Here is a 40,923-nt window from a genome sequence, read left to right as displayed (position 1 = left end):
CTACGCCGCCGGCAACGGCGTCGTCGAGAAGGAGGGCTGGGAGTCCGGCTACGGCAAGTTCATCCTCGTCAAGCACAACAACGGCTACGAGACCGCTTACGGCCACATGAGCGCCTATGCCCGCGGCATGGAAGTTGGCAAGCGCGTGCGCCAGGGACAGGTGATCGGCTTCGTCGGCTCGACGGGCCTGTCAACGGGCGCACATGTGCACTACGAAATCCGCGTCAACGGCCGCTTCGTCGATCCGATGCGCATCAAGCTGCCGCGTGGCCGCGAACTCGCCGGCTCGATGATGACGGCGTTCGAGCAGGAGCGCGAACGCCTCGACGCGATCATGGCCCGCAAGCCCGCGCGCATGGCCGCGAGCGCGCGGTAAAGACGCTCCGCGCACCTGTCGATATCAGCGCAACAACAAATCAGAATGTGAAAGTTATGCGCGCTCTTCTTCACCCTCCCCTGGAGGGGGAGGGTCGCGAGCTTTGGCGAGCGGGATGGGGTGAACTGAGAGGTAGAGAAAGTCACCCCACCCCGACCGCTTTCGTTTTACTCAAGCGGTCGACCCTCCCCCTCCAGGGGAGGGTGAAAAACTCTACGCTGCCTTGGCGAGCCTGCCGTTGAAGCTCAGCCCCAACGGCCCGCCCGAGACGTTGACTGTCTCGCCGTCCTTCACGGTGCCGGAGAGGATCATCTCGGCGAGCGGATCCTGCACCGATTTCTGGATCACGCGCTTGAGCGGGCGCGCACCGTAAGCCGGATCCCAGCCCTTGTTCGCCAGCCATTCGCGGGCCGACGGCTCAAGCGTGATGACGATCTTGCGGTCGGCGAGCAGCTTTTGCAGCCGCTTCATCTGGATATCGACGATCGAGGTCATCTCCGACTTCTGCAGGCGATGGAACAGGATGATCTCGTCGACGCGGTTGAGGAACTCCGGCCGGAACGCCGAGCGCACCACGCCCATCACCTGATCGCGCACCTTGTCGGTGTCGTCGCCTTCCGGCTGGTTCACCAGATAGTCGGCGCCGAGATTCGACGTCATGACGATCAAAGTGTTGCGGAAGTCGACGGTGTGGCCCTGACCATCGGTCAGGCGGCCATCGTCGAGCACCTGCAGGAGGACGTTGAACACATCCGGATGCGCCTTCTCGATCTCGTCGAACAGCACGACCTGGTAGGGCCGGCGCCGCACCGCTTCAGTGAGCGCACCGCCTTCGTCATAGCCGACATAGCCCGGAGGCGCGCCGATCAGGCGCGACACCGCGTGCTTCTCCATGTACTCGGACATGTCGATGCGCAGCAGCGCGTTCTCGTCGTCGAACAGATATTCGGCGAGCGCCTTGGTGAGTTCGGTCTTGCCGACGCCGGTGGGGCCGAGGAACATGAACGAGCCGATCGGCCGGTTCGGGTCCTGCAACCCAGCGCGAGCGCGGCGCACCGCGGTCGACACGGCGGCAACGGCCTCTCTCTGGCCGATGACCCGCTTGCCGATCGCCTCTTCCATGCGCAGCAGCTTGTCCTTCTCGCCTTCCAGCATCTTGTCGACCGGCACGCCGGTCCAGCGCGACACGACGCCGGCGACATGATCGGCGGTCACGGTCTCCTCGACCATGGCGCCCTTGCCTTCGCTGGCCTCAACGTCCTTGAGCTTCTTCTCCAACTCGGGAATGCGGCCATAGGCGAGTTCGCCCGCCTTCTGGTATTCGCCCTTGCGCTGGGCGATGGCGAGTTCGTTGCGGGCGTCGTCGAGTTGCTTCTTGAACTCCGTCGCCGAGCCGAGCTTTTCCTTCTCCGCCTTCCAGCGGCTGGTGAGATCGGCCGACTGCTTCTCCAGCGCGACCAGTTCGGCTTCGATGTTCTTCAAGCGGTCCTTCGAGCCCGGGTCGGTTTCCTTCTTCAGTGCTTCCTGCTCGATCTTGCGCCGCACGATTTCGCGGTCGATCGAGTCGAGCTCCTCGGGCTTGGAATCGACCTGCATCTTCAGGCGGGCACCGGCCTCGTCGACAAGGTCAATGGCCTTGTCGGGCAGGAAACGATCGGTGATGTAGCGGTTCGAAAGCGTCGCGGCCGCGACAATCGCCGAATCGGCGATGCGCACGCCGTGGTGCTGCTCGTATTTGTCCTTGAGGCCGCGCAGGATCGAGATCGTGTCCTCGACCGTCGGCTCGGAGACGAACACCGGCTGGAAGCGCCGCGCCAAGGCGGCGTCCTTCTCGACGTGCTTCTTGTACTCGTCGAGCGTGGTCGCGCCGATGCAGTGCAGTTCGCCGCGCGCCAGCGCAGGCTTCAAAAGGTTGGAGGCATCCATGGCGCCGTCGGCCTTGCCGGCACCGATCAGCGTATGCATCTCGTCGATGAACAGGATAATGCCGCCCTCGGCCGAGGTGACCTCGTTGAGCACGGCCTTGAGGCGCTCCTCGAACTCGCCGCGATATTTCGCGCCGGCAATCAGCGCGCCCATGTCGAGCGACAAGAGCTTCTTGTCGTTAAGGCTCTCCGGCACATCGCCGTTGACGATGCGCTGGGCGAGACCCTCGACGATGGCCGTCTTGCCGACGCCGGGTTCGCCGATCAGCACCGGATTGTTCTTAGTCCGGCGCGAGAGAACCTGGATGGTGCGGCGGATTTCCTCGTCGCGACCGATGACCGGATCGATCTTACCCTCGCGCGCCGCCTGGGTGAGGTCGCGGGCATATTTCTTCAGCGCATCATAGGCGTTCTCCGCCGACGCTGAGTCGGCGGTGCGGCCCTTGCGCAGGGCTTCGATGGCGGCATTGAGGTTCTGCGGCGTCACGCCAGCACGCGACAAAGCCTTGCCGGCCTCGCTGTCCTTCTCGACGGCCAGCGCGAGCAGCAGGCGCTCGACAGTGACGAAACTGTCGCCGGCCTTCTCGCCGGCTTTTTCGGCGGCGTCGAAGACCCGCGCCAGAGCCGGATCGAGATACACCTGCCCTGCCCCGGCACCGGAGACCTTCGGGCGCTTGGCCAGCGCCGCCTCGGTCTCGCGCAAGGCTTGGCGGGAATTGCCGCCGGAGCGATCGATGAGCCCCGCCGCCAGCCCCTCGGGGTCGTCGAGCAGGACTTTCAGGAGATGTTCGGGGGCGAACTGCTGGTGGCCCTCGCGCAGGGCCAGAGATTGCGCCGACTGGACGAAACCGCGGGCGCGGTCGGTGTATTTCTCGAAATTCATCGTCTAACTCCCTCGGCCCATAAAGGCACCGTTGAATTCAGGCCCCTTTTGGAGGCGACCTGTTGATCCTTATGTGGGAACCACTTTGCCGGTTTGAAGGGCCGCCCTGCTTGATATAGGTCAGGATTAACCCCCTGAGCTTAGCGGTTTCCATGACAGACCAGGCCATTATCGACGCAATCTACCGCTACCCGGTTAAGGGCCTTTCGCCCCAGAAACTACCCCGGGTGACCCTCACGGCCGGGCTGACCCTGCCGGCCGACCGGCTCTACGCCATCGAGAATGGCCCGACCGGCTTTGACCCGGCGGCGCCCGCCTATTTCCCCAAGACCCGCTTCCTGATGCTGATGCGCAACGAGCGGCTGGCCGGCCTCAAGACCGACTACGACGAGGCCAGCCATACGCTCGTGATCGTCCACGAGGACCGCGAGGCCGTCCGTGCCGATCTCCGGACTAAAGAAGGCCGGCTGGCGGTCGAGGCCTTCTTCCGCAAGTTCATGCCGGCGGAGCTCAACGGTCCGCCCAAGGTTTTGTCCGGTGAGGCATCGCCGGGCGGACTGCACAGCTTCTCCGATGTGGCGAAGAAAGTCGTGTCGATCATCAACCTCGCCTCGGTCGCGGCGGTCGAGAGTGCGATCGGGCAGCCGGTCGATCCACTGCGCTTTCGTGGCAATCTTTATGTCACCGGCTGGCCGGCGTGGCGCGAGTTCGACCTGCTCGATCAGGAAATCGAGGTCGGCGACAAAGTGCGGCTAAAGGTGGTCAAACGCATCGTCCGCTGCGCCGCGACCAATGTCGATCCGGTCACCGCGGCGCGCGATCTCAATATTCCGAAGTCGCTGATGCAGACCTTCAATCACATGGACTGCGGCATCTATGCCGAGGTCATCGAAGGCGGGGACATTGCGGACGGCGATACGCTGAAGGTCAACGCGCTGCTGTAGCTCGTCATTCCGGGACACGTCCGCAGGACGTGTCCCGGAATGACGACAAGGTCTAGCGCGCTATCGTCAGACCATTCGAGGCAACGAGCCCCGGCGCACGCTGCTCGACACGCAGTTCGCGCCGCTGAATCGGCGCGGCGTGAGGCTGCATTACCGGCATACGCGAAACCTGCGGCGGCTGTGCCTGCGGCCGCGCCGCCTCCTGCGGCATGACCGGCGGTTGCCTAGCCGCCGGCGCGCGCTCTTTCAGCCCGAGGAACTCGGCCAAGGCCGGATCGAGTTGCACATCCCGGCGGGCCTGCGATGGCGACACCGGGCGCGGCTCCGGCCCGGTCCCACGCGGGCGGCCCTTAGCGTTGTATTCGGATTCGATGACCGCAAGCAGTTCGGCGATCGGCGAGTCGAGCTCGTTGTCGGTGCCTTTCTGCGGCGCGCCGCGGTCGGCGAATTGCGTCGGGGCACGCTGGTCGGTCGGCATCACATAGGCGATGACGCGCGAGCGCGGATAGATCGCCTCACCGACCTTGCGGCCGTGGTTGCCGGAAATGACGATCGGATTGCCGCTCGGGTCGATGCCGGAGACGACACCAACATGGCCGCCATTCTTGCCGCGCGTGAGCACGGCGATGGCGCCGATGCGCGGCTCGTGGATGCGGCGGCCGTACTGCGCGAAGGAGCGCGCGGCGTCCGAATTGGTGCCGGAATAGCCGACTTTGGCGAGAACCATGTTCATGAAAGTCGCGCACCACAGCCGATCGCGCGCGGTCGGATTTGTCCCCATGTACTTGCGCGCTTCGAGGACCAGCGCCGGCCAGCCGGTGAGCGGCGCCTTCGGCGGCGCCGAGATCGCAGTGCTGCGCAGGCGATTGGCGTTGGCCTCGCGCTGCGCGCGATGGGCCAGCGCTTTATTCTTCGTCGAGGCAGTCTGCTGAGCAACCTTCGGTTTGGCCTGTGGCATCGGCTGGCTGAAAGCCGGTTCGCAGAAGGCGACCAATGCGATGCCGCCAGAAGCGACCATCATCCGCATTTTACGCATGGAAGTGTCCCCGATTCCAAAACGTTCCTCGCGCGCCGTGACGCGCGCCGCCGTGCATCGGGGATAGCACGGACAATTTTCAACAAATGATCGGATTGAATTAACGGTGAAGTGACATGGTGAAGTGAAATGGTGAACACGAGCGATTTAACCATGCGTGTTCACCACGTCGTCCTCCGCGAAGGCGGAGGACCCAGCACTTTTTGTTCCCTGAGAAAGCGCTGGATCGTCCGCCTTCGCGGACGATGACAACGCATCGCTCAACCCTTCCGGCTCAGCAAAAACACGCCCTGCTCGCCGAACATGTTCCAGAACCACCATGGCGCATTGAGGCGCAGCGGCGAACCCCAGGCATTGAGCGCCACCGCCTTGTCGATTGAAATGCCGACGGTCTGGCAGAGCTGGACGAAGTCCTTGATCGTGCAGTGGTGAATGTTCGGCGTGTCGTACCAGCTGTAAGGCAGGATGTCGGTCTGCGGCATGTGCCCCTGAAACAGCAACTGCATGCGCACCGTCCAGTGGCCAAAATTCGGGAACGAGACGATGGCGTGCCGGCCGATCCGGAGCATGTGCTCAAGAACGACGCGCGGCTGGCGCGTCGCCTGCAGCGTCTGCGACAGGATGACGTAATCGAAGGCGTCGTCGGGATAATCGGCAAGATCGGTGTCGGCGTCGCCCTGGATCACGGCGAGTCCCTTGGCCACGCACTCGTTGACACCCTCGCGCGACAATTCGATGCCGCGGCCGTCGACGTTGCGGGTGTCCGCGAGAATCTGCAGCAGCTCGCCGTCGCCGCAACCGACGTCGAGCACTTTGGCGCCGCGCTCGACCATATCGCTGACCAGCATGAGGTCGACGCGCGCGCCACTGCCGTTACGAACCTGCGGGTTGAGTTTTCTGTCGCTCATGGCCATTGCCGATCTTGCGAGATTACTTCTTCGCCGAAAGCCACGGCAATCCGCGCGCTTTTCCGGCGCCATCGAGGAAGCCACGCACGATGGCGAACATTTCGGGCTCGTCGAGCAGGAAGGCGTCGTGGCCCTTGTCGGTGACAATCTCGGCGAAGGAGACACGCGCCTTGGCGGCGTTGAGTGCATGGACGATGGCGCGCGACTCCGGCGTCGGGAACAGCCAATCGCTGGTGAAAGAGATCACGCAAAAGCGCGTCGGCGTATCCTTGAAGGCATTGGCAAGCACACCACCGGCGTCCGCGGCGAGATCAAAATAATCCATCGCCCGCGTGAGATAGAGATAGGAGTTAGCGTCGAAGCGCTCGACAAATGAGATGCCCTGGTGGCGCAGATAGCTTTCGACCTGGAAATCGGCATCGAACGAGAACGTCGCCTTCTCACGGTCCTGAAAGTTACGGCCGAACTTGCGGTGCAGCGCCGCGTCCGACAGGTAAGTGATGTGTGCGCCCATGCGCGCGACCGCGAGGCCGCGGCGCGGATTGGTGCCCTCAAGATGGTAGCGTCCGCTCTTCCACTCCGGGTCGGCCATGATGGCCTGACGGCCGACTTCGTGGAACGCGATGTTCTGCGCCGAATGCCGCGTCGCAGTGGCAATCGGCAACGCGGCGAACACGCGCTCGGGGTAGCTCGCTGCCCATTGCAGCACCTGCATGCCGCCCATCGAGCCGCCGATCACGGCGAACAAGGTTTCGATACCGAGACGGTCGAGCAGCATCGCTTGCGCGCGCACCATGTCGCGGATGGTGATGACGGGAAAATCGAGCCCCCAGGGCTTGCCGGTCGCCGGATTGGTCGAGGCCGGCCCGGTGGTGCCCATGCAGCCGCCGAGCACGTTCGTGCATATGATGAAGTAGCGTTCGGTGTCGATCGGTTTGCCGGGGCCGATCAGGGTCTCCCACCAGCCATTCTTGCCGGTCACCGGATGGACGTTGTTGACGTGCTGATCGCCGGTCAGCGCATGGCAGATCAGCACCGCATTGCTGCGTTCCGCGTTCAGCGTCCCGTACGTGGTGTAAGCAATCTGGAACGGCGATAGCTCGACGCCGGCATCGAGCTTGAGCGGTCTGTCGGCGCCGAAGCGGGCGACGTTGGAAGCACGCGGATTGTCAGCGTCGCGGACAATCTGGTCGCGCACCAGTTCGCTCTTGGTCGGTTTAACGTTCATCACGAACACGGCCTCCCGTGGGGAAGGCCTCCCGGACACATCAGGCCATAAAAAAACCGGCCTGAACGAAGGTTCGGCCGGGACCCTTGATGTTCCCCGGCCTGTTTAGCGAGTTGTTTAACGTGGCTGCAAGCCGGCCGGCTCAAATGACCACGGAATGGCCCGTACTTATTCCTCACCCTCGGCCGCGTCAAGCCGGGGCCGAGGCCGCAGAACCCGGTGGGCCGCCGCCTTCATCCCAACAAGGTTAGGTTTTCTTTGCCTTTAAGGCCCGTCTTTCCTATCAATGCCCACCATGAGCACGCCGCCCAAACCCATCGACCTCGCCGCGCTCCGCCAGGAGATCGACCGCATTGACGAGGCCATGCACCAGCTCCTCATGGAGCGCGGCGACATCATCGATCGTCTGATCGAGGTCAAGAAGAGCCAGGAGACCGGCTCGGCGTTTCGTCCCATGCGCGAAGCGCAGATGATGCGGCGTCTCGCCGAGCGCCACAAAGGCATCCTGCCGCTCGATACCGTCGAGAGTATCTGGCGTGTCATCATCGCCACGTTCACCTATGTTCAGCAGAATTTCTCCGCCCATGCCGACTTCTCGGCCGGCGACGCGCAGATGCGCGATTCAGCTCGCTTCCATTTCGGCTTCACGGTGCCGCTGGTGCCGCATATGGGCGCGGCTGGTGTCGTCGCCGCGGTGTCGGAATCGCGCGGCGATCTCGGCCTCGTGCCGGTGATCTCCTCGGTCAGCGCCGGCGCGTGGTGGAACGCGCTCGAATTCGATGCCGCGCCGAAGATCATCGCCCGCCTGCCCTTCGTCGAGCGTCACGACCACCCGGCGGCGCTGCCGGTGTTCGTGATCTCCCGCGTCGCCGACGATGCCCGCGCCACCGAGGTCGAGGTGTGGAGCGTCCGCGTCTCGGGCTGGAGCGCCAAAGCCGCGCAGACCCTGACCACCTTGGCCGAATTCCTGGCGGTGCCGGACCGCGCCTTCGACGGCGCGGCGCTGCTGGTCACCCTGCCGAGTAACCAGAGCATCCACGACATCGCCCAGCACCTCGGCAAAGCCGGCGCCACCGTCCGCTCGATGGCCCTCGTCGGCAGCCACGCAACCCGCTATACGGTTGCCGCCGACAAGGCCTGAGCCACCCCGGCTCGACCCCTCCGGCCCACTTTCAGCAATGGCTTGAACATGACTGCCACCAATTCCCCTTCGCGTCCCGTTCCGCGTCCCGGCGTGCTCGACATCGCACCCTACGTCCCCGGCAAGAGCAGCGCGCCCGGTGTCGACAAGATCTACAAGCTGTCGTCGAACGAGAGCCCGCTCGGCCCCTCGCCGAAGGCGGTTGCCGCCTATCAGGCCGCAGGCGCCAAGCTCGAGGACTATCCGGACGGCGCCGTCATCGAACTGCGCAATGCCATCGGCCGCGTCTACGGGCTCGACCCGGCGCGCATCGTCTGCGGCGCCGGCTCCGATGACCTGCTCAACATGCTGGCGCAGGCTTATCTGAGCGACGGCGACGAAGTCGTATACTCGCAACACGGCTTCTTGATGTATCCGATCTACTCGCTGAGCCGCGGCGCCAAGCCGATCGCGGTACCGGAGAAGAATTACGTCGCCGACATCGACGCCATGATCGCGGCGGTGACGCCGCGCACGAAGCTGGTCTTCCTTGCCAACCCGAACAACCCGACCGGCACCTATGTGCCGTTCGACGAGGTCAAGCGCCTGCACAAGGCGCTGCCGCCGAACGTCATCCTCGTGCTCGACGCCGCCTATGCCGAATATGTGCAGCGCAACGACTACGAGGCCGGCATCGAGCTGGTGGCGACGTCGGAGAATGTCGTGATGTGCCGCACCTTCTCCAAGATTCACGGCCTCGCCGCGATCCGTCTCGGCTGGCTCTATGGCCCGGAGAGTATCGTCGACGTGCTCAACCGCGTACGCAGCCCGTTCAACGTCAATTCGGCCGCGATCAAGGCCGGCATCGCCGCCATTGAAGACACCGCGCATCTTGAGAAGTCGATCGCGCACAACAACCAGTGGCTCGGCTGGGTCAGCGATGAAATCGATAAGCTCGGCCTCAAGGTGACGCCGAGCGTCGGCAATTTCGTGCTGATCCACTTTCCCGAGACCAAGGGCAAGACCGCGCCGGAGGCCGACGAGTTCCTGACCAAACGCGGGATCATCCTGCGCCGCGTCGCCGGCTACGGCCTGCCGAACTGCCTGCGCATGACGATCGGCACCGAGGAGGCCAACAAGCTCGTCGTCGCCGCGCTCAAGGAGTTCATGGGGAAAGCGGCGTGAGCAAGCAGGCGCCGCTCTACAACCGCCTCGCGCTTATCGGCGTCGGACTGATCGGCTCGTCGATCGCGCGTGCCGCGAAGGCGCAAGGCGCGGTCGGCTCGATCGTCGCGACGGCGCGCTCGGAGGCGACGCGCAAGCGCGTCGCCGAGCTCGGCCTCGCCGATCAGGTGGTCGAGACCGCCGCGGCCGCGGTCGAAGGCGCCGATCTGGTTATCGTCTGTACGCCGGTCGGCGTCTGCGGCACGGTGGCCAAAGAGATCGCGCCGCATCTGGCGCCGGACGCGACCGTGTCCGACGTTGGCTCGGTCAAAGGCTCGATCGTGCGCGACATGGGCCCGCATATTCCGAGCGGCGTGCACTTCGTGCCGGCGCATCCCGTCGCCGGCACCGAATATTCCGGGCCCGACGCCGGCTTCGCCGAGCTGTTCGTCAACCGCTGGTGCATTCTCACGCCGCCGCCCGGCCAGGATCAGGCCGCGATCGACAAGCTTGCCGCATTCTGGAAACTGCTGGGCGCCAATGTCGAGACCATGGCGCCGGATCACCACGACCTTGTGCTCGCGGTGACGAGCCACCTGCCGCATCTCATCGCCTACACGATCGTCGGCACCGCGGATGAGCTCGAGACCGTGACGCGCTCTGAAGTATTGAAATTCTCGGCCGGCGGCTTCCGCGACTTCACGCGCATCGCGGCGTCCGATCCGACGATGTGGCGCGATATCTTCATCACCAACAAGGACGCGGTGCTGGAGATGCTCGGCCGCTTCAATGAGGACATCGCGCTGCTGACCAAGGCAATCCGCAACGGCGATGGCGATACCTTGTTCGAGCACTTCACGCGCACGCGCGCCATCCGTAAAGGCATCGTGCAGATCGGCCAGGATTCACCAGCGCCAGATTTCGGCCGCAGCCATCAGAACCTGCCGCCCGAGCCGCTGCCGAAGCCTTACGCTTCGGACGATTAATCACCTTTCCGCGAGCGCCAGCCGCGCGCCGAGCAGCACGAAAGCCGCGGCGAAGGTGCGCCGCATCCAGGCCATGACGCGCGGCTTTGTGACGACGCGATCGCGGATCGCGGCGGCGAACAGGCCGTAAACGACGAAGACCGCGAAGGTCATCAGCATGAAGACGGCGCTGAGTTCGAGCATCAGCGCGACCGGGTTCGGTTCGCTCGCCGAAACGAACAGCGGAAGAAAGGCGAGGAAGAAGATCGACAGCTTCGGATTGAGGATGTTGATCAGGAAACCCTTGACGGCGATGCCGATCGGCGGACGCCGGTCGCCTTCCTTCGAGACGCTGAGCGCACCGTGTTCGCGCAGCGCGCTCCACGCCATATAGAGCAGATAGACGCAGCCGGCATATTTGAATATCTGGAAAGCGAGCGCGCTGGTGTGCAGCAGCGCCGCGAGGCCGAGGATCGCCGCCGCGATATGCGGCAGGATGCCGAGGGTGCAGCCGAACGCGGCGGCGATACTGGCGCGCGAGCCGCGCGTCAGGCCGACGGCCAGCGTATAGAGCACGCCGGTACCCGGCGAAACGACGACAATGAAGGACGTGATGAGGAATTCGAGTGTCATGCCGGTGTCTCCGCCAGCATGGTAGCGCGCGATGCGGTCGGGACGCCACCCGGTTTCTGGCGACATCAAAACAGCGGCGGCGTCTCGCCGAGCGGGATCGGCCCGAGATAGAGGCGGCCGTCGTCGACGCGCAGCGGCAGCGCCACCGCCGGACGGCCCTCGAGTGTGGTCTGCTGGCCGAGCAGGTTGATGCCGGCCGAAAGATTAGCCCCGACCTGCTGTTTCGCCGCCTGGCCGAGACCCGGCGAGAGGCGATCGAGCGCGCTGGCGAGCTTGTCCATCGACGGCGCCGACTGCACCAGTTTCTGCGCGTCGATAGATTTCAGGAATGGTTCGAGGCCAGCAACGGTGAGCCGCAACTCGCCCTGCAATCGGCCCGCCGCGCTGACGGTCAGCGTACCGGAGCCAACCGCCAGCGTCTCACCCTGGACCAAGCGGCTTTCGTTGATCTCGATCCTGCCGCCATTGGCCGCGATTTCGCGGAATCGCTCCGGCCACGGCTTCGGCGCGAAATCGCTGAGGCCGCGCAGCACCATATCGACAACGGCGTCGATCGGCTGCGCCGACAAAGCGCGCACGCCCGGTGCGAAGGCGCCGCGGGTACGCAACGCCACTTCGACCACCGGCCGCTGCGTGACCATACCCTCGATGAGACGGCCGTGAAGCTCGAGATGTTCAGCGCGCAATGCGGGCCGCGCGTTACCCTCTTCGATCACGTCGAAGGCGGGCCGTTCGAACACCAGCGACAACCGCTCCGGCCGCGTCGGCGTACCGCGCAAGCTCGACTGAAACAGCTTCCAGTTGACCGACAGCTCGGCCGGGCCGCCCGGCGCCGATACCGTGATCGGCCCCTGATACTCGCCGATCAGCAAAGTCGGATCATAGACCTGAGAGACCAAAGTCACGCCCTTGGTCTTCATCTCGAAGGGAATGCGACTGCTCTTGATCTGGGCTGTAGCGCCACTGCACCTGAACTCGAAACGGAAAGGGAAGCCGCCAAAGTTTTCCTCGCCACAAGCGAAGATGCGACCGGACTGTGCCTCGCGCGCGCGCCAGCCGTCGAGCATGTCCCGTGCCTTGCCAGCCGCCACATACCAGAAGGCCGACCACCCGCCGACCAGCAGCGCGACGATTACAATCATCACGACGTAGCGCCGCGACGAGGAACGGCGGGATGGCGAGTCGAGGGACATAGCGGGGTGAAAAACCTGTCAATTGCGGCAGTTTAGCGCCACGTCCGACGGCGCGCCGCAATGGCGCCGTTGTGCGCAGGATCGGCCCCGGACACAAGGGCGAACGCCCCGCCGGGGCGAAAGTTTCACCGTAAACCTCGTGTCTTACCCCATGCCCGGCGCCCCATTGCGCCCGGACCGGTAGACTGCTACGCGCCCCGCCCGGTTTGGACCATTCCGACTTCCTGGGCAGATGACGGCCTCTTCCGACGATAGCGGCGATCTCTGGGTGTTCGCCTATGGCTCGCTGATGTGGCGCCCCGGTTTCGAGGCGCTGGAGCGGCGCAAGGCCCGCCTCGTCGGCGCCCACCGCGCGCTCTGTGTCTATTCCTTCGTTCACCGCGGTACGCCGGAAAAGCCGGGCCTGGTGCTTGGGCTGGACCGCGGCGGCAATTGCCGCGGCATTGCCTACCGGGTCGCCGCCGACAAGCGCGAGCAGACCATCGCCTATTTGCGCGAGCGCGAGCAGGTCACGATGGTTTACCTGGAAGCCTGGCGGCAGGTCTGGCTCGACGACGACCCGCGCGAGAGCGTGCGCGCGCTGTGCTACATCGTCGATCGCGGCCACGAGCAATATGCCGGCAATCTGACCGCCGCCGAGCAACTGCATTACTGCCGGCAAGGCCACGGCCGCTCCGGCGCCAATCGCGATTACGTCATTGCCACGGTCGAGGAACTGGAGGCGATGGGCGTGCGGGACCACGCGTTGCACATGCTCGCGCAGCAGCTCAAGGGAAATTGAGAAGCTATTTGGCCTTCTGCAATTCGCGGCGGCCTTCTTCGATCAGCCGCGCCGTCGCCGTTTCAATCTCGTTCTGCAATCGGGCGAAGAATTCGCCTTGCTCCAGGCCCGGCGGGATGACATCGAGAAACTCGACAACGATCGTACCCGGATAGCGAAGCAGGCTGCGACGCGGCCAGAACAGGCCCGAGTTCAACGCGACGGGCTGGCACGGCACGCCGGCGCCAGCGTACAGATGCGCCACGCCGAACTTGTAGCGCGGCTCCGCGCCGGCGGGGCGTCGCGTACCCTCCGGGAAGATGATGAGCTGGCGGCTCTGCATCAGTTCGTAACGCGCCCGCGCGGTCATGGCCCGAAGCGCCGCCGCGCCGCCGCCGCGATCGACCGGCACCATGCGGCCCTTGATGGTGAACCAGCCAAACAGCGGAATCCACTGCAGCTCGCGCTTGAGGATGAAGACCGGATTGGGAAACAGCGTCACCAGCGAGAACGTCTCCCATGCCGACTGATGCTTGGAGGCGACGAGCAGCGGGCCCTGCACGATTTTTTCACGCCCGCGCACCTCAATCTTCACGCCGGCGATCACCCGCAGCAGCCAGAGGTTGATCCGGCCCCAGAGGCGGGCGATTTCGACGATGCCCCAATAAGGCATCAGGAATGTCGGCAATGCAACGACAAGCAAAATCGCCGTGTTCAAGTAGAACGCGATGTTAAAGAGAACGGAGCGGATGATCAGCACGGGCCAGAGGTCCTTAAGTATTGGGATCGGGGTCGAGGCCCATGCGCACGAGCGCGAACAGATATTTGAGATATTCGGCGACAAGGAAGCGCGTGGTGCTGATGCTTTCCCACCACGGCTCGGTACGCACCTTTTCCGATATGACCGGATAGGGGACCAGCTTCACGTCGGGCAACTGATGCGCGATCTCGGCCAGGGCGCGCGGCATGTGCCAATTCGAGGTCACGACGATCAGCGACATGAAATTGTGCTCGCGCGTCCAGCGTTTGGTCTCCAGCGCATTGCCGAAGGTGTTGAGAGCCGAGCGATCGAGGTCGATGCAGCAGTCGAAATATTTGGAGTAGAGCGGCGTCAGGCGCGCGATCTCGCTCGCCGAGGTGGCACGGTGAACGCCGGTGATGAGCAGGCGCTTGCCGCGTTCGGAGGCCAGAAGCTCGATCGCGTCCGGGATACGGGCGGCGGCGCCGGTCAGGGCGACGATGCCGTCCGCCTTGCGGCTCAGGGGCACTTCGCTGTCCGCGATCTGGGCGGCAAACCAGAAGAATCCGGCGGTCAGCACCAGTGCGCCGACGATCGCGACGGTGACGGTCAGAAAGCCAATCCAGCGGACAAAGCCAGCGAACATTGCGTCTCGAAGTCCATTCAAGTCGGGGACGGCATAGCACTATGGCGTGCCGCGATCTACGCGCAAAACCGGCGCGAATTCCCCTGAAATCTAGTCGATCGCCTCCAGGGTGCGGTTGACGGTGTGCCGCGATGTCAGCGCGGTAACGACAGCGCTGAGCACGATCTGGGCGAGCACGGCGAGATAGCCGAGAAATCCCAGTGAAAACGAGCCGAACAGTGCCGCGCTCTGATCGCCGCCCGCGGTGCCGGCGGTGAAGTGGCCGATCAACGCGGCGAGCGCGAACAGCAGCACTGCCGCGCCGCCGCCAATGAGGCCGCCTTGCAGGCCCATGACGAGGAAGTGGCGCTGGAAGTTGCCAGCGATGAAGTTGTTCTTGGCGCCGACCAGATGCAGCACCTCGATGACGTTGCGGTTCGTCGCCATCGCGCCGCGCGTCGCAAAGGTCACGGACAGCACGGTGGCCGCCAGCATCAGGACGAGGATGACGATGCCGCCGGCAACGACAGAGCCCGCCATCGCGCGCATGCGTTCGATCCAGCCGCGATGATCGTCGAGCGTCGCGCCCGGCGCCTGATCGATCAGCAGACGGTTGAGCCGCGCCATGTCGACGGTTTCGCCCGAGGCGAGCCGCACCACGATGAGCCGCGGCACCGGCAGGTCGCCGAGGGAGAGCCCGCTGCCAAGCCACGGCTCGAGCAGCTTCGAAGACTCCTCCTTCGAGAACACGCGCACGTCGCCGACGCCGGGGAAGGCGCGCGCGATCGCCGCGGCCTTCGTCACCGTCGCATCGGTATCGCGGCCGGGCGCCGGCACAACCTGGATGGTGACTTCACGCGCCACATCGGCCTGCCATTCACCCGCCGCCTGTCCGACCAGGATGACGGCGCCAGTGGTCAACGACGCCAGGAACGTCATGATGGCGACGACCGCGATTAGCGCGCGGCCGGCGATCGAATTGCGCGGCACTACCGGCGTCTCGAAACGCGGCCGCGCCGGCACCGCGAAGCGCGGAGGCGTGGTCGTTTCCGTATCGGTGTCGTCTGTGACGGCCATGACCAGTCTTGTTGCGTTCAGTCGTAAATATGCAGCCGGCCGTCGTGCAGCACGAGGCGGCGGGCGTCGTATTGATCCATCAGCGCGATGTCGTGCGTCGCGATGACGACCGACGTGCCCGATTTGTTGAGCTCGATGAACAGCCGCAGCAAACGCTGCGCCAGTGGCGGATCGACATTGCCGGTCGGCTCGTCGGCGAGCAGCAGTTGCGGCCGCGCGATCACCGCGCGGGCGATGGCGGCGCGCTGCTTCTCGCCGCCGGACAGGACCGGCGGCAGCGCCCACATGCGGTCGCCGAGGTCAACCCAGTTCAGGAGTTCGATCACCTCGTCGCGGTAGCTCTCCTCCGGGCGCCCCATCACGCGCAGCGGCAGCGCCACATTCTCGTAAGTCGTCATGTGATCGAGCAGCCGAAAGTCCTGGAACACGATGCCGATGCGCCGGCGCAAGGTCGCCACCGCATCCTTGGATAGTGTCGCGACATCGTGGCCGAACTGCGTGATCAGGCCACGCGTCGGCCGCAGCGACAGGAACAGCAGCTTCAGGAGCGAGGTCTTGCCGGCCCCCGAGGGCCCGGTCAGGAACTGGAAGGAATGCGGCTCGATGCGGAAGGTGAGGTCGCGCAGCACCTCGGGCCCGAGCCCATAGCGCAATCCTACATTTTCGAATCGGACCACGCCGGCCTCCGCTTCTTCTTGTCGCGAGCCTTTTGATTCCGGCCCGAAAACCATGCGCCCGGCCTTGAAGCCCCCAAAGGCCGGTCACGTCCCGATAATTCTCACGTTTTACAGGAGAATCAGCGCGCCGCCATAGGCTGTACCCGGGCGTCTCGCGGCTCCGAAGGCCATGCCCCGCGGCAGGGCATGGTTTCCGGTCCATTAACGGTCGGCTGCTAGGGTCGGAACCGCAAGAAACGCCGCAGAACCAATGTTGATTGTCTGTCCGACCTGCGCAACGTCCTACATGATCGACCCGGCCACGGTGGGCCCGTCCGGGCGCGCGGTTCGCTGCGCGCGTTGCAAGGCGACCTGGTTCGCCAGCCCGACCCGGCCAGCTGACCCGCCGAGTGTCTCCGCCTTCGTCGATAGCGTCATCGCCGAAGCCGAGGCCCAGGAAACCAAAACGCCCCCGCCGCCGACCTTCGAGGAAACCGTCAATACGCCTCCGGCTTCGCCCGCCGGGCTGCCGCGCGCTGAATCGCCTTTCGCGGAGCCGCCGCCGGCCGAACCCGCAGCCCCGGAGCCGGCTTTCGACTACAGCCCGGACGCGCCCTTCTCCGCGCGAGCCGAGGCCAGCGACACCATCGACGTCACCGATGCGCCGCCGCTCGCGCCCCGTCAGGACGAGACTTACGACGATGGCGGCAATGCGTTTTTCAGCGGCCCGGCACCGCACGACGCCGAAGACGGCGCCAGCTTCACCGCGCGCCGCGCCCGGCTGAAAGCCAAGCTCAAGAAGGACGGCCGCAAGTCGCGCTGGGTCATCATCGTTCTGGTGCTGTTTGCTTTCAACATCGCTCTGATTGCCGGCCGCAGCGAGGTCGTGCGCTATCTGCCGCAGACTGCATCGCTGTTCGCGGCGATCGGGCTGCCCGTCAACCTGCGCAATCTCGAATTCGAAGGCATCGCGATCTCGAAAGAGACGCAGGACGGCGTCTCGATCCTGATCATCGAAGGCCGCATCGTGAACTCGTCGCGCAAGGCCGTCGACGTGCCCCGGCTGCGCTTTGCCGCGCGCACCGCGACCGGGCAGGAAGTCTACACCTGGACGATGCAGCCGCCACGTACGCTGCTCGGCCCCGGCGACAGCGTGCCCTTCACCAGTCGGTTGGCCGCGCCGCCGGCCAACGCCGCCGATGTCCTGGTGCGCTTCTTCACGGCGCAAGATGCTGCCGGCGGCACGAAATAAATCCATCATTGTGAGAAGTCCGCGCCGAGACGCGCGCTATCGCCCCTGTTTTTAAAGGCCCGGGGCGGCCTGCCTCCCCTTCCGTTCCCCTCGGACACGCCGAGGGGATGGAGCGCCGCGAGGCGCCCATTGTCGTTTCGCACCTTGCGGTGCGCTGTGCCCTCATCGGAGGACACATGCGCCCCGCGGCGCTCCATCGCGGTGTCGTTACGGCGACGGGCCGCGCTTCTGGCGGCTGATCCGCCTTGTGGGCGGGTAGCGCTCACCATCAGCAAGCTCCTTGCAGGAGGTCATAGTGCCTCCGGGCGGAGCCCCGTCGCCGCCCGAGCGCCTGGGATGCGTATGTCCCAAGCCCGCGGGCACCGCACCCTGCTCCCACTGAAACGACGCCTCATGACAGCGCCCCCGGCTGGAACAGGACGAAATGAGCCTATAATATCCTAGGAATAATAATCAAGGATTATTTTCTGAAAACGTGACCGCTTGTAGCCCGGGTGAAGCGAAGCGAAACCCGGGAACGATAGTTAGGCTGGCCCCGGATTTCGCGGAGCCTGTCAACGGGCGGCGCTTCGCGCCGGCCCGTTGGCTCATCCGGGCTACGAAGCCTCGTCAGAAATCCTTGAGCAGGCGCTCGATGTAATCGAGCTCGAGCTGCGGGCGGAAGCTTTCGCCGAAGCGCTTGCGCAATTCCTCGAGAATGCGGCGCGCGCGCTGCGCTTCGATCTCGCCCGGCACCTTCACGGTGGTGTCGTCGTAGTCGCGGCCGCGCAGCGGGCGGCCAAGCGGATCAGTGTTCTGGTCGGCGCGCTGCCGGCCACGACCGGGCTGACCGTTCGGGCCCGGACCGGCCTGGCCCTGCCCTTCCTGCATCTGCTGCGCCAGACCTTGCGCGCCCTTCCGCATCGCTTCCAACGCACGGCCCTGGCTGTCGACGGCGCCATCGGCGTCGCCCTCGCCAAGATTGCCTTCGGCCTCGCCCATGGCTTCGCCGGCATCGCCGAGCTGTTGACCTGGGCCGTCCTGATCGCCCGGCTCCTGGCCCTCACCCTTCTGCCCCTGTTGCTGGCCCATCCCGCGCTGGCGCAGTTGCTCGAGCAGCTTGTTGAGACGATCCTTGAGGGCCTGCTGGTCCTGCCGCAGATCGCCCATTTGCTTGTCCTGCTGACCCTGCTGGCCGCGCTGCGGACGCCTTTGATTCTGGCCTTCCTTGAAGGTGCGGTCCCGCAACTGCTGTTGCTTGCGGATCATGTCGCTCAATTCGTCGAGCGCCGAGTTCATGTCCTGGTCGCCCTGATCCTGATCGGCACCGGGGCGGGCCATCTGCAGATTTTCCATCATCTGCTGCAATTGATCGAGCAGCGCGCGGGCGGCATCGCGATTGCCCTGCCGCGCCATCTGCTCCATGCGGTCCATCAGGCTCTTGAGATCCTGCTGGCTCAGCGTGCGCGTATTGCGGTCGAGCGGACGCGACAACTGCTGCGGATTCTTGCGCATCTCCTCGGCGAGTGCCTGCAGGAACTTGTCCATCGCGGCGCGCAGATTATCCATCAGCTTCTTGAGTTCTTCGTCGCTGGCGCCGCGTTCGAGCGCCTCGCGCAGCGCGTCCTGCGCCTGCCGCAAGGCCTGCTCGGCCTGGCTGACATTGCCGTCCTCGATTTGCAGCGCCATCTGCCAAAGCCGGGCGACGACATCGCGCAGTTGGTCATCCGATTTCGCGTTGCGCAGGTCGAAGAAGACAGAGCGCAGGCCGAGATAGATGCCGGCTTCCGGCGTGAAGCGCTCCGGCGCGATGGCCAGCGCATCGAGCGCTTCCAGCACAATCGGCTTTTCGTTGGCGTCGAGCGCAAGGATGCGGCGCTGTTCGACGAGCGCGCGCGCCAGAGGCTTGACGAAGATGCGTTGCGGCAGCGTGAGTTCGTGCGGCTCGCTCTCGCCGACATTGCCGGCTTCGTCGCGCGCGGTGAGGGTCACCGTCACAACGCTGCCGGCCCATGGGTTCTCGGTAAGGTCCTGCGTGGTCTGCGCGACGCCGGCGCGGGTGCGCGCCTGCGGCAGAGTCAGCGCGAATTGCGGCGCATCGAACAGCGGGCGGCGCTTGGTTTCCGATTTGGCTTCGGCCTTGTCGCCGGCCGCGGCCTTGTCGTCCTTGAGTGCAAAGATCGCCTTGCCTTCGACGATGCCGTAATCGTCTTCCATTTTGTAATCGAGCCGCAGCGCGCCGCGCGCCTGCCGCTCCGGATCCTTGATCAACTGCACATTCGGCGCGCGATCCGGAATGGCGGCAAAGCTCCACACCGGATTGGCCGAGGCGGCACCGCGCAAGGTCACCTTGCCGTCCGTCTTGATGGCGAAGCGGCGCTCTTCGGTACCGGCGGGCAGCGCGGTGTTCGGTTCGAGCGGCACGTCCTCGATGCCGCCGGCGCGTTCGATTTCGAACGACACGCTGCCGGTGGAGCGCACCACCAGAAGACTGCCGGTGGGCACCGAGATCGGCGCGCCGGCGAGATCGACCGGCGGGTTGGCGTCGCCCGGCCGCACGCCCGGCAGCATCACCGGCGGGCGACCGGTGTAATTCGGCGGCGTGACCCAGGCATCGATACGGAAATTCGCCGGCGCGACGATGCCCTTCCAGTCGAAGGCCGCGCCGACGCGCCTCCAGCGCTCGCTGCCGGCGGAGACGAAGGTCGCGGCGACCAGCAGCATCACGAGCGCGCGCAGCGCCATCGGGTCGTGCAGCGACAGCTTCGGCCGCGGCCAGCCGGCCTTCAGCGACTTGGCCGACATCAGCGCGCGTTCGATATGCGCCTGCCACAGCGCCTGCGCGACGGGATCGTTGCGGTTGGCGGAAATCTGGTCGGCGATGGAGGTTGCCGGACGATGCGCCGCGCCGCTGCCCGCGTCGAGCCTGCGCAGACCGTCGCGATCGCTCGGTACGCGCAGGCGCAGCATCGGAAGCGCGGCGACGATGAACACCAAAGCGAAGATGACAAGGCCGATAATGCGGCCGAGCGGCGGCAGCGCCAGCCACAGGCCGGCCCAGGAAAGGGCCAGGAACAGACCGAGCGCCGTCGCCAGCGCCGCCAGCGCCGGCCACAGCCGCTCCCACAACAGGCTACCGCGAGCCCGCTGCACCGCGCGTGCCAGCATCAGCCGCGCCGGATGCGGCCTGTGCAGCGCGTCGCTACCCTTCGCAAGGTCTTGTTCGTCCAAAGGCACTCCGCGTCGCTACCGGGGCCAGAGAATCTCAGCGGCCTGATGAGGCTAACACGTTCGCAAAGCTTACCAGCAAGCAAGTCGCGAGCCAGGTAACAAGAATGTCAGGCGCTTAAACGGCTTGAAAACGCGCTTAAAGCCAGCCCGGTACGCGATCGAGCGCGATTATTTGGTCAACTTCAAGGCGGGGGCGAACCACGGCCCAATCGGCGCCCTTGACCAGTACTTCCGGCACCAAAGCCCGGGTATTGTAGGTTCCCGCCTGCACGGCGCCGTAAGCGCCGGCGGTCATGACGGCCAGCAGGTCGCCGCTGCCGGGTTCCGCCATTTCGCGGTCCAGCCCCAGGAAATCGCCGCTTTCGCAGACCGGACCGACGATATCGGCGCGGATGCGCTTTGCCGAGGCCGCCGGCGAGGTGACCGGGCGGATGGCGTGATAGGCCTCATACAAAGTCGGGCGGATCATGTCGTTCATCGCCGCATCGACGATGACGAAATGCTTGTCCTCGCCGTGCTTCACGAACAGGACGCGCGTGACCAGGATGCCGGCATTGCCGACCAGCAGTCGGCCCGGCTCGAAAATCAGCCGGCAGCCGAGGTCCTTGACCGCGCGCTTGACCACGTCGGCATAGGCGTCCGGCAGCGGCGGCGGTTCGTTGTCGTCGCGATAGGGAATGCCCAAGCCGCCGCCGAAATCGACATGCGAGATGGTGTGGCCGTCGGCGCGCAGTTCGCGCACGAACTCGGCCATCAGCGCGAAGGCGTTGCCAAACGGATCGAGGTCGGTGATCTGGCTGCCGATATGCATGTCGACGCCGGATACCTTGATGCCCTTGAGTTTCGCCGCATGCGTATAGACCTCGCGCGCGCGGCTGATCGGAATGCCGAACTTGTTCTCGGACTTGCCGGTCGCGATCTTGTGGTGGGTCTTGGCGTCGACATCGGGATTGACGCGCACCGAGACATGCGCGGTGCGGCCCTTCGACGCCGCGACCTGCGACAACAGATCGAGTTCGGGCTCGGACTCGACATTGATGCAGAAGATGCCTTCGTCGAGCGCCAGCGCCAATTCCTGCGCGGTTTTGCCGACGCCGGAGAACATGATCTTCTCCGGCGGAATGCCGGCGGCGCGGGCGCGCTTCAATTCACCGCCCGACACGACATCGGCGCCGGCGCCTAACTTGGCCAGAGTCCTGATGACGGCCTGGTTGGAGTTGGCCTTCATCGCGTAGCAGATCTGCGCATCAACATCGGCAAAGGCGGCGGCGAACACCTGGTAGTGACGCTCCAGGGTCGCGGTCGAATAGCAATAGAACGGCGTGCCGACCTCGGCGGCCAGCGTCACAAGATTGACGTCCTCGGCGTGGAGGACGCCATCGCGATAATCGAAATGATGCATCGGGCCGACCGATAAGAGCGCGCGGGAATTAGTTCAAAAGGCCGTCGAGGAAAATGCGTTTTTTCTCCCCTTTCGGCGTCTCCAGCATGTTGCCCCCGCCCTGGTTCGGACTGCCCATCGGCGACATGGTCATGGGATTGAGCGAGGACTGCTTCGGCTGCTCGGCCGGCGCGTCCGCGGCCGAGGCACTCGGCGGCGGGTCGAGCGGGCCCTTGCGGCCGCAGGCGGCAAGCCCCAGCGACGCGGTGAGCGCGCCGACGAGGGCAAGGCGGAGAAAGGCACGCTCGGTGAAAAGGCTCAAAGGCAGGACTCCTCGAAACGGCGCGACCATAGCAAATCGCCGGATAATGGCCAATCTTGGCCGCTTCACGCTCAGGCCCGCTCTTTGGCGAGCTTCTTCAGCCACTTCTTGGCCTGCGCCTTGACGTTTTTCGGCGCAGTGCCGCCATAGCTGACGCGGCTCTTCACCGAGCGATCGACGGACAGCACGCTGAACACGTCGTCGGTGATCTTCGGCTCGACCGCCTTCATGTCCTCGAGCGACAGCCGGTGCAGCGGCACACCCTTGGCCGAGGCGGCGGCGACGATGCGGCCGGTGATGTGATGGGCCTCGCGGAACGGAATGTTGAAGGTCCGCACCAGCCAGTCGGCCAGATCCGTGGCGGTGGCGTAGCCCTCGCCCGCCGCCTTCTTCATCTTCGCGGTGTCGGGCACGAGGTCATTGACCATGCCGGTCATGGCCGCGATGGCAAGCGAGAGCGCGGAGAGCGCGTCCATCACGCCTTCCTTGTCCTCCTGCATGTCCTTGGCATAAGCGAGCGGCAGGCCCTTCATGACAATCAGAAGACCATTGAGCGCGCCGATGATGCGGCCGGTCTTGGCGCGCACCAGCTCGGCGGCATCCGGGTTGCGCTTCTGCGGCATGATCGACGAGCCGGTGGTGAACTTGTCCGACAGCTTGACGAGGCCGGTGAGCGGCGAAGTCCAGATGATGATCTCTTCGGCAAAGCGCGACAGATGCATGGCCGTGATCGAGGCCGCGGCGAGCGTCTCCAGCGCGAAGTCGCGGTCGGACACGGCGTCGAGCGAATTGGCGGTCGGCCGGTCGAAGCCGAGCGAGGCCGCCGTCATGTCGCGGTCGAGATCGAACGAGGTACCGGCGAGCGCGCCGGAGCCGAGCGGCGATTCATTGAGACGCTTGCGCGCATCGGCAAAGCGGCCGCGGTCGCGTCCCGCCATCTCGACATACGCGAGCATGTGGTGGCCGAAGGTCACCGGCTGCGCGGTCTGCAGATGGGTGAAGCCCGGCATCACGGTCGCGGCGTGTTCGAGCGCCTTCTCGGCGAGCGCGATCTGATAGAGGCTCAGCGCCGCATCGAGCGTGTCGATGGTGTCGCGCACCCACAATTTAAAATCGGTCGCGACCTGATCGTTGCGCGAGCGCGCGGTGTGCAGGCGGCCCGCCGGCGCGCCGATCATGTCGGTGAGACGGCTCTCGACGTTCATGTGGATGTCTTCGAGCGCGCGATTGAAGGCGAACTTGCCGCTCTCGATTTCTGACAGGATCGTGTCTAGACCGTGAGCGATCTTTTTCGCATCGTCCGCCGCAATGATGCCTTGCTTGGCCAGCATGTCGGCATGGGCCTTGGAGGCGGCAATGTCCTGGCGGTAGAGATGCCGGTCGAAGTCGATGGAGGCGTTGATTTCCTCCATGATGGCGTCGGGACCGGAGGCGAACCGCCCGCCCCACATTTTGTTGCTCATCGTGTCGCTCTAAACTCTGCCGCTCTGAATACTGGCCTGTGACGTCATAACCCACCCCGCGAATGCAAAGCCGATCATGACCGAAGCCGCCCGCACCCACGCCAAGAAACGCGTCGCCATGGTCCTGGCGGGAGGCATTGCCGGCGTGGCCGTCGGGCTGGGCGGGATATACGGGATCAGCACCCTGATAGGCAACAAAGGTACGGCCGGCGCCGATGCCGCCTGCCGCCCCGCCGTCGATCTGGCCCGGCAGATCACGCCTTTGGCGCGGGGCGAGGTCGCTGCGGTCAACATGGCCAAGGCGCCGCTCAAGGTGCCGGCGCTGGCCTTCAACGATGGCTCGGGCACGCGCAAGACGCTCGAGGACTTCCGCGGCAAGACCGTGCTCCTGAACCTGTGGGCGACCTGGTGCGTGCCGTGCCGCGAGGAGATGCCGACACTCGAGGCGCTCGAGCAGAAGAAGGGCGGCGCCGATTTCCAGGTGGTGGCGATCAATATCGACACCCGCGACCCTGAGAAGCCGAAAGCCTGGTTCAAGGAGGTCGGCATTCACGGGCTGGCCTATTACGCCGATCCGGAAGCCAAGGCGTTTCAGGAGTTGAAGGCGGTCGGCCGCGCCTTCGGCATGCCGACAACGATGCTGATCGACAGCAATGGCTGCGAACTGGGCACGCTCGCCGGCCCGGCCGCCTGGGCAAGCGACGACGCCATCAAGCTGATCGAGGCGGCGGTGGCGGGGTCGAAACGCGGCGGCTGATCGCAGCCCCGGCGCGACTTCTCAGCTCGAATATCTCTTCATCAGGGCGGCCTTCAGTTCAGCCTGAACGCGGGCATAGGCCCTCTGACCGGCAATCGTATTTTCGCCATTGACCTGATTGGTCGCGGCGCTCGCCAGCGCATTACCGACCGAACTGGCGGCGGATTGCGACTGGCTCGCGAACTTGGCGATGCGCGACCGCTGCGTCTTGAAGTTCTGGTACGCCGAATTCTGTGCGTTCCAGCCGAATTGAATGCCGATCTTGACCGCCATGGCGTCCCCCTCGGTGAGCGGCGATCCTGAGCCCATTTCGTTAACCAATATTGATCGCCCGGCGCCTCGCCGCCGCGCCCACTTGACGCAGCCGGCCGCGCCCCTATACTTAACCATATGGTTTACTATTCACCCGTCACGCTCGACCGCACCTTCGCCGCGCTCGCCGACCCCACCCGGCGTGCGCTGCTGGCGCGGCTAAGCGAGAGCGAGGCGGTCAGCGTCAGTGACCTCGCCAAACCGTTCGCCATGTCGCTGCCGGCGATCATGAAGCACCTCGACGTGCTGAAAGACGCCGGCCTCGTCACCCGCGAGAAGAGCGGCCGCGTCGTGTCCTGCCGGCTCAATGCCGAGCCGATGCACGAGGCCAATGAGTGGCTCAACCGCTACCAGCGCTTCTGGAGCGACGGCCTCGACCGACTTGAAGCCTTTCTGGAGGAAGACTCATGGACACCGCCGTCAAGCCAGGCATCTCGCCAAGCCTCACCCTCAAGCGCCGATTCAGCGCCCCGCCCGAAAAGGTCTTCGCGGCCTGGACCGACCCGCAAAAAATGATGCGCTGGATGGGACCGCAGGGCGCCATCCGTTGTGAAGCACGGAACGATCTGCGCGTCGGCGGGCGTTACGACATCACGATGATCATGGCCGACGACGAGCACAATGTCGGCGGCGTCTATCGTGAGATCGTGCCCAACGAAAAGCTGGTGTTCACCTGGGCGTGGCGATCGACGCCGGAACGCGAGTCGCTGGTGACCGTCACGGTGAAGCCCGACGGTGCCGGTTCGCTGATGACGCTACTGCACGAACAGTTCTTCGACGAGGCAGCGCGCGATCGCCACAACGAAGGCTGGACCGGCACCATGCTTCGGCTCGAGACCTTCCTCCACACCGACGGCATGGAGAAACCGCACGGCAAGTTCGTCTGGAACGAACTCAATACCCGCGACGTCGAAGGCGCCAAGCGCTTTCTCGGCGCCACGCTCGGCTGGACCTTCGAAGCCAGTCCGATGCCGAACTTTACCTACTGGGTCATCAAGAAGGGCGACGAGCGCATCGGCGGCATTTTCGACCTGAGCAGCGATACGCGCTGCCGGGGCGTGCCAGAACACTGGCTCACTTACATCGCCGTTGACGATGTCGATGCACGCCTCAAGGTCGCGCTCGCCGCCGGCGCCAGAGAAGGCCGGCCGCCGCAGGACATCCCTGGCGTCGGCCGCATGGCCGTACTGCAGCAGCCGGGCGGCGCGATGGTCGCTTGGCTCACACCGAAACCGATGTGAACGAGGAGACAGCAACAATGAAGCTTTACGGATTCCCGCCTTCGCCGCGAACCTGGGTCGCGCGCGCCGTCGCGGCCCAGCTCGGCATTCCACTCGAGTTCGTGCTTGTTGATCTGACCAAGGGCCAGCAGCATGCGCCGGACTATCGCGCGATCAATCCGACCGGCCGCACGCCGACGCTGATCGACGGCGACTTCACGCTGTGGGAGACGACGGCAATCATTCAGTATCTCGCCGGCCAGAAGCCGAACACGTTATGGCCCGACGATGCGCGCACCCGAGCCGACATCGTGCGATGGCAAAGCTGGATGCTGGCGCACTGGGAGAAAGAATCCTGCGTTCCCGTGGTGTTCGAGCGTCTGGTCAAACAAGTGCTCGGCGCCGGGCCGCCGGACGAGACGGTGATATCCCGCGCGCTCGAAAACTTCGCGCGCGACGCCAAGTTGCTGGACAAGCATTTCGCCGCGCAGCCTTACCTCGTCGGCAACGCCATCACACTCGCCGACTTCTCGATTGCCGGGCCGCTGGTCTATTTCGAGCGCGCCGGCATTCCCCTCGCCGATTATCCGAAACTGCACGATTGGTTCGGCCGCGTTACGTCGCTGCCGTGCTGGAAGGAAACGGCGCCGCAACGACCGGCCGCGGCGGCGTGAGGGCACGTGTCCCGGACGCGGCACAGCACGAAGCGCAGCGCAGTGGTGCGCCGCGTCCGGGATCAACCGCTGAAGTTGTCCGATAAGACGAGCGATTTTTACCAATTTACGTTCACAGGCTTCATCTGCACATAGCGCCAGCCTGACCTAGCGTGCCCGCATTGCCGTAATTCATCAGTGATGACTTTTGCGTACTATTTTCAATAGCCGCTTGAATTCATCGTCACTTTCGTCGGATTTCCATTTGTTAATAAATGCACAAACTAGCTGCAAGTTTCCATACTCATAGTGACCGTCACTATCTTTCCGGTCCAACGAGCAACGCAACCGCGTGTCAGTCTCAAAGCCATCGAACTGCAGCGGAATCCCAGACAAAGCGCACAAACCTCCCTGCTCGTCGGCCAGCGTCTCGATGAGTTGAGAGAGCTCCTCGTCCGTCATGCGCAACTCTTTGTTCTTTTGTACGCGCTCAACCAACTGACCGTTGGCACGCGCGACGGTATTTCGCACCGTACTCACCATCCGCGAAATCGCACGACGCTTTGCTTGAAGCAACCCTGCGGCTGCGCCCTGAAATCCCGCAGCGCGACGCCATTCGAGCTTCTGATGCCAAGAGCTTAAGTCATCCCCGCGGAGAAGAGCTAAGGCATAGTCACGCTTCTCCCCCGAGAGGGAACTTTGTGTGCTCTGGGTAGTCAGGAAATTCTTTGCTTTTGGATGAAGCGCGCTCCACGCTAACGCATCACCCCTAAGATCCACCTTCAACCAAGGCTCGCAAGGCTTCTCCAAATAACTCTGCGGGACGCCATTAATGCCACTCGCTCCAGTCGGAGTAACAGTAAAACTGTCAGCCTTTGTGACCGTCCACCAAAGCGTGTCGCCATCTCTATGAAGCCAATAATCGCCATTCGTGGCGGCCACATTCGAATGCAGCCCGTACCACCTCGATGCTGTTGACTTGTTTAGCTGGTTTCCGCGCTGAGTCTTCTTATTCGCAAGCGCAAACGCGACAAATCCGTCACGATCGCCTGCCGTCCAATAAGAACGGAGGTCGTCGTCTGAGATTGTCAAAACAACATTATTCGCGAGGCACCGCTGCCACGCAAAATTCTCTGCACCAAAGAGGGAGACGATGACCTTATTCATGTCACCGCTCCCTACATTGCGCTCAGCGCGTCGGAACGGGCTTGTCGCCGCGATAGTCGTAGAAGCCGCGCTGGGTCTTGCGGCCGAGCCAGCCGGCTTCGACGTATTTCACCAGCAGCGGGCACGGGCGATACTTCGAATCCGCGAGGCCTTCGTGCAGCACCTGCATGACCGACAGGCAGGTGTCGAGGCCGATGAAGTCGGCCAGTTCGAGCGGCCCCATCGGATGATGCGCGCCGAGACGCATGGCGGTGTCGATCGCCTCGACGTTGCCGACGCCTTCGTACAGCGTGTAGATCGCCTCGTTGATCATCGGCAGCAGGATGCGGTTGACGATGAAGGCCGGGAAGTCTTCCGACACTGCAATCGTCTTGTGCAGCTTGGAGACGAAGGTCTTGCTGGTCTCGAAGGTGGCGTCGTCGGTGGCGATGCCACGGATCAGCTCGACGAGCTCCATCAGCGGCACCGGATTCATAAAGTGAATGCCGATGAATCGCTCGGGCCGATCGGTCGAGGACGCGAGACGCGTGATCGAGATCGACGAAGTGTTGGAGGCGACGATGGCCTCTGGCTTCAGCACCGGACACAGATCGGCGAAAATCTTGCGCTTGGCCTCTTCCTTCTCGATCGCCGACTCGATGACCAGGTCGCAGGCGCCGAGGTCTTCGAATTTCTCGGCGGCGCCGATGCGTCCGAGCGCCGCCTTGCGCTCGTCTTCCGTGATGGTCTTCTTCGAGACCTGACGGGCCATGTTGCCGTTGATCGTGGCCATGCCGGCCTTGATGCGATCGGCCGAAATGTCGTTGAGCTTCACGTCGAAGCCGGCGAGCGCGCAGACATGGGCGATGCCGTTGCCCATCTGCCCCGCGCCGATTACCCCGACAGTCTTAATAGTGGCGCTCATTTCTGATCCGATTTGTTCTTGTCCCTTGCGGGGCAGCCCCATCCGCCCCGTATTTACGCCGAACCGCGGCGCTGCGCCACCGGAACAAGTCGCCACAGCCTGAAGGGACCATGGCCATCATGAACCGGTGTTGAACACGCAATCCGAAAACATCAGCGCCGGCCGATCAACGTCCGGCTTTACCCAGTTCCTCCGCCAATTCCGGCAGTGCGGTATAGAGGTCCGCGACCAGGCCGTAATCAGCAACCTGAAAGATCGGCGCTTCTTCATCCTTGTTGATGGCGACGATGACCTTGGAGTCCTTCATACCGGCGAGATGCTGGATCGCGCCCGAGATACCAACGGCAATGTAGAGTTCCGGCGCCACGACCTTGCCGGTCTGACCGACCTGCCAATCGTTCGGCGCATAGCCGGCGTCGACGGCGGCGCGCGAGGCGCCCATCGCCGCGCCGAGTTTGTCGGCCACCGGCTCGATGTACTTGGTGAAGTTTTCGCGGTTCTGCATCGCGCGGCCACCGGAGATGATGATCTTGGCCGAGGTCAGTTCGGGACGATCGGACTTCGACAGTTCCTCGCCGACGAAAGACGATACCGCCGGATCGGCGGCCGCGGCCGCGTTCTCGACCGAAGCCGAGCCGCCCTCACCCGCCGCCTGGAAGGTCGAGGTCCGCACCGTGATGACCTTCTTGGCGTCCAGCGACCTCACCGTCTGGATGGCGTTGCCGGCATAGATCGGACGCTCGAATGTGTCGGGCGCGACCACCTTGGTAATTTCCGAGATCTGCATGACGTCGAGCAATGCCGCAACGCGCGGCATCACGTTCTTGCCCGACGTGGTCGCCGGCGCCACCAGCGCATCGTAGGAACCGGCAAGCGAGACGATCAGCGCGGCCAGCGGCTCGGCGAGCTGATGCTCGTAAGCCGGGGCATCGGCGAGCAGCACTTTGGCGACGCCGTCAAGCTTGGCGGCGGCATCGGCCGCGGCCTTGGCGTCTTTGCCGGCAACGAGGACATGGACGTCGCCGCCGAGTTGCTTGGCCGCGGTCAACGCCTTGTGGGTGGCGTCCTTGAGCGACTTGTTGTCGTGCTCGGCGAGAAGAAGCGTCGTCATGATCAGATTACTCCCGCTTCGTTCTTGAGCTTGGAGACGAGTTCGGCGACCGAGCCGACCTTGACGCCGGCCTTGCGGCCCGACGGCTCAGTGGTCTTGATGATTTCGAGGCGCGGCTTCGTATCGACGCCGTAATCGGCGGCGGTCTTTTCATCGATCGGCTTCTTCTTCGCCTTCATGATGTTCGGCAGCGACGCGTAGCGCGGCTCGTTGAGGCGCAGATCGGTAGTCACAATGGCCGGACCCTTGAGCTTCACGGTCTGCAGGCCGCCGTCGACTTCACGCGTCACGCTCACGCTGTCGCCGTCGATAGCGAGCTTGGAGGCGAAAGTGCCCTGCGCCCAGCCGAGCAAGGCGGCGAGCATCTGGCCGGTCTGGTTGCTATCGTCGTCGATCGCCTGCTTGCCCATGATGACAAGGCCCGGCTGTTCGGCCGCGACAATGCCCTTGAGGATCTTGGCGACGCTGAGCGGCTCGACGACACCGTCAGCTTTCACGAGGATGCCGCGATCGGCGCCCATGGCCAGCGCGGTGCGGATGGTTTCGGAGGCTTGCTGCGGCCCGATCGACACGACGACGATTTCGGTGGCCTTGCCGGCTTCCTTGAGCCGGATCGCTTCCTCGACGGCAATTTCGTCGAAGGGATTCATCGACATCTTGATGTTGGCGAGCTCGACACCCGAGCCGTCCGCCTTGACGCGAATTTTGACGTTGTAGTCGACAACCCGTTTTACGGGCACCAGAATTTTCATAATGTCTTTCCCGGTCGGGGCCATCTCATGAAATGCGGGCGCTAGCTAATGGCCGCAGTATTGGCCTGTCAACGCCTGTGCTGCGGCGCAATGGCAGGTCAGCGGTTCTTCCCCGGCGCCCACAGCACATCGCTGGCGCCCTTGTCGTTGGCATAGCGGCCGGCGACGAACAGATAATCCGACAGCCGGTTGACGTATTTCAGCGACGGTTCCGAGACCCCGTCCCGGTCGGTGTCGCGAAGCCTGACCATGATGCGTTCGGCGCGCCGACACACGGTGCGCGCGAGGTGCAGGTAAGCCGAAGCCGCGCTGCCGCCGGGCAGGATGAAGGATTTGAGCGGCGCCAGATCCGCGTTGAGCCGGTCGATTTCGCGCTCGAGCCATTCCACCTGCGCATCGGTGACGGTCAGCCGCGCGCCGCCCGGCCCTTTCTCGGCGAGGCACAGATCGGCTTCAACATCGAACAAGTCGTTCTGAATGTGTCCCAGCGCGGCATCCAGAGCCTGATCGGCGGCGGTGTGCAGCCGGACCAGCCCGATGACGGAATTGACCTCGTCCAGGGTGCCGTAAGCCTCCACTCGCAAATCGTATTTTTTGCGCCGGTCGCCGGAGCCGAGTGCGGTGGTGCCGTCGTCGCCGGTGCGGGTGTAGATGCGGTTCAGGACGACCATTCAAACCCTCTCAAGCGCAATAGGGGCGGCCGGTTCACATCGCGACGATAGAACCAGCGCAGCGCGTCTTAGCCGCGCATCACCCAGATCGTGGCCATGATGACAACGATGGCAACGAATTGCAGGAGGACGCGCAGCCGCATCAGCTTCTGGGAGCGGTTCGGGGAACCGCCCCGCATCATATTGATGAGGCCGAGCACCAGCACGACGCCGACGGCGAGGATCGCGGCGGGAACGGCGAAATGGGAGAGAAAATCGGACATGGCCGGCCTCATACCACCCTCCCCGGGCCCGGGCCAGAGGCGTGGGGCGCTGGGCACATCCATTCTCGCCATTAAGTTGTATTTGTGGTAATTCCGAGCGCAGCGTGCAGGGCTGATCGGGGGACGGCAATGAGGCTTGACCCAGGGGAACGAGCGCCAGGGCGCTCAAGGGCGGCGCGCGCCAGAACGCCCGGCCGGGAGCCTCTGACCGCCTTTCCGGGTGGCCTGCCCTCTGCTCATGCAGGCTATACCGGCGATCATCCCGAACTCGATTGCGTCCGCCGACTGCTCCCGGCCGCGACGCTGGCCTGGGCGGCGCTGCGCGCTGACCGCCTGGGCATCGGCGCCGACCGCACCCTCATCACCGCCCGCGCCATGGAAGAGGAAAGCTATGTGCGGGCGCTGGCGTCCGACCTGGGCATCGATTTCGAACCGCTCGACGACAAGATCCGCGCCGATAGCCCGCTCGACGACAGGACACTTGTCGCGAAGGCGGCCGGCGGTTTGCTGTCGCTGACCGATGAAAGTGGCGCGCCGTTCGTTGTCGTCGCGCCTCGCGGTCTCGCCGCGCGCGGTCTGATCCGGCTGATCCGCCGCGATCCGGCCTACGCGGCACGTCTGCGGCTCACCACGTCCGAGCGGATGAACCGATTTGTCGTGCGAGTCGGCGGTCCTGCCCTAGTCTCAGCGGCGACCAGCAATCTTGCCGCGCGCTGGCCAGCGCTGGCGGCCAAGGGCCACTTTGGCCGGAACGGCCTCGCCGTGCTCACCACAATGGCGGCGCTCCTGACGGGGGCGGCGGTCGCGGCCCCCGCACTCACCCAGATGACTATTGAACTGCTGCTGTCGGCCGCGTTTCTGGCGTGGCTCGGCCTGCGCCTGACGGGCGCTTTCGTCGGCGAACGTCCGCCGCCGCCCGATCGGCTGCTGCCGGACAGCGCCTTGCCGGTCTACACCGTCGTTGCCGCGCTCTATCGCGAGGCTAGGTCTGTCGCCGGTCTGCTCGCGGCCATCGAACGGCTCGACTACCCGCCAGAAAAACTGGACATCATCATCGCGGTGGAAGCCGACGACCGCGACACCCGCGCCGCGCTCGCCGCGACCCGAACCAAATTCCCGATCACCGTCATTCCGGTGCCGCCGCAAGGCCCGCGCACCAAGCCCAAAGCACTCAATGTCGCGCTGCCTTTCGCGCGCGGTACTTATACGGTGATCTACGACGCCGAGGACCGGCCTGACCCCGGCCAACTACGCCGCGCGCTGCAAGCCTTTCTCGCCGGCCCCGCCGATCTCGCCTGTGTGCAGGCACGGCTGTGCATCGACAACACCGACGACAGCTGGCTCACCGGCTACTACACCGCCGAATATACCGGCCAGTTCGACGTCTTCATGCCGGGCCTTGCGGCGCTGGGCCTGCCGCTACCGCTCGGCGGCTCATCCAATCATTTCCACACCGAGACCCTGCGCAAGGCCGGCGCCTGGGATCCGTTCAATGTCACCGAGGATGCCGATCTCGGCATGCGGCTGGCGCGATTCGGTTATCGCACCGGCATGATCCGCTCCACCACCTACGAAGAAGCGCCGGCGCGTATCGGAGCCTGGCTGCGCCAGCGCACCCGCTGGTTCAAAGGCTGGATGCAGACCTGGCTGGTCCATATGCGCGAACCCGTGGCGTTGTTACGGCAGCTGGGTCCGGCGGGCTTCGCCGCCTTTCATCTCATGGTCGGCGGCAATGTGCTGGGGGCGCTTGTCCATCCGCTCTTCGTGGTAGCGCTGATCAGTGGGGCGTTCCAAAGCGCCGACACCTCGAATGGCGATCATGTCTCGACCGTTCTGTTCCCGCTCTACGGTGCCACGGCCGTGTTCGGTTATCTCAGTTCGGCCGCCATTGGATGGCTGGGGCTTTCGCGCCGCGGCCTGCGGTCGTCGGCCTGGGTTCTTGCGCTGACGCCGCTGCACTGGGTGCTTCTGTCGGTCGCAGCCTGGCGCGCGCTCTATCAGTTGTTCACCACGCCGTTCGCCTGGGAGAAGACCGAACACGGCCTGGCGCGTTCGTCACGGCGCGCTGTGCGTCTGAGCAAAGCGCTTGCCGACCTCGACAGCGATCTCAGGCTGGCCAAGGACAGCGGACGCCTGCCGACGATCAACGCGGTCGCTACAGGAACTTCCGCAGATCGGCGGCCGCCTCGGCGGGCGAGCGCTTGAGATTGAACGGCGCAACGAAGCGGCCCTGCTTGTCCATCAGATAGACGATGGCGGTGTGGTCCATCGTGTAGTCGTCACCCTTGGTCGGGATCTTCTTGGCGTAGACACGATAAGCCTTGATCGCGACATCGACAGCCGCGCGATCGCCGGTCGCCGCCATCAGGTGCGGATCGAAACTCGACAGATAGTCCTTCATCAACGCCGGCGTGTCGCGCTCGGGATCGACCGAGATGAACAGCGCGTTGACGCGATCGGCGTCCTTGCCGAGCGCGCGGAACATCTCCGACACCTCGAACAAAGTGGTCGGGCAAACGTCAGGACAATGCGTGAAGCCGAAGAATATGAGAAGCGGCTTGCCCTTGAAATCCTCATCGGTGATCGGCTGGCCGTTCTGGTTGACCAGCTTGAACGGGCCCCCGACAGCCGATGCACTCGAAACCGCGTTGTTGCCGAAATTGCCGGTCGCGTACCAAAGCGCGCCGAGGAACAGGCCGAGGCCGGTGAGAAAAGCGGCCAGAACCAGCAGCAGGTGAGTGGAGCGGGAGGTCGTCATCGGCAGGGCATTCCGTCAGAAGGGGACTCGACGCTCAAAAACACGCCGCCAGTCCATTGCGCACCATTTCGAAGAAAACGGTGCTGCCAAAATAGGCCCACAGACCAATGGTGGCGGCGACAAGAATGCCTCCGGCCAGCGAAAGAACCAGCGCAGGCCAGGGGATCGTCGAGGTTTGCGCTGAAACCGGCATCCAGCCCCCTATCGGAACACCATTCGACATCGCGACGCCGATTGGCATCTGGAACAAGGCCATCCGAGGCACCAAATTTACATAAGGCGGATCGCCGCGTCCCGCAATGATCGCGGTGGATAGCGGCGCCGTTAACCATATCCCGTTCGTATGGCGCAAAAATCGCGTGTTTTCGGCAGTTGCGTTGACTCAAAAGGTTAAAGTCGCAATGAATGCCGTTCGGCATCAGTTTAAAGTTTCTCTCCCTATGGAGCTGTCTATGCGTACCGCTTTGGCCCTTCTTGTCGCCGCCTCACTGTCCGCCGCGGGCACGGCGGCCTGGGCCCAGAACGCCCCAGCGCCGGCCGCCACGGCGGCGAAATGCGACAACCCGAATGCGCTGGGCGTCACCCGCGTCGTCGAGATCGACACCACGGGCGCGCCGGGTTTCGGTTTCGAGCACTTCAAGGCTTATGACTTCCTGCGCGACAAGGAAGTCGTGCTCACCTTCGACGACGGCCCGTGGCCGGGCCACACGCCGGCGGTGCTGAAAGCGCTCGCCGACCAGTGCACCAAGGCGCTGTTCTTTGCCATCGGCAAGCATGCTGGCTGGCATCCGGAAATTCTCAAGCGCGTTGCCGCCGAAGGACACACCATCGGCTCGCACACCTGGTCGCACAAGGACCTGTCGCGCCTGACGCAGGAAGAAGCGGTCGCGGAGTTCGAGAAGGGCCTCGCCGCCGTCAGCATCGCGCTCGGCAACAAGCCGGTGCCGCCGTTCTTCCGCTTCCCGGCGCTGCGTCATCCGCCGGAAATGATGAAGTACCTCGCCGACCGCAATGTCGGCATGTTCTCGACTGACCTCGACTCGTTCGACTTCAGAACGCGCAAGCCCGAGCAAGTCGTCGCCAATGTGATGAAGAAGCTCGAGAAGACGGGCAAAGGCATCATCCTGATGCATGACTTCCAGCCGGCGACGGCCGCGGCGACGCCGGAACTGCTCAAGCGTCTCAAGGACGGCGGCTACAAGGTCGTGCAGATCACCGGCAAGACGCCGATCGAGCCGAAGAAGGAATATGTCGACATGGTCATGAAGGAAATCGGCGGCGGCATGGAAGATGCCCGCCCGATGTCGAGCGTGATCAAGACCATCAAGGAAAACTGATCCCTTTCCTCGTAAGGAATCGGCATCGATCGACACAACCGGCCGCGCCTGGCTAACAGCGCGGCCGGTTTCTTTTTGGCACATGCGCCTTTGGATAGCCGGGCGGGCGGCGCTTGCCTTGGACCGCCGATTGAGCGCAGACTTCACCTCGGCTTCCCAATCGAATCATCCTCAGGGAGGCCATACCCGATAACAGGGGCCTCTCGATGGAAGCAGAAGTCCGGAAACCGCTCCGGGCCGCGAAGGACGTATCTCGCATGGCCACGATTAACATGCCGAAGAAAGACAAGGCGGCTGAACCGGATGCGGTCCGCGCAAGCCAGATAAAGCCGGCGATGGCGCGCTATCGCCTCCAGGTCGATCGTCAGACCAAGGCGACCTTCGCGTCGCTCGACGATGCGCGCGCTGCCGGACAGGCGATCAAGAAGGCCTTTCCAGTGGTCCAGGTATCGATCTACGACGCCGAACAGAGTTCGCAGACGCGACTCGATTGAGCCGGCCGCGTTTTATCGGCTGATGCTGCCTAGAGCCGTGAAGATGGAAGACGCTGCGGTCGCGTGGTCGTAGACGATACGGCTCGCGACGATGAATAATGTCGTCGCCAGAACGAGGCGCAAGGCGCGCTCGGGAATGCGGATCGCAAAATAGCTGCCGACAAAAATGCCGGGCAGAGAACCGGCCAGCAGCGAAGTGATGATGTGCCAGTCGACCGAGCCCATCCACCAATGACCGGCGCCCGCAATCAGCGTCAGCGGCACGGCATGCGCAATATCGGAGCCGATGGTCCGCACCATCGACAACTGCGGGTAAAGCATCATCAGCGCGACGACGCCGATCGCGCCCGCGCCAACCGACGATATCGATACCAGCACGCCCAGAATCGCGCCGACGACGACGGTGGATATTGCAGTACGCCGCTCGTCGAGCATGACGACACGGCTGCGGTACCAGCCGACGATCGGCTGCCCGAACACCAGCACGAAAGCCGTGAGGAACAGCGCAAAGCCGAGAACGAAAGTAATGAGATGGCTCGCCGCGGCGCCATCGAGGTTGAGATGCGACAAGGCCGCGATGGTGACGAAGGTCGCTGGAACGCTGCCCGTCGCCAGCCGGCGCACGACGCGCCAGTCGATGCTGCGCCCATAGCCATGCACCAGACTGCCGCCGGTCTTCGTCGCCGCGGCATAGAGTAGATCGGTGCCCACTGCCGTTGCCGGATGGATCCCGAACAGCAGAATGAGCAGCGGTGTCATCAGCGACCCGCCGCCAACGCCCGTCATGCCGACCAGAAGACCGACAGCAAAGCCGGATAACGAATAAAGCGGATCGATCATCGAGGTCCCGTCAGGCCGCAATGGCCTCCTGTCGTTTTAAGCACAGCGGACGAGAACAGCAATTACAAGCTGTCGTTGACAAAACAAGAATATCCGAGGGGAGAAATATCATCTTGACAACAAGCGTAACGAAATTTTCGCTCTCTTCAAACACGATATACCGAACGAAAATACCTCTTCGGCGTTTGCTACCCACAACGATCTGGTTGCCGCAACCGCAGGAACGCTCCTCGTGTCCAATATCGTGACGATCACCATCAATCCCGCCGTCGACATTTTCGTCGACGTCGAGCGCGTCGAGCCGACCCGAAAGATGCGCTGCTCGTCGCCCAAGCGCGACCCCGGCGGTGGCGGCATCAATGTTGCGCGCGTCGCTTATCGTCTCGGCGGCGACGTCACCGCGATCTACCCGGCCGGCGGCGTCATCGGCAAATTGCTGCAAAAACTGCTCGACCGCGAAGGAATCAACAGCGTGGCAACGCCGTCGCATGTCGAGACGCGCGAGAATTTCACCGCCTACGAGACGACAAGCGGCGAGCAGTATCGCTTCGTGCTGCCTGGCTCGCGGCTGCACCGCGCCGAATGGGAAGCGTGCCTTGACCGGCTGACCGCGATCGAGGGCAAGCCTGCCTTCGTCGTTTCCAGCGGCAGCATTCCGCCCGGTGTGCCGGACGATTTCTTTGCCCGCGTCAATCGCGAAGCGCGCAAGCTCGGCGCCCGCACCGTGGTCGATACATCCGGCGATGCGCTGAAGGAAGCGATCGCCGAGGGCGTCGACATTATCAAGCCGAACCTTAACGAGCTCAGCGAGTTCACTGGCCAGACGCTCGACAGCGACGCCGCCTGCGTCACCGCCTGCCGCACGCTGATCGACGACGGCCGCGTCGCCATGATCGCGCTCACGCTCGGCGGCGACGGCGCGATGCTGGTGACAAAGGATCGCGCGCTCAAGGCTCAGCCGATGAAGATAGAAGTGGTGAGCGCGGTCGGCGCCGGCGACAGCTTTCTTGGCGGTCTGGTCTGGGCGCTGGCGCAGGGGCAATCGGAGAACGATGCCTTCCGCGTCGCCGTCGCCGCCGGCACCGCCGCGGTGATGAGTCCCGGCACCGAATTGTGCCGCGAAGCCGAAGTGAAGCGGCTGTTGCCGAAGGTGGAGATCACGGAGATCGGCGGGTAACCCGCTAAAGCGCCCACGAAAGCGGGGCATCCAATACCCCACCGAGAGGATTGTGTTTACTGGATCGCCCGCTTTCGCGGGCGATGACCTCTGTGCCCACGCCCTACTTCGTATCCAGCGCGAACACCCCGTTCCAGTCCGCGGGCGGGGCTTCCTTCTGAAAGCCGGCGATGCGCAAGGTGTAGATATCGACGAGTCGGTCGAGCCCGAAGGGCTGCACCGCCTCGCGGCAGCGCAGGATCATCCGCTCGGCAGCGTCGAAATCCTGGCTGCGATAGGCTGCCAGCATCTCGCCGAACACCCGGCGCAGCTGCAGATACGGCTCACTGCGCGCAACATCGGCGGCGCCCAGCACGGTGTAGACCGTCTCGGGCTCGGTCTTGCCCTTCACCGTGATCTTGTCGAGTTCCAGCGTGGCGAATTTGTCGCCGATCGCCTTGGCAGTGCCGCTGCCGATGATGATGCCGACGCCGTAGTTTTTGGACTGGCCTTCGAGCCGCGAAGCGAGGTTCACGGCATCGCCGAGCACCGAATAGTTGAAGCGCAGGTCCGACCCCATATTGCCGACGACGCAGCGGCCGGTGTTGATGCCGACCCCGATCTTGATCGGGATGAAGCGCTGGCCTGTGGCCGCTGCTTCCTTTTCACGCTGTTCGTTGAGCACTTCGACCCGGCGCAGCATCTCCAGCGCCGCCGCGCAGGCGTGGGCCTCGTGGTTCGCATCGTGCAGCGGCGCATTCCAGAACGCCATGATGGCGTCGCCGATATATTTATCGATGGTGCCCTGGTTCTCGATGATGGCGTTGGTCAGCGGCGTCAGAAAGTTGTTCATCAGGGTGGTGAGGCCCTGCGGATCGTCCTTGTACAATTCGGAAATGGTGGTGAAGCCGCGCACGTCCGAGAACATGATCGACATGGTGCGGTCTTCACCGCCGAGCGTCAGCGTCTCATGTGAATGCGCCAGCTGCGACACCAGTTCCGGCGACAGATACTGGCCGAAGGCGGTACGGATGCGGTGGCGCTGCAACTGCTCGCGGAAATAGTTGGTGAAGATCAGCGTCAGGTAGATCAGGAAGGTGGCGAGCAACGGAAAGGTCGCGTCCAGCATCATGCGCTGTTGCGCGAACAGATACCACGAGCCGGCGACGATCGCCGCTGCGACCAGCGCGCCGAGGCCGACCATCATCGCCGCGCCGAGGATCGGGCCGAGTGCAATGATCGTGAGGCCGAACAGAACGGCGGTCACCAGCTCGGCGCCGATGGCATAGCCGGGCCGCGCCAGCACCGATTTCGACAGGATGCTCTCCAGCACTTGCGCATGGACCTCAACGCCGGACATCGCCGGATCGATCGGCGTTGCCTTGATGTCGCGCAAGCCCACGGCGGAGGTACCGACCAGCACCAGCTTGCGCGCGATGCGCTCCAGCGGCACGCGGCCTTCGAGCACGTCCTTCGCCGACACGTAGCGGTTGGCGTCGTAAGGCGCGAAATGAATCCAGAGCTGGCCCTGGCCGTCGGTCGGAATATCGAGCGCCGGAATGGCGACGCTGCGCACGCCGGCCGGATCGCCGTTGACGCGGAAGGCAGACGCCCGCGTCACGACGCGCAGCATGTCCAGCGTCATCGCCGGCATCAGCGTGTCCTGCGCGATCATCAGCATCGGCACGCGGCGCACGATGCCGTCAGGCTCAGGCCGCATGGTCAGCATGCCGCGGCCGGCCGCCGCCTGCTCCAGCACCGGCAGGTTGCCGATCAGGCCGGGATAATTGAGCAGGAAGCGGCGCGGGTCCGGTCCCATCATGGCGAAGCCGACTTGCGGCGGCTTGGCCGCGCCATCCGGCAGATGATGGCCGGACTCGCCGAGCACGACGCGCGATTGCCGCATGGCCTCGGCGAACACGGCGTCGTTGTCCGGCAGCTTGCGCAGTTCATCGCGCGTCGCCGCGTCGAGATTACGGAAGCTGTCGGCAGCGACCGCTGGCGACATGCGGTCGGGCTCGGCGAAGATGATATCGTAGGCGATCACGGCGGCGCCGAGGCGCGTCAGCCTGGTGTTGAGATCGGCGAGCAAGGTGCGCGGCCACGGCCATTGGCCGAGAGCCTTGAGGCTGGCCTCGTCGATGTCGACAATCACCGCCGGGCGCAAGGCCGCCTCGCGCGGCTTGATGCGCTGGTAGAGATCGAAGGTCCGGCTGCGCAGCGCTTCGAGCGGCGCCGGATCGGCGATGCGCAACATGACGAGCGCCGCCAGGAGGGCAAGACTCACCGCCCGACCGATGCCGAACCAGCGACCGAAACGTCGGACGATCGCCATGCTCACTTCTCGCGGAAGGCGCGCATGAACTGATCGTAGAGCGGCTTCATCAGATAGGAGATAACGGTGCGCTCACCGGTCTGCACGAAGGCCTCGACCGGCATGCCGGGCAGGAGCTTCAATTCGCCAAGCTTCTTCAGTTCCTCCGGCGGCAAGCCGATACGGATGGTGTAATAGCTCAAGCCGGTGCGCTGATCGGTCGAGGTGTCGGCCGACACGCGCGTCACCTCGCCGTCGATCTCCGGCGTGGTACGGGTATCGAAGGCCGAGAAGCGCAGCACCGCGGGCTGACCGACCTTGACCTGGGCGATGTCCTGCGGCTGCACCTTGGCC

The 40,923-nt window shown here is 64.3% G+C and carries 41 protein-coding genes and 1 riboswitch (2 of these 42 cut by a window edge); of the genes, 15 read left to right on the top strand and 26 right to left on the bottom strand.

The features are described 5' to 3' along the window. Positions 1-376, top strand: the final stretch of a protein-coding gene (locus tag E8Q40_RS04910) for a M23 family metallopeptidase (RefSeq protein WP_246663004.1). Its footprint begins 1,610 nt before the window's first position; the window shows 376 of its 1,986 coding nt (coding positions 1,611-1,986); the start codon falls outside the window, past its left edge; its stop codon occupies positions 374-376. Between the two features lie 213 nt (positions 377-589). On the opposite strand, the gene clpB is transcribed toward E8Q40_RS04910, so the two are convergent. After that, positions 590-3,184 carry an ATP-dependent chaperone ClpB gene (clpB, locus tag E8Q40_RS04905; RefSeq protein ID WP_137043326.1) on the bottom strand — a complete coding sequence of 865 codons (2,595 nt, stop codon included), beginning with the start codon at positions 3,182-3,184 and terminating at the stop codon, positions 590-592. A 152-nt stretch (positions 3,185-3,336) separates the two neighbouring features. On the opposite strand from clpB, the gene E8Q40_RS04900 reads away from it, so the two are divergent. Beyond that, a complete protein-coding gene (locus E8Q40_RS04900; RefSeq protein WP_137043325.1) occupies positions 3,337-4,128 on the top strand; it encodes an MOSC domain-containing protein in 792 nt (263 codons plus the stop codon). Positions 4,129-4,180: 52 nt separating this feature from the next. Here E8Q40_RS04900 and E8Q40_RS22405 read toward each other — a convergent pair whose 3' ends face one another. The 3 genes from E8Q40_RS22405 to E8Q40_RS04885 form a co-directional block, all read right to left on the bottom strand. Continuing rightward, positions 4,181-5,164, bottom strand: coding sequence for a TIGR02594 family protein (locus E8Q40_RS22405; protein ID WP_370455232.1), 984 nt, complete (start codon positions 5,162-5,164; stop codon positions 4,181-4,183). Positions 5,165-5,424: 260 nt separating this feature from the next. After that, positions 5,425-6,072, bottom strand: coding sequence for a methionine biosynthesis protein MetW (gene metW / locus E8Q40_RS04890; RefSeq protein ID WP_205995693.1), 648 nt, complete (start codon positions 6,070-6,072; stop codon positions 5,425-5,427). 22 nt (positions 6,073-6,094) lie between these two features. Next, positions 6,095-7,303: a homoserine O-acetyltransferase gene (locus E8Q40_RS04885; protein WP_370455231.1), complete on the bottom strand. Its 1,209-nt coding sequence runs from the start codon at positions 7,301-7,303 to the stop codon at positions 6,095-6,097. 81 nt (positions 7,304-7,384) lie between these two features. Beyond that, positions 7,385-7,464, bottom strand: a riboswitch (SAM riboswitch). 131 nt (positions 7,465-7,595) lie between these two features. Here E8Q40_RS04885 and E8Q40_RS04880 point away from each other — a divergent pair. From E8Q40_RS04880 to E8Q40_RS04870, 3 genes are read left to right on the top strand one after another with little or no spacing between them, the layout of a single operon-like run. Continuing rightward, a complete protein-coding gene (locus tag E8Q40_RS04880) occupies positions 7,596-8,441 on the top strand; it encodes a chorismate mutase (protein ID WP_137043323.1) in 846 nt (281 codons plus the stop codon). 48 nt (positions 8,442-8,489) lie between these two features. Continuing rightward, positions 8,490-9,605 (top strand): histidinol-phosphate transaminase, encoded by a 1,116-nt coding sequence (gene hisC, locus E8Q40_RS04875; protein ID WP_137043322.1) that lies wholly within the window; start codon positions 8,490-8,492, stop codon positions 9,603-9,605. Then, positions 9,602-10,570, top strand: a complete 969-nt coding sequence (locus tag E8Q40_RS04870; RefSeq protein WP_137043321.1) for a prephenate/arogenate dehydrogenase family protein — start codon at positions 9,602-9,604, stop codon at positions 10,568-10,570. The genes hisC and E8Q40_RS04870 overlap by 4 nt, the downstream gene beginning before the upstream one ends. On the opposite strand, the gene E8Q40_RS04865 is transcribed toward E8Q40_RS04870, so the two are convergent. Together E8Q40_RS04865 and E8Q40_RS04860 are read right to left on the bottom strand one after the other, a co-directional pair. Beyond that, the gene (locus E8Q40_RS04865; RefSeq protein ID WP_137043320.1) at positions 10,571-11,182 is read right to left on the bottom strand and encodes a LysE family translocator; all 612 of its coding nucleotides are present in this window, start codon (positions 11,180-11,182) and stop codon (positions 10,571-10,573) included. Between the two features lie 65 nt (positions 11,183-11,247). Next, positions 11,248-12,324, bottom strand: a complete 1,077-nt coding sequence (locus tag E8Q40_RS04860; RefSeq protein ID WP_246663074.1) for a DUF2125 domain-containing protein — start codon at positions 12,322-12,324, stop codon at positions 11,248-11,250. 283 nt (positions 12,325-12,607) lie between these two features. Here E8Q40_RS04860 and E8Q40_RS04855 point away from each other — a divergent pair, with 283 nt between their 5' ends. Then, complete coding sequence (locus E8Q40_RS04855) at positions 12,608-13,156, top strand: gamma-glutamylcyclotransferase (RefSeq protein ID WP_137043318.1); 549 nt, start codon at positions 12,608-12,610, stop codon at positions 13,154-13,156. A gap of 4 nt (positions 13,157-13,160) precedes the next feature. Here the strand turns inward: E8Q40_RS04855 and E8Q40_RS04850 are convergent, their stop codons facing one another. The 4 genes from E8Q40_RS04850 to ftsE all read right to left on the bottom strand — a co-directional run bounded on the left by E8Q40_RS04850 (position 13,161) and on the right by ftsE (position 16,253). Next, on the bottom strand, positions 13,161-13,895 hold the full coding sequence (locus E8Q40_RS04850; RefSeq protein WP_246663003.1) for a 1-acyl-sn-glycerol-3-phosphate acyltransferase: 735 nt from the start codon (positions 13,893-13,895) through the stop codon (positions 13,161-13,163). Positions 13,896-13,908: 13 nt separating this feature from the next. Then, positions 13,909-14,520 (bottom strand): YdcF family protein, encoded by a 612-nt coding sequence (locus tag E8Q40_RS04845; protein WP_137043317.1) that lies wholly within the window; start codon positions 14,518-14,520, stop codon positions 13,909-13,911. 90 nt (positions 14,521-14,610) lie between these two features. Next, a complete protein-coding gene (locus E8Q40_RS04840) occupies positions 14,611-15,576 on the bottom strand; it encodes an ABC transporter permease (RefSeq protein WP_137043316.1) in 966 nt (321 codons plus the stop codon). A gap of 17 nt (positions 15,577-15,593) precedes the next feature. Further along, a complete protein-coding gene (ftsE, locus tag E8Q40_RS04835; RefSeq protein ID WP_115515552.1) occupies positions 15,594-16,253 on the bottom strand; it encodes a cell division ATP-binding protein FtsE in 660 nt (219 codons plus the stop codon). Between the two features lie 250 nt (positions 16,254-16,503). Between ftsE and E8Q40_RS22175 the strand changes: the two genes are divergently transcribed. Then, positions 16,504-17,484 (top strand): MJ0042-type zinc finger domain-containing protein, encoded by a 981-nt coding sequence (locus E8Q40_RS22175; RefSeq protein WP_246663002.1) that lies wholly within the window; start codon positions 16,504-16,506, stop codon positions 17,482-17,484. A 609-nt stretch (positions 17,485-18,093) separates the two neighbouring features. On the opposite strand, the gene E8Q40_RS04825 is transcribed toward E8Q40_RS22175, so the two are convergent. The 4 genes from E8Q40_RS04825 to argH form a co-directional block, all read right to left on the bottom strand. Further along, positions 18,094-20,631 carry a TIGR02302 family protein gene (locus tag E8Q40_RS04825; protein WP_137046591.1) on the bottom strand — a complete coding sequence of 846 codons (2,538 nt, stop codon included), beginning with the start codon at positions 20,629-20,631 and terminating at the stop codon, positions 18,094-18,096. Positions 20,632-20,830: 199 nt separating this feature from the next. Next, the gene (lysA, locus tag E8Q40_RS04820) at positions 20,831-22,096 is read right to left on the bottom strand and encodes a diaminopimelate decarboxylase (RefSeq protein WP_137043315.1); all 1,266 of its coding nucleotides are present in this window, start codon (positions 22,094-22,096) and stop codon (positions 20,831-20,833) included. 28 nt (positions 22,097-22,124) lie between these two features. Further along, on the bottom strand, positions 22,125-22,427 hold the full coding sequence (locus E8Q40_RS04815; RefSeq protein ID WP_137043314.1) for a lipoprotein: 303 nt from the start codon (positions 22,425-22,427) through the stop codon (positions 22,125-22,127). A 41-nt stretch (positions 22,428-22,468) separates the two neighbouring features. Continuing rightward, positions 22,469-23,860, bottom strand: coding sequence for an argininosuccinate lyase (argH, locus tag E8Q40_RS04810; protein ID WP_137043313.1), 1,392 nt, complete (start codon positions 23,858-23,860; stop codon positions 22,469-22,471). Between the two features lie 76 nt (positions 23,861-23,936). Here argH and E8Q40_RS04805 point away from each other — a divergent pair, with 76 nt between their 5' ends. Continuing rightward, positions 23,937-24,617 (top strand): TlpA disulfide reductase family protein, encoded by a 681-nt coding sequence (locus tag E8Q40_RS04805; RefSeq protein ID WP_137043312.1) that lies wholly within the window; start codon positions 23,937-23,939, stop codon positions 24,615-24,617. Positions 24,618-24,638: 21 nt separating this feature from the next. Here the strand turns inward: E8Q40_RS04805 and E8Q40_RS04800 are convergent, their stop codons facing one another. After that, positions 24,639-24,890, bottom strand: coding sequence for a hypothetical protein (locus tag E8Q40_RS04800; protein ID WP_137043311.1), 252 nt, complete (start codon positions 24,888-24,890; stop codon positions 24,639-24,641). Positions 24,891-25,007: 117 nt separating this feature from the next. On the opposite strand from E8Q40_RS04800, the gene E8Q40_RS04795 reads away from it, so the two are divergent. The 3 genes from E8Q40_RS04795 to E8Q40_RS04780 are packed head-to-tail and all read left to right on the top strand — an operon-like array spanning position 25,008 to position 26,823. Continuing rightward, positions 25,008-25,445, top strand: a complete 438-nt coding sequence (locus E8Q40_RS04795; RefSeq protein ID WP_137043310.1) for a helix-turn-helix transcriptional regulator — start codon at positions 25,008-25,010, stop codon at positions 25,443-25,445. Continuing rightward, on the top strand, positions 25,337-26,170 hold the full coding sequence (locus E8Q40_RS22400; RefSeq protein ID WP_370455230.1) for an SRPBCC domain-containing protein: 834 nt from the start codon (positions 25,337-25,339) through the stop codon (positions 26,168-26,170). Before E8Q40_RS04795 ends, E8Q40_RS22400 begins: the two co-directional genes overlap by 109 nt. A 17-nt stretch (positions 26,171-26,187) precedes the next feature. After that, the gene (locus E8Q40_RS04780) at positions 26,188-26,823 is read left to right on the top strand and encodes a glutathione S-transferase family protein (RefSeq protein WP_137043309.1); all 636 of its coding nucleotides are present in this window, start codon (positions 26,188-26,190) and stop codon (positions 26,821-26,823) included. Positions 26,824-26,997: 174 nt separating this feature from the next. On the opposite strand, the gene E8Q40_RS22100 is transcribed toward E8Q40_RS04780, so the two are convergent. The 6 genes from E8Q40_RS22100 to E8Q40_RS04750 all read right to left on the bottom strand — a co-directional run bounded on the left by E8Q40_RS22100 (position 26,998) and on the right by E8Q40_RS04750 (position 31,670). Next, entirely contained in the window at positions 26,998-27,969 is a 972-nt protein-coding gene (locus E8Q40_RS22100) for a hypothetical protein (RefSeq protein WP_205995691.1), read from the bottom strand. Between the two features lie 22 nt (positions 27,970-27,991). Beyond that, positions 27,992-28,873 (bottom strand): 3-hydroxybutyryl-CoA dehydrogenase, encoded by an 882-nt coding sequence (locus E8Q40_RS04770; protein ID WP_137043308.1) that lies wholly within the window; start codon positions 28,871-28,873, stop codon positions 27,992-27,994. 166 nt (positions 28,874-29,039) lie between these two features. After that, the gene (locus E8Q40_RS04765; protein ID WP_137043307.1) at positions 29,040-29,984 is read right to left on the bottom strand and encodes an electron transfer flavoprotein subunit alpha/FixB family protein; all 945 of its coding nucleotides are present in this window, start codon (positions 29,982-29,984) and stop codon (positions 29,040-29,042) included. 2 nt (positions 29,985-29,986) lie between these two features. Beyond that, the gene (locus E8Q40_RS04760) at positions 29,987-30,736 is read right to left on the bottom strand and encodes an electron transfer flavoprotein subunit beta/FixA family protein (protein ID WP_137043306.1); all 750 of its coding nucleotides are present in this window, start codon (positions 30,734-30,736) and stop codon (positions 29,987-29,989) included. Positions 30,737-30,834: 98 nt separating this feature from the next. After that, entirely contained in the window at positions 30,835-31,407 is a 573-nt protein-coding gene (locus E8Q40_RS04755; RefSeq protein WP_137043305.1) for a cob(I)yrinic acid a,c-diamide adenosyltransferase, read from the bottom strand. A 68-nt stretch (positions 31,408-31,475) separates the two neighbouring features. Beyond that, positions 31,476-31,670: a twin transmembrane helix small protein gene (locus E8Q40_RS04750; RefSeq protein ID WP_137043304.1), complete on the bottom strand. Its 195-nt coding sequence runs from the start codon at positions 31,668-31,670 to the stop codon at positions 31,476-31,478. 129 nt (positions 31,671-31,799) lie between these two features. Here E8Q40_RS04750 and E8Q40_RS04745 point away from each other — a divergent pair, with 129 nt between their 5' ends. Continuing rightward, complete coding sequence (locus tag E8Q40_RS04745) at positions 31,800-33,875, top strand: glycosyltransferase (RefSeq protein ID WP_137043303.1); 2,076 nt, start codon at positions 31,800-31,802, stop codon at positions 33,873-33,875. On the opposite strand, the gene E8Q40_RS04740 is transcribed toward E8Q40_RS04745, so the two are convergent. Continuing rightward, entirely contained in the window at positions 33,826-34,428 is a 603-nt protein-coding gene (locus E8Q40_RS04740; RefSeq protein ID WP_137043302.1) for an SCO family protein, read from the bottom strand. The two genes, E8Q40_RS04745 and E8Q40_RS04740, sit on opposite strands and share 50 nt — an antisense overlap. 34 nt (positions 34,429-34,462) lie before the next feature. Next, positions 34,463-34,684, bottom strand: a complete 222-nt coding sequence (locus E8Q40_RS04735) for a hypothetical protein (RefSeq protein WP_137043301.1) — start codon at positions 34,682-34,684, stop codon at positions 34,463-34,465. A gap of 196 nt (positions 34,685-34,880) precedes the next feature. On the opposite strand from E8Q40_RS04735, the gene E8Q40_RS04730 reads away from it, so the two are divergent. Continuing rightward, positions 34,881-35,765: a polysaccharide deacetylase family protein gene (locus E8Q40_RS04730; RefSeq protein ID WP_137043300.1), complete on the top strand. Its 885-nt coding sequence runs from the start codon at positions 34,881-34,883 to the stop codon at positions 35,763-35,765. Positions 35,766-36,022: 257 nt separating this feature from the next. Beyond that, positions 36,023-36,259 carry a hypothetical protein gene (locus E8Q40_RS04725; protein ID WP_137043299.1) on the top strand — a complete coding sequence of 79 codons (237 nt, stop codon included), beginning with the start codon at positions 36,023-36,025 and terminating at the stop codon, positions 36,257-36,259. 12 nt (positions 36,260-36,271) lie between these two features. Here E8Q40_RS04725 and E8Q40_RS04720 read toward each other — a convergent pair whose 3' ends face one another. Then, positions 36,272-37,099 (bottom strand): sulfite exporter TauE/SafE family protein, encoded by an 828-nt coding sequence (locus E8Q40_RS04720; protein WP_137043298.1) that lies wholly within the window; start codon positions 37,097-37,099, stop codon positions 36,272-36,274. Positions 37,100-37,331: 232 nt separating this feature from the next. Here E8Q40_RS04720 and E8Q40_RS04715 point away from each other — a divergent pair, with 232 nt between their 5' ends. Next, positions 37,332-38,276, top strand: coding sequence for a 1-phosphofructokinase family hexose kinase (locus tag E8Q40_RS04715; protein ID WP_137043297.1), 945 nt, complete (start codon positions 37,332-37,334; stop codon positions 38,274-38,276). Between the two features lie 103 nt (positions 38,277-38,379). Here E8Q40_RS04715 and E8Q40_RS04710 read toward each other — a convergent pair whose 3' ends face one another. Then, positions 38,380-40,590, bottom strand: coding sequence for a CHASE2 domain-containing protein (locus E8Q40_RS04710; protein ID WP_137043296.1), 2,211 nt, complete (start codon positions 40,588-40,590; stop codon positions 38,380-38,382). Positions 40,591-40,592: 2 nt separating this feature from the next. Further along, on the bottom strand, positions 40,593-40,923 hold the end of the coding sequence (locus E8Q40_RS04705) for an HlyD family type I secretion periplasmic adaptor subunit (protein ID WP_137043295.1). The gene runs 980 nt beyond the window's last position; the window shows 331 of its 1,311 coding nt (coding positions 981-1,311); its start codon lies beyond the right edge, outside the window — the gene reads right to left on this strand; its stop codon occupies positions 40,593-40,595.

This window comes from Pseudolabrys sp. FHR47 (assembly GCF_005153485.1).
GTDB lineage: Bacteria > Pseudomonadota > Alphaproteobacteria > Rhizobiales > Xanthobacteraceae > Pseudolabrys.
The sequence above is the reverse complement of the archived record's forward strand: the minus strand, read 5'-3'. Positions and strand labels throughout refer to the sequence as shown.

Coding starts and splice junctions, on each gene's coding strand:
- clpB (WP_137043326.1), bottom strand. CDS start 3,184: ATGAATTTCGAGAAATACACCGACCGCGCCCGCGGTTTCGTCCAGTCG.
- E8Q40_RS04900 (WP_137043325.1), top strand. CDS start 3,337: ATGACAGACCAGGCCATTATCGACGCAATCTACCGCTACCCGGTTAAG.
- E8Q40_RS22405 (WP_370455232.1), bottom strand. CDS start 5,164: ATGCGTAAAATGCGGATGATGGTCGCTTCTGGCGGCATCGCATTGGTC.
- metW (WP_205995693.1), bottom strand. CDS start 6,072: ATGAGCGACAGAAAACTCAACCCGCAGGTTCGTAACGGCAGTGGCGCG.
- E8Q40_RS04880 (WP_137043323.1), top strand. CDS start 7,596: ATGAGCACGCCGCCCAAACCCATCGACCTCGCCGCGCTCCGCCAGGAG.
- hisC (WP_137043322.1), top strand. CDS start 8,490: ATGACTGCCACCAATTCCCCTTCGCGTCCCGTTCCGCGTCCCGGCGTG.
- E8Q40_RS04865 (WP_137043320.1), bottom strand. CDS start 11,182: ATGACACTCGAATTCCTCATCACGTCCTTCATTGTCGTCGTTTCGCCG.
- E8Q40_RS04860 (WP_246663074.1), bottom strand. CDS start 12,324: ATGATTGTAATCGTCGCGCTGCTGGTCGGCGGGTGGTCGGCCTTCTGG.
- E8Q40_RS04855 (WP_137043318.1), top strand. CDS start 12,608: ATGACGGCCTCTTCCGACGATAGCGGCGATCTCTGGGTGTTCGCCTAT.
- E8Q40_RS04845 (WP_137043317.1), bottom strand. CDS start 14,520: ATGTTCGCTGGCTTTGTCCGCTGGATTGGCTTTCTGACCGTCACCGTC.
- E8Q40_RS04840 (WP_137043316.1), bottom strand. CDS start 15,576: ATGGCCGTCACAGACGACACCGATACGGAAACGACCACGCCTCCGCGC.
- E8Q40_RS22175 (WP_246663002.1), top strand. CDS start 16,504: ATGTTGATTGTCTGTCCGACCTGCGCAACGTCCTACATGATCGACCCG.
- E8Q40_RS04825 (WP_137046591.1), bottom strand. CDS start 20,631: ATGCTGGCACGCGCGGTGCAGCGGGCTCGCGGTAGCCTGTTGTGGGAG.
- lysA (WP_137043315.1), bottom strand. CDS start 22,096: ATGCATCATTTCGATTATCGCGATGGCGTCCTCCACGCCGAGGACGTC.
- E8Q40_RS04815 (WP_137043314.1), bottom strand. CDS start 22,427: ATGGTCGCGCCGTTTCGAGGAGTCCTGCCTTTGAGCCTTTTCACCGAG.
- argH (WP_137043313.1), bottom strand. CDS start 23,860: ATGAGCAACAAAATGTGGGGCGGGCGGTTCGCCTCCGGTCCCGACGCC.
- E8Q40_RS04805 (WP_137043312.1), top strand. CDS start 23,937: ATGACCGAAGCCGCCCGCACCCACGCCAAGAAACGCGTCGCCATGGTC.
- E8Q40_RS04800 (WP_137043311.1), bottom strand. CDS start 24,890: ATGGCGGTCAAGATCGGCATTCAATTCGGCTGGAACGCACAGAATTCG.
- E8Q40_RS04795 (WP_137043310.1), top strand. CDS start 25,008: ATGGTTTACTATTCACCCGTCACGCTCGACCGCACCTTCGCCGCGCTC.
- E8Q40_RS22400 (WP_370455230.1), top strand. CDS start 25,337: ATGGACACCGCCGTCAAGCCAGGCATCTCGCCAAGCCTCACCCTCAAG.
- E8Q40_RS04780 (WP_137043309.1), top strand. CDS start 26,188: ATGAAGCTTTACGGATTCCCGCCTTCGCCGCGAACCTGGGTCGCGCGC.
- E8Q40_RS22100 (WP_205995691.1), bottom strand. CDS start 27,969: ATGAATAAGGTCATCGTCTCCCTCTTTGGTGCAGAGAATTTTGCGTGG.
- E8Q40_RS04770 (WP_137043308.1), bottom strand. CDS start 28,873: ATGAGCGCCACTATTAAGACTGTCGGGGTAATCGGCGCGGGGCAGATG.
- E8Q40_RS04765 (WP_137043307.1), bottom strand. CDS start 29,984: ATGACGACGCTTCTTCTCGCCGAGCACGACAACAAGTCGCTCAAGGAC.
- E8Q40_RS04760 (WP_137043306.1), bottom strand. CDS start 30,736: ATGAAAATTCTGGTGCCCGTAAAACGGGTTGTCGACTACAACGTCAAA.
- E8Q40_RS04755 (WP_137043305.1), bottom strand. CDS start 31,407: ATGGTCGTCCTGAACCGCATCTACACCCGCACCGGCGACGACGGCACC.
- E8Q40_RS04750 (WP_137043304.1), bottom strand. CDS start 31,670: ATGTCCGATTTTCTCTCCCATTTCGCCGTTCCCGCCGCGATCCTCGCC.
- E8Q40_RS04745 (WP_137043303.1), top strand. CDS start 31,800: ATGAGGCTTGACCCAGGGGAACGAGCGCCAGGGCGCTCAAGGGCGGCG.
- E8Q40_RS04740 (WP_137043302.1), bottom strand. CDS start 34,428: ATGACGACCTCCCGCTCCACTCACCTGCTGCTGGTTCTGGCCGCTTTT.
- E8Q40_RS04735 (WP_137043301.1), bottom strand. CDS start 34,684: ATGGCCTTGTTCCAGATGCCAATCGGCGTCGCGATGTCGAATGGTGTT.
- E8Q40_RS04730 (WP_137043300.1), top strand. CDS start 34,881: ATGCGTACCGCTTTGGCCCTTCTTGTCGCCGCCTCACTGTCCGCCGCG.
- E8Q40_RS04725 (WP_137043299.1), top strand. CDS start 36,023: ATGGCCACGATTAACATGCCGAAGAAAGACAAGGCGGCTGAACCGGAT.
- E8Q40_RS04720 (WP_137043298.1), bottom strand. CDS start 37,099: ATGATCGATCCGCTTTATTCGTTATCCGGCTTTGCTGTCGGTCTTCTG.
- E8Q40_RS04710 (WP_137043296.1), bottom strand. CDS start 40,590: ATGGCGATCGTCCGACGTTTCGGTCGCTGGTTCGGCATCGGTCGGGCG.